The sequence below is a fragment of the Streptococcus mutans genome (genome assembly GCF_006739205.1).
GTDB classification, from domain to species: Bacteria; Bacillota; Bacilli; order Lactobacillales; family Streptococcaceae; genus Streptococcus; species Streptococcus mutans.
In genome coordinates this window covers 519044-576714 of sequence record NZ_AP019720.1, presented here as the reverse complement: position 1 = coordinate 576714, position 57671 = coordinate 519044, and the positions used below count along the sequence as shown (strand labels likewise).

General features: G+C 37.7%; 63 protein-coding genes and 2 pseudogenes (2 of these 65 running past the window's edge). 10 read left to right on the top strand and 55 right to left on the bottom strand.

What is annotated here, in order from left to right:
• The 3 genes from FNL60_RS03175 to FNL60_RS03165 all read right to left on the bottom strand — a co-directional run.
• A protein-coding gene (locus FNL60_RS03175) for a glycogen/starch/alpha-glucan phosphorylase (protein ID WP_002273865.1) crosses the window boundary here: on the bottom strand, positions 1-1227 show its 5' portion. Its footprint begins 1050 nt before the window's first position; 1227 of the gene's 2277 nt are visible here — the first part of the coding sequence; it begins with the start codon at positions 1225-1227; its stop codon lies beyond the left edge, outside the window.
• Positions 1199-2728, bottom strand: a complete 1530-nt coding sequence (gene malQ / locus FNL60_RS03170) for a 4-alpha-glucanotransferase (protein ID WP_002264847.1) — start codon at positions 2726-2728, stop codon at positions 1199-1201. The genes FNL60_RS03175 and malQ overlap by 29 nt, the downstream gene beginning before the upstream one ends.
• A gap of 114 nt (positions 2729-2842) precedes the next feature.
• Complete coding sequence (locus tag FNL60_RS03165) at positions 2843-3862, bottom strand: LacI family DNA-binding transcriptional regulator (protein ID WP_002266161.1); 1020 nt, start codon at positions 3860-3862, stop codon at positions 2843-2845.
• Between the two features lie 247 nt (positions 3863-4109).
• On the opposite strand from FNL60_RS03165, the gene FNL60_RS03160 reads away from it, so the two are divergent.
• From FNL60_RS03160 to FNL60_RS03145, 4 genes are all read left to right on the top strand, one after another.
• A complete protein-coding gene (locus FNL60_RS03160; RefSeq protein WP_002279962.1) occupies positions 4110-5357 on the top strand; it encodes an extracellular solute-binding protein in 1248 nt (415 codons plus the stop codon).
• Positions 5358-5433: 76 nt separating this feature from the next.
• Complete coding sequence (locus tag FNL60_RS03155; RefSeq protein ID WP_002262977.1) at positions 5434-6795, top strand: carbohydrate ABC transporter permease; 1362 nt, start codon at positions 5434-5436, stop codon at positions 6793-6795.
• Positions 6795-7631 (top strand): sugar ABC transporter permease, encoded by an 837-nt coding sequence (locus FNL60_RS03150; protein ID WP_002279961.1) that lies wholly within the window; start codon positions 6795-6797, stop codon positions 7629-7631. The genes FNL60_RS03155 and FNL60_RS03150 overlap by 1 nt, the downstream gene beginning before the upstream one ends.
• A gap of 24 nt (positions 7632-7655) precedes the next feature.
• Positions 7656-8789, top strand: a complete 1134-nt coding sequence (locus tag FNL60_RS03145; protein WP_002262979.1) for an ABC transporter ATP-binding protein — start codon at positions 7656-7658, stop codon at positions 8787-8789.
• Between the two features lie 130 nt (positions 8790-8919).
• Here FNL60_RS03145 and FNL60_RS03140 read toward each other — a convergent pair whose 3' ends face one another.
• The 4 genes from FNL60_RS03140 to FNL60_RS03120 all read right to left on the bottom strand — a co-directional run bounded on the left by FNL60_RS03140 (position 8920) and on the right by FNL60_RS03120 (position 12741).
• A complete protein-coding gene (locus tag FNL60_RS03140) occupies positions 8920-10179 on the bottom strand; it encodes a UDP-N-acetylglucosamine 1-carboxyvinyltransferase (protein ID WP_002279960.1) in 1260 nt (419 codons plus the stop codon).
• A 143-nt stretch (positions 10180-10322) separates the two neighbouring features.
• A complete protein-coding gene (gene metK / locus FNL60_RS03135) occupies positions 10323-11516 on the bottom strand; it encodes a methionine adenosyltransferase (protein WP_002279959.1) in 1194 nt (397 codons plus the stop codon).
• The gene (locus FNL60_RS03130; protein WP_080007664.1) at positions 11503-11688 is read right to left on the bottom strand and encodes a uracil permease; all 186 of its coding nucleotides are present in this window, start codon (positions 11686-11688) and stop codon (positions 11503-11505) included. The genes metK and FNL60_RS03130 overlap by 14 nt, the downstream gene beginning before the upstream one ends.
• A 531-nt stretch (positions 11689-12219) precedes the next feature.
• On the bottom strand, positions 12220-12741 hold the full coding sequence (locus tag FNL60_RS03120; protein WP_002280300.1) for a hypothetical protein: 522 nt from the start codon (positions 12739-12741) through the stop codon (positions 12220-12222).
• Positions 12742-12957: 216 nt separating this feature from the next.
• Here FNL60_RS03120 and FNL60_RS10540 point away from each other — a divergent pair, with 216 nt between their 5' ends.
• Entirely contained in the window at positions 12958-13080 is a 123-nt protein-coding gene (locus FNL60_RS10540) for a hypothetical protein (protein ID WP_002280301.1), read from the top strand.
• 3 nt (positions 13081-13083) lie between these two features.
• Here FNL60_RS10540 and FNL60_RS03115 read toward each other — a convergent pair whose 3' ends face one another.
• Genes FNL60_RS03115 through FNL60_RS03095 form a run of 5 tightly spaced genes read right to left on the bottom strand, consistent with a single transcriptional unit; the run spans position 13084 to position 14449 of the window.
• Positions 13084-13317 (bottom strand): hypothetical protein, encoded by a 234-nt coding sequence (locus tag FNL60_RS03115; RefSeq protein WP_002280302.1) that lies wholly within the window; start codon positions 13315-13317, stop codon positions 13084-13086.
• A gap of 34 nt (positions 13318-13351) precedes the next feature.
• The gene (locus FNL60_RS03110; RefSeq protein ID WP_002280303.1) at positions 13352-13645 is read right to left on the bottom strand and encodes a hypothetical protein; all 294 of its coding nucleotides are present in this window, start codon (positions 13643-13645) and stop codon (positions 13352-13354) included.
• A 2-nt stretch (positions 13646-13647) separates the two neighbouring features.
• Positions 13648-13923 (bottom strand): hypothetical protein, encoded by a 276-nt coding sequence (locus FNL60_RS03105; RefSeq protein WP_002280304.1) that lies wholly within the window; start codon positions 13921-13923, stop codon positions 13648-13650.
• A complete protein-coding gene (locus tag FNL60_RS03100; protein ID WP_231872043.1) occupies positions 13924-14160 on the bottom strand; it encodes a hypothetical protein in 237 nt (78 codons plus the stop codon).
• A gap of 1 nt (position 14161) precedes the next feature.
• A complete protein-coding gene (locus FNL60_RS03095) occupies positions 14162-14449 on the bottom strand; it encodes a hypothetical protein (protein ID WP_002280306.1) in 288 nt (95 codons plus the stop codon).
• 280 nt (positions 14450-14729) lie between these two features.
• Here FNL60_RS03095 and birA point away from each other — a divergent pair, with 280 nt between their 5' ends.
• Complete coding sequence (gene birA, locus FNL60_RS03090; protein ID WP_002264979.1) at positions 14730-15665, top strand: bifunctional biotin--[acetyl-CoA-carboxylase] ligase/biotin operon repressor BirA; 936 nt, start codon at positions 14730-14732, stop codon at positions 15663-15665.
• Here birA and FNL60_RS03085 read toward each other — a convergent pair.
• The 12 genes from FNL60_RS03085 to ccpA all read right to left on the bottom strand — a co-directional run bounded on the left by FNL60_RS03085 (position 15646) and on the right by ccpA (position 29050).
• Entirely contained in the window at positions 15646-15840 is a 195-nt protein-coding gene (locus FNL60_RS03085; protein ID WP_002268266.1) for a DUF3272 family protein, read from the bottom strand. The genes birA and FNL60_RS03085 overlap by 20 nt on opposite strands.
• 99 nt (positions 15841-15939) lie before the next feature.
• On the bottom strand, positions 15940-17616 hold the full coding sequence (dnaX, locus tag FNL60_RS03080; RefSeq protein ID WP_002280307.1) for a DNA polymerase III subunit gamma/tau: 1677 nt from the start codon (positions 17614-17616) through the stop codon (positions 15940-15942).
• Positions 17616-18113, bottom strand: a complete 498-nt coding sequence (locus FNL60_RS03075; RefSeq protein WP_002262805.1) for a GAF domain-containing protein — start codon at positions 18111-18113, stop codon at positions 17616-17618. The genes dnaX and FNL60_RS03075 overlap by 1 nt, the downstream gene beginning before the upstream one ends.
• A 316-nt stretch (positions 18114-18429) precedes the next feature.
• Entirely contained in the window at positions 18430-20199 is a 1770-nt protein-coding gene (locus FNL60_RS03070) for an oleate hydratase (RefSeq protein WP_002280308.1), read from the bottom strand.
• A gap of 118 nt (positions 20200-20317) precedes the next feature.
• Positions 20318-20842: a TetR/AcrR family transcriptional regulator gene (locus FNL60_RS03065; RefSeq protein WP_002266169.1), complete on the bottom strand. Its 525-nt coding sequence runs from the start codon at positions 20840-20842 to the stop codon at positions 20318-20320.
• A 303-nt stretch (positions 20843-21145) separates the two neighbouring features.
• Positions 21146-23095, bottom strand: a complete 1950-nt coding sequence (gene thrS / locus FNL60_RS03060; protein ID WP_002280309.1) for a threonine--tRNA ligase — start codon at positions 23093-23095, stop codon at positions 21146-21148.
• Positions 23092-23733: an adenylate kinase family protein gene (locus FNL60_RS03055; RefSeq protein WP_002268572.1), complete on the bottom strand. Its 642-nt coding sequence runs from the start codon at positions 23731-23733 to the stop codon at positions 23092-23094. The genes thrS and FNL60_RS03055 overlap by 4 nt, the downstream gene beginning before the upstream one ends.
• The gene (locus tag FNL60_RS03050) at positions 23727-23918 is read right to left on the bottom strand and encodes a hypothetical protein (protein WP_002266172.1); all 192 of its coding nucleotides are present in this window, start codon (positions 23916-23918) and stop codon (positions 23727-23729) included. Before FNL60_RS03050 ends, FNL60_RS03055 begins: the two co-directional genes overlap by 7 nt.
• 78 nt (positions 23919-23996) lie before the next feature.
• Entirely contained in the window at positions 23997-25331 is a 1335-nt protein-coding gene (locus tag FNL60_RS03045) for a glycosyltransferase family 4 protein (protein WP_002269198.1), read from the bottom strand.
• Between the two features lies 1 nt (position 25332).
• Complete coding sequence (locus FNL60_RS03040) at positions 25333-26331, bottom strand: LTA glycolipid anchor biosynthesis glycosyltransferase, IagA/BgsA family (RefSeq protein ID WP_002278505.1); 999 nt, start codon at positions 26329-26331, stop codon at positions 25333-25335.
• A gap of 109 nt (positions 26332-26440) precedes the next feature.
• Positions 26441-27901, bottom strand: coding sequence for an alpha-amylase (locus FNL60_RS03035; RefSeq protein WP_002278506.1), 1461 nt, complete (start codon positions 27899-27901; stop codon positions 26441-26443).
• 147 nt (positions 27902-28048) lie between these two features.
• Complete coding sequence (gene ccpA, locus FNL60_RS03030; RefSeq protein ID WP_002266631.1) at positions 28049-29050, bottom strand: catabolite control protein A; 1002 nt, start codon at positions 29048-29050, stop codon at positions 28049-28051.
• Positions 29051-29212: 162 nt separating this feature from the next.
• Here ccpA and FNL60_RS03025 point away from each other — a divergent pair, with 162 nt between their 5' ends.
• Entirely contained in the window at positions 29213-30292 is a 1080-nt protein-coding gene (locus FNL60_RS03025; RefSeq protein ID WP_002280310.1) for a M24 family metallopeptidase, read from the top strand.
• 115 nt (positions 30293-30407) lie between these two features.
• Here FNL60_RS03025 and FNL60_RS03020 read toward each other — a convergent pair whose 3' ends face one another.
• From FNL60_RS03020 to FNL60_RS02980, 9 genes and pseudogenes are all read right to left on the bottom strand, one after another.
• Positions 30408-30989 (bottom strand): CDP-archaeol synthase, encoded by a 582-nt coding sequence (locus FNL60_RS03020; protein ID WP_002262795.1) that lies wholly within the window; start codon positions 30987-30989, stop codon positions 30408-30410.
• Positions 30990-31115: 126 nt separating this feature from the next.
• Positions 31116-31886: a carbonic anhydrase gene (locus FNL60_RS03015; RefSeq protein ID WP_002268260.1), complete on the bottom strand. Its 771-nt coding sequence runs from the start codon at positions 31884-31886 to the stop codon at positions 31116-31118.
• 265 nt (positions 31887-32151) lie between these two features.
• Positions 32152-33510 carry a PTS cellobiose transporter subunit IIC gene (celB, locus tag FNL60_RS03010; RefSeq protein ID WP_002262793.1) on the bottom strand — a complete coding sequence of 453 codons (1359 nt, stop codon included), beginning with the start codon at positions 33508-33510 and terminating at the stop codon, positions 32152-32154.
• A 15-nt stretch (positions 33511-33525) separates the two neighbouring features.
• Positions 33526-34043: pseudogene (locus FNL60_RS03005) on the bottom strand (hypothetical protein).
• A gap of 19 nt (positions 34044-34062) precedes the next feature.
• Entirely contained in the window at positions 34063-34374 is a 312-nt protein-coding gene (locus FNL60_RS03000) for a PTS cellobiose transporter subunit IIA (protein ID WP_002262791.1), read from the bottom strand.
• Entirely contained in the window at positions 34374-36365 is a 1992-nt protein-coding gene (locus tag FNL60_RS02995) for a BglG family transcription antiterminator (protein ID WP_002262790.1), read from the bottom strand. The genes FNL60_RS03000 and FNL60_RS02995 overlap by 1 nt, the downstream gene beginning before the upstream one ends.
• Positions 36366-36409: 44 nt before the next feature.
• Entirely contained in the window at positions 36410-36727 is a 318-nt protein-coding gene (locus FNL60_RS02990) for a PTS cellobiose transporter subunit IIB (RefSeq protein ID WP_002262789.1), read from the bottom strand.
• A gap of 231 nt (positions 36728-36958) precedes the next feature.
• Positions 36959-38392, bottom strand: coding sequence for a 6-phospho-beta-glucosidase (locus FNL60_RS02985; RefSeq protein ID WP_002280312.1), 1434 nt, complete (start codon positions 38390-38392; stop codon positions 36959-36961).
• Between the two features lie 4 nt (positions 38393-38396).
• A pseudogene (locus FNL60_RS02980) lies at positions 38397-38630 on the bottom strand (carbonic anhydrase precursor).
• 94 nt (positions 38631-38724) lie between these two features.
• On the opposite strand from FNL60_RS02980, the gene FNL60_RS02975 reads away from it, so the two are divergent.
• Together FNL60_RS02975 and gloA are read left to right on the top strand one after the other, a co-directional pair.
• Positions 38725-39390, top strand: a complete 666-nt coding sequence (locus FNL60_RS02975) for an NAD(P)H-dependent oxidoreductase (RefSeq protein WP_002280313.1) — start codon at positions 38725-38727, stop codon at positions 39388-39390.
• A 35-nt stretch (positions 39391-39425) separates the two neighbouring features.
• Positions 39426-39818: a lactoylglutathione lyase gene (gene gloA / locus FNL60_RS02970; protein ID WP_002280314.1), complete on the top strand. Its 393-nt coding sequence runs from the start codon at positions 39426-39428 to the stop codon at positions 39816-39818.
• A gap of 53 nt (positions 39819-39871) precedes the next feature.
• Here the strand turns inward: gloA and smpB are convergent, their stop codons facing one another.
• From smpB to rplK, 21 genes are all read right to left on the bottom strand, one after another.
• Positions 39872-40339: an SsrA-binding protein SmpB gene (gene smpB, locus FNL60_RS02965; protein WP_002273676.1), complete on the bottom strand. Its 468-nt coding sequence runs from the start codon at positions 40337-40339 to the stop codon at positions 39872-39874.
• Positions 40302-42638, bottom strand: coding sequence for a ribonuclease R (gene rnr / locus FNL60_RS02960; protein ID WP_002280315.1), 2337 nt, complete (start codon positions 42636-42638; stop codon positions 40302-40304). Before rnr ends, smpB begins: the two co-directional genes overlap by 38 nt.
• A 346-nt stretch (positions 42639-42984) precedes the next feature.
• Positions 42985-43221 carry a preprotein translocase subunit SecG gene (secG, locus tag FNL60_RS02955; RefSeq protein WP_002264960.1) on the bottom strand — a complete coding sequence of 79 codons (237 nt, stop codon included), beginning with the start codon at positions 43219-43221 and terminating at the stop codon, positions 42985-42987.
• Between the two features lie 48 nt (positions 43222-43269).
• Complete coding sequence (gene rpmG, locus FNL60_RS02950) at positions 43270-43416, bottom strand: 50S ribosomal protein L33 (protein WP_002262780.1); 147 nt, start codon at positions 43414-43416, stop codon at positions 43270-43272.
• Positions 43416-44585, bottom strand: a complete 1170-nt coding sequence (locus FNL60_RS02945) for a multidrug efflux MFS transporter (RefSeq protein WP_002262779.1) — start codon at positions 44583-44585, stop codon at positions 43416-43418. Before FNL60_RS02945 ends, rpmG begins: the two co-directional genes overlap by 1 nt.
• Before the next feature lie 78 nt (positions 44586-44663).
• Positions 44664-44822, bottom strand: coding sequence for a hypothetical protein (locus FNL60_RS10355; protein ID WP_002273678.1), 159 nt, complete (start codon positions 44820-44822; stop codon positions 44664-44666).
• Positions 44815-45411 (bottom strand): dephospho-CoA kinase, encoded by a 597-nt coding sequence (gene coaE / locus FNL60_RS02940; protein ID WP_002312006.1) that lies wholly within the window; start codon positions 45409-45411, stop codon positions 44815-44817. Before coaE ends, FNL60_RS10355 begins: the two co-directional genes overlap by 8 nt.
• A complete protein-coding gene (mutM, locus tag FNL60_RS02935) occupies positions 45408-46229 on the bottom strand; it encodes a DNA-formamidopyrimidine glycosylase (protein WP_002275513.1) in 822 nt (273 codons plus the stop codon). Before mutM ends, coaE begins: the two co-directional genes overlap by 4 nt.
• Positions 46230-46279: 50 nt before the next feature.
• Positions 46280-46804: a DinB family protein gene (locus FNL60_RS02930; RefSeq protein ID WP_002262775.1), complete on the bottom strand. Its 525-nt coding sequence runs from the start codon at positions 46802-46804 to the stop codon at positions 46280-46282.
• A gap of 99 nt (positions 46805-46903) precedes the next feature.
• Positions 46904-47374, bottom strand: a complete 471-nt coding sequence (locus FNL60_RS02925) for an NUDIX hydrolase (protein ID WP_002266615.1) — start codon at positions 47372-47374, stop codon at positions 46904-46906.
• Between the two features lie 44 nt (positions 47375-47418).
• The gene (gene era / locus FNL60_RS02920; protein WP_002280317.1) at positions 47419-48318 is read right to left on the bottom strand and encodes a GTPase Era; all 900 of its coding nucleotides are present in this window, start codon (positions 48316-48318) and stop codon (positions 47419-47421) included.
• A 20-nt stretch (positions 48319-48338) separates the two neighbouring features.
• On the bottom strand, positions 48339-48746 hold the full coding sequence (dagK, locus tag FNL60_RS02915) for a diacylglycerol kinase (protein ID WP_002280318.1): 408 nt from the start codon (positions 48744-48746) through the stop codon (positions 48339-48341).
• Complete coding sequence (ybeY, locus tag FNL60_RS02910) at positions 48730-49224, bottom strand: rRNA maturation RNase YbeY (protein ID WP_002280319.1); 495 nt, start codon at positions 49222-49224, stop codon at positions 48730-48732. The genes dagK and ybeY overlap by 17 nt, the downstream gene beginning before the upstream one ends.
• A gap of 403 nt (positions 49225-49627) precedes the next feature.
• Complete coding sequence (locus FNL60_RS02905) at positions 49628-50593, bottom strand: PhoH family protein (protein WP_002262770.1); 966 nt, start codon at positions 50591-50593, stop codon at positions 49628-49630.
• A 66-nt stretch (positions 50594-50659) separates the two neighbouring features.
• Positions 50660-50875, bottom strand: coding sequence for a YozE family protein (locus tag FNL60_RS02900; RefSeq protein WP_002262769.1), 216 nt, complete (start codon positions 50873-50875; stop codon positions 50660-50662).
• Positions 50872-51381 (bottom strand): peptide-methionine (S)-S-oxide reductase MsrA, encoded by a 510-nt coding sequence (msrA, locus tag FNL60_RS02895; protein WP_002264952.1) that lies wholly within the window; start codon positions 51379-51381, stop codon positions 50872-50874. The genes FNL60_RS02900 and msrA overlap by 4 nt, the downstream gene beginning before the upstream one ends.
• A gap of 68 nt (positions 51382-51449) precedes the next feature.
• Positions 51450-52310, bottom strand: a complete 861-nt coding sequence (locus FNL60_RS02890; protein WP_002266610.1) for a CvfB family protein — start codon at positions 52308-52310, stop codon at positions 51450-51452.
• A 245-nt stretch (positions 52311-52555) separates the two neighbouring features.
• A complete protein-coding gene (gene frr / locus FNL60_RS02885) occupies positions 52556-53113 on the bottom strand; it encodes a ribosome recycling factor (protein ID WP_002262766.1) in 558 nt (185 codons plus the stop codon).
• Between the two features lie 349 nt (positions 53114-53462).
• Positions 53463-54200 carry a UMP kinase gene (gene pyrH / locus FNL60_RS02880; protein WP_002265266.1) on the bottom strand — a complete coding sequence of 246 codons (738 nt, stop codon included), beginning with the start codon at positions 54198-54200 and terminating at the stop codon, positions 53463-53465.
• 173 nt (positions 54201-54373) lie between these two features.
• Entirely contained in the window at positions 54374-55063 is a 690-nt protein-coding gene (gene rplA, locus FNL60_RS02875; protein WP_002263606.1) for a 50S ribosomal protein L1, read from the bottom strand.
• Between the two features lie 97 nt (positions 55064-55160).
• Entirely contained in the window at positions 55161-55586 is a 426-nt protein-coding gene (gene rplK, locus FNL60_RS02870) for a 50S ribosomal protein L11 (RefSeq protein ID WP_002263607.1), read from the bottom strand.
• Positions 55587-55773: 187 nt separating this feature from the next.
• Between rplK and FNL60_RS02865 the strand changes: the two genes are divergently transcribed.
• A complete protein-coding gene (locus tag FNL60_RS02865) occupies positions 55774-56127 on the top strand; it encodes a DUF3397 domain-containing protein (RefSeq protein WP_002294053.1) in 354 nt (117 codons plus the stop codon).
• Positions 56128-56248: 121 nt separating this feature from the next.
• Here FNL60_RS02865 and FNL60_RS02860 read toward each other — a convergent pair whose 3' ends face one another.
• Positions 56249-57671, bottom strand: partial view of a DNA translocase FtsK gene (locus tag FNL60_RS02860; RefSeq protein ID WP_002280353.1) — the 3' portion only. It continues 941 nt past the right edge of the window; 1423 of the gene's 2364 nt are visible here — the last part of the coding sequence; its start codon lies beyond the right edge, outside the window — the gene reads right to left on this strand; the stop codon is at positions 56249-56251.

Here is a 57671-nt window from a genome sequence, read left to right as displayed (position 1 = left end):
ATTGAATTTTTCAGGATAAATATCATAGAAGGGTTTCAATTCACTGTTTTTCAAAATATCAGTATGGAGAGCAGCAACTCCGTTAACACTGGTTGAAAAATGAATATCCATGTGAGCCATGTGAACCCGATCATCTCTATCGATAATTTGAACAGCATCATCCTTATACTGACTGCGAACGATACGGTCTAGATGTTCAATAATGGTTACCAAATGTGGGACAACTTCATTTAAATATTCCAAAGGCCATTTTTCAAGAGCTTCTGCTAAAATCGTATGGTTGGTATAACCAATCATATTTTTCACAATATCTACAGCTTCATAGAAATCTAAACCATGTTTTTCATTCAAGAGACGGATAAGCTCTGGAATAACCATTGATGGATGGGTATCGTTGATTTGCACATAGGCATAATCAGCCAAGTCATGCAGATTTGAACCGCGCTCAAGCGCTTCGTCAATCAAGAGCTGAGCTGCATTTGAAACCATGAAATATTGTTGATAAATACGCAGCAATTCCCCATTTTTATCAGAATCATCAGGATAAAGGAAAAGAGTCAGGTTTTTCTTAATTTCAGTCTTATCAAAAGTAATACCATCCTTAATCAAGCCATAATCAAGACCATCAATATCAAAGAGATTTAAGTAATTCTTACTATCCTTGTGATAGCCCAAAATATCAATACGATCTAATTTTGACTTAAGCGTAAAATCACGGAAAGGCACATCATATGAAATAGCCGTTGGCACTAGCCAAGAATCATCTTCAATCCAGTAATTGGGTTCAGCTTCCTGCTGATTATCACGAAAAACTTGCTTAAAAAGTCCGCAGTGGTAATTAAGTCCAACACCTTCACCATTAATACCCAGCGTTGCCATCGAATCAATAAAACAAGAAGCTAAGCGTCCCAAACCACCGTTACCAAGTGATGGTTCTAATTCCACATCTTCTACTTGGCTGATGGACTTACCAGCAGCAGCTAATTCATCCTTAACGGTCTTATAAAGACCTAAATTTATCAGATTATTTGACAGTAATTTCCCAATCAGGAACTCAGCAGAGATATAATATACTTTACGTTTAGACGTATTTTTAGGCATGTCTTTGGCAGCCTCTTTGACAAAGTGCAAAAGCTGAACATAAATAGCTTCATTGCTTAATTGTTCCAAATTTTGACCGGTTTTTTCTTGGACATACTTACTGAATTGTTTTGTTTTTTGTGTCATTTTCTTCATTTCCTCTTTGATAAAGTTTCGTTAATTTACTTAAAAAGTTTATTTTATCTTGTGTTAAATCTTTTGCTCTCATCCGCCATTGCCAGTTACCGCCGATTGTTGATGGGGTATTCATTCTAGAGCTGGCTGGCTTATTGAGCAAATCCTGCATGGTTAAAATAGCTGTATTGCTGACAGTTGAAAAGAGCAGTCTAAGCATAGCCTGATTAACCGGCTCAATTGGCTTACGATTAGTATAAGCATCCACAAATTCTTCTTGCTCAACAGTAAGACGATCATACCAACCATTGACAACATCATTATCATGCGTCCCAATATAAGCAACACTATTTTGAACATAATGGTGGGGAATATCAACACTGCGGCCGCTTAAATCATAGAAACCAAATTCTAAAATTTTCATGCCTGGAAAACCTGTTTCTTTTAGAAGCTGTCTGGCTCTATCATCTACGTAACCCAAATCCTCTGCAATAATTGGCATATCGCCCAAAACATTTTGAACAGCCCTAAAGAGAGCAATACCAGGTCCTGGATGCCAGCTGCCATTTTTTGCAGTTTTGGAATTACCTTTAATTTCCCAATAATCTGAGAAACCTTTAAAGTGATCTATCCGTAAGATATCATAGATCTTAAAACTTTCTTGAATACGATAAATCCACCAAGCAAAACCTGTTTCTCGATGCTTTTTCCAATCATAAATAGGATTTCCCCACAACTGACCCTCATCACTAAATTCATCGGGCGGACAGCCAGCAACCGACAAAGGCTGCAAGTCATCATCCATCTTAAAGAGTTCAGGCATAGTCCAGACTTCAACACTGTCTTTAGCTACATAGATAGGCATATCGCCAATAATTTTGATATTATTTTTATTAGCATAAGCTTTCAGCGCCAGCCATTGTTCGAAGAAGAAGTACTGTGTAACCTTATGGTAGCTAATTTCATCGGCCAACAAATGACGATAACGTACCAAACGCTCCTCATCACGGCGAATAGCCTTTTTATCGCCCCACTCTTGCAAAGACTTATTGCCAAAATGCTCCTTGATGGCCATAAATTCAGCATAGTCATCAAGCCAAGTTTCATTTTTTTCTTCAAACAAAGCTAATTTTTTCAGATTAGTCTTGTCTGCCAGAAAATTGATAACAGCCTTTTCCAAAATTGGCCGACGTACTTTAAATAATAGAGCATAATCAACAATTTCTTCGTCTTCTCCAAAAGAAACAGAATTATAGTCATCCTCGTCCAATAAGCCAGCTTCTTGTAATTTCTTAAAATCAATAAAATTCACATTACCAGCAACGGCAGAAAAAGATTGGTAAGGAGAATCACCATAACTCGTTGTCGTTAAGGGTAAGAGCTGCCAATATGTTTGACCTGTTTTTTTTAGGAAATCAACAAAATCATAAGCTTCCTGCCCAAAAGTACCAATTCCAAATTTTCCCGGTAGAGAACTGATATGCATCAGGATACCACTTGCGCGTTTTTCCATATAGTCTCCTCGCTTTTTTATTATCATTCATAGAAAAAGTATAACGCAATCGTTTGCATAAGTCAAGAATTTTTTCAAAAAATAAAAAAAGCTTAGAAATTAAGCTTCTAATCTCTAACTTTTTTTAAGATTACGGACACTCTCACGTTTTTTCAAAGTAAAAGGAACGATTACTTTCTGATCTTTTGATTGACGCTTTTGCACTTTTTCCAACAAACAATTCAGACTCGCTCTTCCTAAACGATTAACATTAATATCAAATGTTGTTAAATAAGGATGCAAAATAGTGGCATAACTGGAATTATTAAAAGACACAATAGACATATCTTCTGGTACAGCTATACCATAATAAGATAAAAATTGAATAATCCGAAGAGAAACGACATCCCCAATAATAAGGAGAGCCGTTATTTTTTTTTTCTGAACAGTTTTAACAAAGGCTTCTAGCGTGCTAGCTTGTTTAGAATCAAAAAGAGCACTGTCATATGACTGTAAACCTAATACTTGCATTCCCTTTTGATAGCCGATAAAACGCTCAATATAAACATCACTTTCTTGATCATTTGTGACAAATAAAATCTGCTTATGCCCTTTTTGATTGAGGTAAGTCACAGCAGTCTCAGCCATTAATTGGTTATCATTATCAACATAGGTCGTTTCATCTTTATAATCAACTGGAGCACCGACAATGACAAAAGGAATTTTATTTTTGATCAGATATTGACGTACAGGATCCCTTCTTTCTGAGTAAAGCACGATAAAACCATCCACTCGCCCTTGCCGATACATGAGCTGTACCTGATCTTTTAGATCCGTCAAAGTATTACTGGTCGCAATCGAAACTGTGAATTTATTACGGCTTGCTTCATTATTAATAGCTGCCAATATTTCCATGAAAAAGGGTTCGCTTAAACGATCTGGACTTGTTAAAGGCGGGAAAACAACACCGACACAGTGAGTCAAGCCACTAGCCAGCATTTGAGCAGCTAAATTAGGCACATAACCTAAATCTGTCATAGCCTGTTGAACCCTATCTTTCGTTTTTTGCGAAATGGAGGAACTGTTTTTTAAAACCCGACTGACAGTAGAAGGATTCACACCTGCCTCTTTTGCAACATCCTTAATAGTAACCATATACTTTTCCTTTATTTTAATGAATCTATTTTACAACAGTTCTGCTCTGCTTGCAAGATTGTTAACCTTTTATATTTTCTAAGAATCAGATATTAACCAGATTGAAGAAAAAGTCTTTCTTTGAGACTTTCCTTATAAAGTAATTTAATATCTTGATGAAATTTTAAAAAAACTTGACAATTTTCGCAAACGATTGCATAATATTATTGTAACAAAAATTACAAAGAAATTTCAGGAGGAAATCGCTATGAAAACATGGCAAAAAATTGTCGTTGGCGGTGCAGGCCTTATGCTTGCAAGCAGTATTCTTGTTGCCTGTGGATCAAAGGATTCAAAATCAAGTGCATCCGATCCCAAAACCATTAAACTTTGGGTTCCAACAGGAGCCAAGAAATCTTATCAAAGTATTGTTCACAAATTTGAAAAGGATTCTAACTATAAAGTAAAGATTATTGAATCTGAAGACCCAAAAGCTCAGGAAAAGATCAAAAAAGATCCTAGTACTGCTGCAGATGTTTTCTCGCTGCCGCATGATCAGCTGGGCCAGTTAGTTGACTCTGGTGTTATCCAAGAGATTCCTCAAAAATATTCAAAAGAAATAAATAAAAATGAAACACAGCAGGCTGCAACAGGAGCTATGTACAAAGGTAAGATTTATGCTTTTCCTTTTGGAATCGAGTCTCAAGTACTTTACTATAATAAATCAAAACTCTCAGCTGATGATGTCACATCATATGAGACTATTACCAGCAAGGCAACTTTCGGAGCAAAATTCAAACAAGTTAATGCCTATGCGACTGCACCACTTTTCTATTCAGTAGGTGATACACTCTTTGGTAAAAATGGCGAAGATGCCAAAGGAACTAACTGGGGAAATGATGCTGGTGTATCTGTTTTGAAATGGATTGCCAGTCAAAAAGGTAACGCTGGCTTTGTCAATCTTGACGATAACAATGTCATGTCTAAATTTGGTGATGGTTCTGTAGCTTCTTTTGAATCAGGTCCTTGGGATTATGAAGCCGCACAAAAGGCAGTTGGCAAAAACAACCTCGGTGTTGCGGTTTATCCAACAATAAATATTAATGGTCAAGAAGTTCAACAGAAAGCTTTCTTAGGTGTTAAACTCTACGCTGTTAATCAAGCTCCTTCTAAAGGAAATACCAAACGTATTGCTGCTAGTTATAAATTAGCTTCTTACTTAACAAGTGCTGAAAGCCAAGAAAATCAATTTAAGACAAAAGGACGCAACATCATCCCATCTAATAAGACCGTTCAAAACTCTGATACAGTCAAAAATCATGAACTCGCACAGGCTGTTATCCAAATGGGATCTTCTTCAGATTATACTGTTGTTATGCCTAAACTCAACCAAATGTCAACATTCTGGACGGAAAGCGCAGCTATTCTTAGTGATACTTACAATGGTAAAATTAAAGAAAGTGATTACCTTGCTAAATTAAAACAATTTGATAAAGATTTAGCAGCTGCTAAATAAAACATCATAAGTGAGGGGATTAAATCTTCTCACTTATTCTTTTAACTGAATTAATAATAAAGTAAAGGAGATAAATATGATTCAGTCATCTTCTCATGATCAGTTATCTGTACTTGAAACTTTTAAAAAGGGCGGGATAGATATCAAATTATCGTTTGTCATCATGGGATTTGCCAATTTGATGAATAAGCAATTCATAAAAGGCCTCCTCTTTCTATTAAGTGAGATAGCTTTTCTAATTGCTTTTGTCACACAGGTTATTCCAGCTTTTTCAGGCTTACTCACTCTCGGTACTAAAACACAAGGGATGCAAGAAAAAATTGTGGATGGCGTTAAATTACAGGTGGCAGTTGAAGGCGATAATTCGATGCTGATGCTCATTTTTGGATTAGCCTCACTAATCTTTTGTTTGGTTTTTGCCTACATTTATTGGTGTAATCTTAAAAGTGCCAGAAATCTCTATATGTTAAAAAAAGAAGGACGTCACATTCCATCTTTCAAAGAAGATTTTATGACTTTGGCAAACGGCCGATTCCATATGACTTTGATGTTTATTCCTTTGATTGGTGTTCTTCTTTTTACCATTTTGCCACTCGTTTATATGATTTGCCTGGCCTTTACCAATTATGATCACAATCATCTTCCGCCTAAATCCCTTTTTGATTGGGTAGGGTTGGCTAATTTTGGTAATGTTTTGAATGGCCGCATGGCTGGAACCTTCTTCCCTGTCCTTTCTTGGACACTTATCTGGGCTGTTTTCGCAACTGTGACAAACTTTCTTTTTGGAGTCATCTTGGCACTTATCATCAATGCCAAGGGATTAAAATTGAAAAAAATGTGGCGGACTATCTTTGTTATTACCATTGCTGTGCCGCAGTTCATTTCACTTTTGCTGATGAGAAATTTTCTTAATGATCAAGGTCCGCTCAATGCTTTCCTAGAAAAAATTGGCCTGATTTCTCATTCTCTGCCATTTCTATCAGATCCTACTTGGGCAAAATTTTCAATTATCTTCGTTAATATGTGGGTTGGTATACCTTTTACCATGTTAGTCGCAACAGGAATTATCATGAATCTTCCGAGTGAGCAAATTGAGGCTGCAGAAATTGACGGCGCTAGTAAGTTCCAAATTTTTAAATCCATCACTTTCCCGCAGATTCTTTTAATTATGATGCCATCTTTAATCCAGCAATTTATTGGAAATATCAATAATTTCAATGTCATCTACCTTTTAACCGGTGGCGGACCAACTAATTCACAATTCTATCAAGCAGGCAGCACAGACTTATTGGTCACTTGGCTTTATAAACTAACAATGAATGCTGCAGACTATAATTTAGCTTCCGTTATTGGTATCTTTATCTTTGCCATTTCAGCTATCTTCAGTCTTTTAGCTTATACGCATACAGCATCATACAAGGAAGGAGCTGTTAAATAATGAAAAGAAAAAAACAACTTCAGATCGGCTCTACCTATGCTTTACTGATTCTCTTATCCTTCATTTGGCTATTTCCGATCGTTTGGGTTATACTGACGAGTTTTCGCGGTGAAGGCACAGCTTATGTTCCTTATATTATTCCAAAAACGTGGACTTTAGATAATTATATTAAATTATTTACCAATTCTTCTTTCCCATTTGGTCGCTGGTTTTTAAATACCTTAATCGTTTCAACAGCCACTTGTGTTCTGTCAACTTCTATCACAGTGGCAATGGCTTATTCGCTTAGCCGTATTAAATTTAAACACCGTAACGGCTTTTTAAAATTAGCTCTTGTTCTGAATATGTTTCCGGGATTTATGAGTATGATTGCAGTTTACTACATTCTAAAAGCACTCAATCTCACCCAAACATTAACATCTCTTGTTTTGGTCTATTCTTCAGGAGCTGCCTTAACTTTCTATATCGCTAAAGGCTTTTTTGATACGATTCCTTATTCATTGGATGAATCAGCTATGATTGATGGGGCCACGCGTAAAGATATTTTCTTAAAAATCACTCTGCCGCTATCTAAGCCCATCATCGTTTATACGGCCCTGTTGGCATTTATTGCCCCTTGGATTGACTTTATTTTTGCTCAGGTTATTCTTGGAGATGCCACCAGCAAATATACCGTAGCGATTGGACTCTTCTCTATGCTTCAAGCTGATACCATTAATAATTGGTTCATGGCCTTTGCAGCAGGTTCTGTACTGATCGCCATTCCAATCACGATACTTTTTATCTTCATGCAAAAGTATTACGTTGAAGGCATTACTGGCGGATCTGTTAAATAAAAAAGAAAGTAAGGAAACGATATTATGACAACTTTAAAACTTGATAACATCTACAAAAGATATCCCAATGCAAAGCATTATTCCGTTGAAAATTTTAATCTTGACATTCATGATAAAGAATTTATTGTCTTTGTCGGTCCTTCAGGATGCGGAAAGTCAACCACTCTTCGCATGATTGCTGGGCTGGAAGATATTACAGAAGGCAACCTTTATATTGATGATAAACTCATGAATGATGCCTCTCCTAAAGATCGCGATATTGCTATGGTTTTTCAAAATTATGCTCTTTATCCTCATATGAGCGTTTATGAAAATATGGCTTTTGGCCTAAAACTTCGTAAATACAAAAAAGATGATATTAATAAACGTGTACACGAAGCTGCTGAAATTCTTGGACTGACAGAATTTCTTGAAAGAAAGCCTGCGGACCTCTCTGGCGGACAGCGGCAGCGGGTTGCTATGGGACGTGCTATTGTCCGAGATGCTAAGGTCTTCTTAATGGACGAACCTTTGTCAAATTTAGATGCCAAACTTCGAGTTGCCATGCGAGCCGAAATCGCTAAAATTCACCGCCGCATTGGGGCAACGACTATCTATGTTACCCATGACCAAACAGAAGCCATGACCTTAGCAGATCGTATTGTTATCATGAGCGCTACTCCAAACCCAGATAAAACCGGCTCTATCGGTCGTATTGAGCAGATTGGAACACCACAGGAACTCTACAATGAACCTGCTAATAAATTTGTTGCTGGCTTCATCGGAAGCCCCGCTATGAATTTCTTTGAAGTGACCGTTGAAAAAGAGCGTTTGGTTAACCAAGATGGTCTAAGCCTTGCGCTTCCTCAGGGACAGGAAAAAATTCTCGAGGAGAAAGGTTATCTTGGTAAAAAAGTTACTTTAGGTATTCGACCAGAAGACATCTCAAGTGATCAAATTGTCCACGAGACTTTCCCAAATGCCAGTGTTACAGCTGACATACTAGTATCAGAACTTTTAGGCAGCGAAAGCATGTTATATGTCAAATTTGGCAGTACTGAATTTACAGCTCGCGTCAATGCTCGTGACTCTCACAGTCCCGGAGAAAAAGTACAATTAACCTTTAATATTGCTAAGGGACACTTCTTTGATTTAGAGACTGAAAAACGAATCAATTAATAAAACAATCCTATGTGTCTGTTACAAATGCTGTCTCGTTTTGAGATGGACTAAAAAAACAGCCTATCAAGCTGAATGTTTTTAATCAGCTTGATAGGCTGTTTTATAGTTGTAATCGACTCCGTTGATCTTATTCTTCAACAATTTCGATATCCGCACCTAGACGATTCAATTTTTGAATAATGTCAGAATAACCGCGCAAGATAAATTCAATATTCGTAATAACCGTTTGACCTTTTGCCATTAATCCTGCCGTAACAAGTGCTGCTCCCGCACGTAAATCGGTTGCTTTAACAGGAGCTCCACTTAATTTATTGGGCCCTTCATAGATAATTTGACCGCCTAAGACAGAAATCTTAGCTCCCATACGTGCCAATTCAGCCACATGATTAACCCGTTTTTCATAGATAGTATCACGAATCTTTCCGCGGCCTACAGCTGTTAATAATAGCGGTGTTATGGGCTGCTGCAGATCAGTCGCAAAACCGGGATAAGGCGAAGTCTTAATGGAAACTGCCTTTAATTTGTCCTGCTTTTCAACAAAAACACTGTCTTCTTCAATAGTCATACGCACGCCCATTTCTTCCAGCTTTGAAATGAAACTCTCCAAATGTTCATAAAGCACATTGGTAACCTTGATTCCTTCACCAACAGCAGCTGCCAAAGCAATGTAAGAACCAGCTTCAATGCGGTCAGGAATGACTTGATGACGCGTTCCATGAAGTTTTTCAACACCTTCTATGATAATCATATCCGTTCCTGCCCCGCGGATATGGGCTCCCATATTATTTAAAAGCGTTGCAATATCAATAATTTCTGGCTCACGCGCAGCATTCTCAATAACGGTACGTCCTTGTGCCTTACTAGCAGCTATCATCGTATTAATCGTTGCTCCAACACTGACAGTATCCATATAAATATGAGCCCCCTTAAGCGGCTTGCCTTCGGTTGAAAGGCGCATAGCCTCTCCTTCATAGGAAACCGTTGCTCCCATTGCTTTAAAGGCCTTGAGATGCAAATCAATCGGACGAGGTCCCAAATCGCAGCCACCGGGCAAACCAACGACCGCCTGACCAAAACGTCCCAGCAAACTACTGTAAAAATAATATGAAGCTCTTAAACTATTAATCTTGCCATAAGGCATGGGAATATCCTTTACACCGCGTGGATCAATTTTAAGACTGTCACCATCACACTCAACACTTGCTCCCATTAAAGTCATAATGTCAATTAAACTATCAACATCACTGATAGCTGGCACACCATCAAGTGTGACAATATCATCTGCTAAAATAATAGCTGGAATCAGAGCGACAACACTGTTTTTAGCTCCTGAGACCGCAACCTCCCCCTTTAAGGGCTTACCACCATTAATGACAATTTTTCTCATGCAAACAAAACTTTCTTAACTTTTCTTAAACGATAGAATCTTAACCAAGTTATTTTATCATATATTACACAACATTTCAAACTAACTGAATCATTATAAAATAATGAAATTTATAAACACAAAAAAAGCGGAAAATCCGCCTTTTATGCTTGGACAGCCTTTTTCAGCTCCTCAACTTTATCTAATTTTTCCCAAGGTAAGTCGATATCCGTACGCCCAACATGACCGTAAGCTGCTGTTTGACGATAGATAGGACGTTTCAGATCAAGCATCTTAATAATACCTGCTGGACGCAAATCAAAAACCTGACGCACTGCTTGTTCCAGTTTACTTTCTGCAACAAGCGCTGTTCCAAAGGTATCCACACGAACAGAAACAGGCTGAGCAACCCCAATAGCATAAGCTAATTGCACTTCTGCTTTCTTAGCCAAACCTGCAGCTACAATATTTTTAGCAATATAACGCGCCGCATAAGAAGCTGAACGGTCAACCTTAGTTGCATCCTTACCAGAAAAAGCACCGCCGCCATGGCGGGCATAACCACCATAAGTATCGACAATAATCTTACGGCCTGTTAAGCCAGAATCTCCCTGAGGACCGCCGATAACAAAACGGCCTGTCGGATTGATGAGATACTTGGTCTTAGCATCAAGATACTCAGCTGGAATAACAGCTTTAATGACTTTTTCAATCACATCCCGATGAATTTGCTCATTCGTTGCTTCGGGATCATGCTGTGTTGAAATAACAACCGTATCCACACGAACGGGCTTATCATTTTCATCATACTCAACTGTTACCTGACTCTTAGCATCAGGACGAAGATAGGCAATTTCTCCAGACTTTCTCAGCTCTGCCAATTTTCTAACCAAACGATGGGCTAAAGAAATCGGCAAAGGCATCAGTTCAGGCGTCTCATCAACGGCAAAGCCAAACATGAGACCTTGATCTCCTGCACCGATCAAATCCAAATCATCTTGCTCATGATGGCCACGAACCTCAAGAGCTTCATTAACACCTTGAGCAATATCAGGCGATTGCTCCACCAATGACGGATGCACTCCAACTGTTTCTGCCGAAAAGCCATAAGCAGTATCCGTATAGCCGATCTCAGCAATGGTATCACGCACCACACGATTAATATCCACATAGGCTATCGTAGAGATTTCTCCAAAAACATGAACTGAACCTGTATAAACAGCTGTCTCAGCAGCTACATGGGCGTCTGGATCCTGTACCAAAACAGCATCTAAAATAGCATCTGAAATCTGATCGGCAATCTTATCAGGATGTCCTTCTGATACCGATTCAGATGTAAAAAGTTTACGTTCTGACATAAAATGTCCCCCCTTTAAAAATAGATGTTTCTCTAAAAAAGAGAAATTTGCGACCTACTAACCTGCTAAACACAAGAAATCTTTCCCTTTCAAGTGTTAAACTAGTAAGGCGCTGAGGCAGACCGCCAATAGCGGCTACCGTCAAATGACTAGCAACTTTAGATGCAGTCATTTGAAGCGAGTTACAAAGAACCGACTGAAAGTTGAAAACTTTCCGAGCAATCCGCATTTAAGAAGATGCCCCTTGTGTTGATCAAATATTTTTAGTCTAGCAGCCATGTTACAGTTAGCATTTAAGGTTACCACAACAAGCCAAGAAAGAATAAAAGTATTTTAAACACAAAAGCCGCCTTTTCGGGACTCATTAACTCTACCATTGTACCACGTTTTTATTAAATAGAGTCATTAAATTTATTTTTTTAAGTGGCTCAACTCAATTTTCTAGAGCTAATACTGCTAGTATCCTGCTATTTTATAGCTTAATTACCATCAATCATAAATCACTATATTTTTTCCAACCAGCTAGTTATAACTATTTTTAATAGAAGTTTTAGCAGCGAGTCTACCCGCAAAAAAATCCCAGTCCAAATGGACTGAGATTCTTAGGAGATTTATGAAAAAGAAAAGTTTTAGGATTCCTATTGCTAGGATGACTATAGTATAGAATAAGTTTCTTAAAAGAAACTTAAGAGGGGAAAATTTTTTAGAGTGGTGGTCTGTAACCTAAATTTTTAACCAGCTTATCGTATTCTTGGGAATTTAACTGAGTTAATTTCCCCATTTGATTACGATACCAATGTCTCGTGTTACTATCAGTAAATAATATTGATACCGCAGGGTATTCACCAAAACCACTCCCATAAGTATTTATTGAATCTATTTTTTCCCCTGGTACTAAAAATGAATAATAATTGATAAGATTATAATCCCAGTATTCAATGTCCTGAAAGTGAAGATATTTCTTATTACTTAACGCTAAGACTAAAACATTATATATAGGTAAATTAGAATTGTTATTAATAATTAAATTGTATCTAATAAAATAATTCTCAGATTGATAATCTGAATTTGATATATCTGTTAACCAAGCTGCAATTTGAGAAGCTTGATCAGCTTCTTTTTCTTTTTCTCTTGACTTCAATTGAAGTCTTACAACCCAAATAGAAAATAAACCACCAATAAATGCTCCTATGATTGTTGTCATTAAATCTGAAAAATTAATCACCTGCTAAAACTCCTTTACAAACTTTTAGTACTCATCAATAGTTATCACATTTAATTATATTGGTTTTATGAAAACCAATATAATTAAATGTACAAATATAACATCTTGACTCTATGTTACAATAAACTTATAATTAAATTATCAAAAATAATGTACAAGCCATAAATAAAATACTCAAAGAATTGATTACCCTACTTATTTAGAATGAGGTTAAAAATGAAGAAATTAAACAATTGGAAAACTAAAGATATTGCTGATGTAAAAAATAGTCAAACAAGTAAGCTTAAATCTGTTCCAGATAAGGTAAAATATCCTAAAACTACTGATGAAAAAAAATAATTTTTATTTTTTTTCAAAGTTCAAATAAATCTTAGTCTGAATTTTTTTATCATTTAAATATTCAAATAGTTCAGCCTCAGTTTTTATTGTGCTTTCGTCATTATCTTTTATAAAAGGAAAAATTATATAAGAAAATTCTTCATTTTCACCACTCATTCCCCCAAAAACTCCTTTAGAAATAAGATGACCTTCAAAATTAAAAATAAAGCAATTGGTATTATCCTCATTAAAAACCATATCACTGATTTTTTCATTACTAAGTTTTGGTAAATTATTTTTTTTTTCGCATAAAATTTACAAATAAATAATAGACTTTAAAAATTAAAGGTAGAATTAACGTTACAACTAAAGATATTAATATAGTAACCATTATTGATAAAACAGTACTACTACAAAAACTATTGATTATTAAATATATAAAATAATTAATTGATGACATAAACGCAATGAAATAGTGTTTATCTGCACTACTTCCACTATCAAAATCTGTAATTGAAAATAAAACTTTATAATTAAAAAATCCAAATCCACCCAACGTAACTAATGATTTTAAGATATCTTCCATTTTTATCTCCTCTTATTTTTCACTTCATTAACTGATAAAGAAAAAGCTTCAAAATTTTTATTTTCACCTACTTTTTTTATTCGTCTATTAAGCATAAGTATAGACAATAGGGTAACTCTAAAAGCTAGTCGTAAATTAGCACCTGACAAATAATCTCTACCATGAATACATTCATTTCGTATATTTAAAGAATTGCTATTGTACATGAAATGATAGATAAAAAGCATATCTGGTATATTTTCAAAACTTCCAGTTTCCTCATAAACATCTTTAATCATTTATCTTAATATGAAACTCGGATCTTTATAAGACATAAAATCAGAAACATTTAATTTAAAGACTAAATACCAATGATATTGTGCCAATTCTCTAATTTTCATTTCTAAAAAATGATATAAATCAAAGTTAATTTTATTATCCGTACCATTGTCAGCATTTTCTAGTTTTGTTGTAAAAACAACAACCGTTAGAATTTTACCAAAATTTGTAATCATTGAATTAGAACATGCTTCCAAGTCAATTTCCCAATAAAGAACTGTGCAATTTTAATAAATCCGTTAGCAAATCTGTCTTCGCAGAAATTAAGTTTGGCTTTAAATTAAATATCTTAATAAAAATTGAGTAAACATCCCTAAGCTTCAAAAATTTAGCATTAAACTCCAACCAAGAACTAACATCATCTAAATTAAAATTGTTTTCTACATAATCAACAAACCATTGATATTCTTGATTGTGTTCTAAAATACAATCCATTAATTGAATCTTTACTTCATGTTCAATATAATCATTTTTTTCAACTATCATTTATATCTTCCAATTATCTATTAGTTTTTAGCTTGGTATAATCTACACCTATTATTATACCACTATTTCAAAAGTTACAAAAATATTACAATCTAGCTATTTTTACATATTCGCTCAAGGCGTTCTTCTTTTAATTTTTACCTCTACTTCTTCCATCGTCCTTGATACTTTCTCCACTAAAACTTCTCATTTGTCTTATTGCGTTTCTCTTTCCATTTTTTTCTTGCTTTTTTATGCTACAATAACAATAAGAAATTCATTTGTGGTTGAGGTTGGGATTATGAAAACATATGAGAAAATTTATCAGGTACTTTCGCAGGCGGATGATTTTGTGACAGGTGAGGTTCTGGGTAAGGATTTGGGCATTTCTCGGACAGCTGTTTGGAAGGCGATTCAGACTTTAGAAAGTAAGGGGCTTGTCATTGAATCGGTTAAGAATCGTGGATATCGCTTGCTTTCGGGCGATCTTTTTTTACCGGATGAGATTGAGCAAATGACTGGGATCAAGGTCTTTTTCAATGAGAAGAGTTCTTCGACACAGCTGGATGCTAAGGCAGGTATTGAAAAAGGGGATCCCGCTCCTGCTCTTTATCTTGCGCCTAGTCAGACAGCTGCTAAGGGGCGTTTTAGTCGGCAGTTTTTTACTCCTGAAACTGGAGGCATTTATATGTCTATACATCTTCACCCTGAATTGCCTTTTAAGCAGTTACCTTCTTATACTTTGATGGCTGCTACCAGTGTGGTTAAGGCCATCTCTCGCTTGACTGGGATTGAAACAGACATCAAGTGGGTCAATGATATTTATTTGCATGGTAAAAAGGTGGCTGGTATTTTGACCGAGGCTGTTTCTTCTATCGAGACAGGCTTGATTACCGATGTTATCATTGGTATGGGCATTAATTTTCATGTTACTGATTTTCCTGAGGAATTGCAGAGCAAGGCAAGCAGCATTTTTTCTGAAAAGCCTACTATCACGCGGAATCAGCTCATCTCTGAAATTTGGAATATTTTCTTTAATATTCCTAAGTCCGAACTGATAAAAGTCTACAAAGAAAAATCACTCGTCCTAGATAGACAAGTGACCTTTGTGGAAAATGATGTGACTTATAAGGGGATTGCGACAGATATTACAGATACGGGACAGCTCATCGTGCAATTAGAAAATGGGCAGGAAAAAATTCTTAACAGTGGCGAAATTAGTCTTTCTTCTTGGTAGCCGACAAGATGGCTTTGGTAAACTTGCTGATAACATAAGTCTTACGCAGACTGCGAAAGAGCAAAATCCCCCAAAAACCAGCCCAAAAGAATTGACCTTCAAAAATCGCATTATTAAAAAAAATGGTTTCAGTCACAGTCGTTATCAGCATGATAATGAAGTCTTGTTTTAACATATTATTATTGTACCAAAAAAAGAAAATTCATGTTAAAATTTTCTTTTAAAAAGTCACATAATCTAAAAGAAAATCCCTATCGGAATTTTCTTTTTTTGATTATGACTCTTCTTCAAGGACAATTTTATCCGCTAAGAAGTCAAAGCCTTCGGGGATAAACTCTTTTGTTGCTTCTGTTGTTTCTTCTTGAGAATCATCTTTGTCTGCCTTTAGGCTATGAGCAAATTCGCTACGGATGGCATCAAACTCAGCTCTTGGCACAGCCATAATTTTTGGGGAAAAGCCAGAAGCCTGACTCATGATATTGCCAAACATAGCATTGAGATCTGAGCGTTTCATAGCTTGTTCGGCATTAAAGGCAGCATCAAAGGCCAAGATAGCATTTTCGCTGTTAGCAAGAACAGGCTCAGACCCCATTAAAAGGGCTCGGTCTTGAGGTGAAATGCTGTCTAAAATTTCATTCCAAGAACCTTTGAGGGCTTCTAAATACTCACGCGATTTTTGACTATCTGCCACGGTTTCTCGCATAATGGTCATGACCTTGTCCTTATCCACTTTATAGCGGAAGGAAGTCTTTTGAACCTTGGTCACTTTGAAAGGCTTGCCTTTTTCCAGAGATTGCAAGCTTTTTTTGAGTTCTTTAATCTCCGATTTGAGCGCTTCAATTTCTTGAGCAACATTATCCGGTAAATCTTGAACTGAATGAACTTTCTGGTTATTTTCAGATAGGCGAATGGTCATCATTTCCGCATAAATCTTGGGATGTGTTCCGTTTTTGATTTCCGGTAGACTTTTGGTCACAACGTCAATCATTTGAAAAATAGTCTCTTGTGATAAGGTAAGATTTTTGTCAAATGCTTCTCCATGATGCGTGTTTTCTCCGCCCGCTTGGACAACCAGAAGGTCACGCAGATAATTTAAAAGATCTGTCGCAAAACGGCTCATACTCTTGCCATTGTTAAAAATAGTATCTAAATCACTAAGTGCCTGCTGAGTTTCATGTGCCAAAAGGTCAGCCACATACTGATCTAGTGCTCTTAAGCTGATACTACCAGTGATTTCTTCAGCTATTTCTAGCGAAACATCATTATCATTCGTTAAGCTAAGAGCCTGATCCAAAATGGACAGGGCATCACGCATCCCCCCTTCAGCACGTCTGGCAATCAAACTTAAAGCTTCTTCATCAAAGCTGAGGCCTTCTTTTTTGAGAATGTCTGCCAAATGCTCTTTTATGGCCTTGGTTTTGATAGCTTTGAACTCAAAACGTTGAACACGTGAAAGGATAGTAGCTGGAATTTTATGTAATTCAGTTGTTGCCAAAATAAAGACAACATTTTCTGTTGGTTCTTCCAAAGTTTTCAAAAGGGCATTGAAAGCCCCTGTTGAGAGCATGTGTACTTCGTCAATGATATAGACCTTGTAAGTGGCACGGCTAGGAGCATAGGTTGACTTATCACGAATTTCACGGATCTCATCAACACCATTGTTAGAAGCAGCATCAATTTCTATCACATCTTCCAGACTTCCGTTGGTAATATCATGGCAAATATCACAGTTATTGCAAGGTTCCCCGTCTGCCTGATGAGGACAGTTCATGGCTTTGGCGAAAATCTTAGCAGCACTGGTTTTTCCTGTTCCCCTTGGTCCAGAAAAAAGATAGGCATGACTAATCTTCTTTGAAGCGACAGCCTGTTTTAAGGTCTTTGCCACAACTTCCTGCCCTACCATTTCATCAAAAATCTGACTTCGATATTTTCGATAAAGCGCTTGGTACATCAGTCTTTCACTCCAAACATGTCAAAATGCCAATTTGTTTTTTCCAGAAGAATTGTCACAAATTGTTCTAAATAGCCTTGATCGATAACATCATAATCACCGACTAAGTGTGAATCTAAATCCAGCACACCAATAAGCTGACCGTCTTTTACCATAGGAATAACAATTTCACTCATAGCGGCTGAATCGCAGGAAATATAATTATCATGCTTGGTGACATCTCCTACGATAAGTGTTTGTTTTTTGGCAGCAGCCTGACCACAGACACCCTTTCCAAGAGCAATACGTACACAAGAGACACCACCTTGGAAAGGACCTAAGACAAGTTCTTCACCGTCAAAAAGATAAAATCCTGTAAAGATGGCATTAGGAAGAGTCTTATTCAGCATGGCTGTAGCATTGGCTAAATTGGCCAAAGCATTTGTTTCATTGGCAAACATCGATTGTGCCTGAGCCAGTAAAATTTGATAAGCCGAAATTTTTTCTTGATTTTTCATAAGACTATTATAACAAAAAACAGCTTTAGGAGCGACTATTAAAAAGTCTTTAATGACTTCATTATGTTTTTAACAGCATTACTTGATAATTTTGATAAAAGATTGAACGTTGATAATATGACTACTTGTTCATTAATAGATACAATCTCAGTCAAAAAAACATCATCTTGCAAACAAATTCATTTTTAAAAAGCTGTAGCTAGAAAGTCTTCATTGAACTTATCTTCTAATGAGAACTGCTGCTTTTTTAACCCTTATGAGCGATTGCGCAGTAATCATAGATGTCTGCCTTTAGAATCTTCAGATAGAAAATTTTCTAAATCAGATGATAATCTTTCAATAATTCTTCTATGTATGTTCCTTTAACCTTTTTGAGAGCTTCTTTAAGGGCTGCTTTTTCCACCCAAGGAAAATCAATTTCTATTAAAGATTTTTGACCATTGAGATAGTAAAGCGCATTAAGTAGCATGCGAATATCAAAAGTTGAAGCAAACACTTCAGGGACACCACGATCAACTTCAAGTAAAGTGTAAACAGCTTCCATAGCAGTTCTGACAGAATATTCTGTTGTAAAAACCGTATCTCGCGGTGTTTCAGCATAGTTTCCTATAAAAGCTAAATTCTTACTATTTTTTGGCACAACAAGTGGGCGATCGTTAGTTGTTCGCGGCATGAAATACGTTGTTATATAAGGCATATGGCAAGGGATCGTCGAGGCCGAACAGGCTAGTTCATGAATAGTATTTTCAGGAACTCCTATATGATAAAGCCATTCTTCACACATTTCAATCCCTGTACATTCATCAGGCCGTTTAGCGACATAATCTCCTTTGCGATCAGTATAGAGAGCATAGAGCCAGATAACAAGCTCATTTTTCTTTTGTTCTTTAAAATGTGGTTGTCGACTGATAGAATAGCCAAGCAACCAACTAGAATCTTTAATGCTGGTAGGTCCGCTGGTTACAATAGAGCCACTATAAGGATCCTTTTGGTTAATCTGTTCAATGTATTTAGCAATGCGTTGATCTGTAAAAGTTATTGTAGCAGACATGGTCCAATTAGCATCAGGGATATTTTCACAGAATTTTTCGGGACATCCAAAATCACTATCTTGTGCAGCTAAATTCTTCCACAGCTGCCAACTGGCACCAAGATCGTGCGTTAATGGAGCTGGATGATTATTGTTACCGTAAGTACTACTTTCTGTAATGGAGCCATTGGTGACAAAAACAAGATCATCTCTACTTAAAGCAATACTTTTTTCTTGACCATTAACAGTCATTTCAATTTTAGTAGCAAGCTTATCACTGCCAGAACGATTGACTAAAATATTAGTGACAACAGTCTGATAGCTAAAATTGACATTATGGTCTTTGAGAAAAGCTACTAGTGGTAAGATCAATGATTCATATTGATTGTATTGTGTGAATTTTAAGGATGAGAGATTTTTCAAAGTCCCAACATGCTGAATGAATCGCATGAGGTAACGGCGCATTTCCATAGCACTGGCCCATGGTTCAAAAGCAAACATGGTACTCCAATAAAGCCAGAAGTTAGAGTTGAAGAAATCTTCACTAAAGACTTGATCAATCTGAACATCTTGCAGATGACTTTCCGGTGTTAGAACAAGATCAAAAATTTCCTTAACTGCTTTTTGAGATAAGGTCAACTGACCGTCATCTGGTATTGCCTTTCCACGCTCATAGATGGCACGTGTTTTAGCAAAACTTGGATCCTTTTTATTAAGCCAGTAGAATTCATCTAAAATAGAGTGTTTGGGATTTTCCAGAGAAGGGATAGAGCGAAATAAATCCCATAAGACTTCAAAGTGAGGCTCCATTTCCCGACCACCGCGAATGATGTAACCTAAACGTTCATTACGAATACCATCCATACTGCCACCAGGAAGAGATAATTCTTCAAGAATATGAATGCGTTCTCCAGCCATTTGTCCGTCACGAATAAGAAAAACTGCTGTAGAAAGAGCCGCTAAGCCGCTTCCAACAATATAAGCTGATTTCCCATCAACATTTTCAGATTTTTGTGGATGAGCAAAGGCTTCATAGTTACCATTTGAATAATACATACTTGTTAACTCCTCATCTATTATTTTATAATCTTATTTAACACCTTTTGCAGATCCAAAAAAATAGACAATAAAAAAGGGCTGCCTAAAAATCTGACAGAACTTTTTAATTGTCTAACTATAAACTTTCCAGTAAATGATAAATACGCTGTGTTAAATCTTCTGGATTTTCACGCAGTCCTGAATCGATCCAATCTAAGATAAAACCAACCAGACCGTATTTATAAAAATGTGCGCGCAAATCAATATCGGCTTCACTAAGCTGCGTTTGAACTTCATTTTCTTCAATAACTGGTCTAATAAGGCTGTAGGCTCTATCATATAAAAAATGTTCCAAATAATTGCGATTAATGGAATGATAAGTGTTACGGACAAAGGCTTCGTTATCTTGAATATACTGAAATATTGCTAATAGACCCTCCTGCCAAGAAACAGTCGTTCGTTTATCACCAATCATTTTTTCGCCATCTGTGATATAGATCCATTCTAATAAATCATATAAATCTTTAAAGTGATAATAGAAAGTTTGTCGGTTAACATTTAAAAATCGAACGAGCTCGGTTACGGTCACCTTATCAAAAGATTTTTTTGCCATGATTTCTTTCAAAGCTCTAGCAAAAGCTTGTTCTGTTAAATTGTTCATAAGACCTCCAGTTCTTCATTTATTGTATCATAATCACTTGAAACCTGACTGTTATTTTATTGTAGACAAGCGGATTGTTCTGATTTCACCAAAAAACATCAATATATCAAATTACTAGACAAAAAAGACTGAAAGCCCAATGGAACTTCAGTCTCTCTTATTTAGCATCAGCCGATTTCAACTTCCTGACTTCTTTGCAACTCCCTAATCCATATGCGCAGCACACCAAGTTCCTCCCTCCTATGGAACTTAGCTAAAGAACTTATTCGAAATTCAGAAAATTCCGTCACAACTTAGACCATCTTATTTAGCGTTGTCTGGGCGTGATTTACGCTTGATATCAGCTAAAATGTTCTCTCTAAACTCTGCGATACTTTCCGTATGCGTTTGCTTGCTGCCATAACGTCGGACATTAACGGTACCGCTTTCCACTTCTTTATCACCAACAATGAGTTGGTAAGGTACTTTCTTAGTCTGACTTTGACGAATCTTATACTGCATTTTTTCATTACGGTCATCTACGTCAGCGCGAATACCATGGTCACGCAGTTCTTTAGCAACTTCCCAAGCATAGTCAATGTGAGCTTCGTTTGAGATTGGAATGACAGTTACTTGATGCGGAGCTAACCAAGTTGGAAAAGCTCCTTTATAGGTTTCAATAAGGTAAGCTGTGAAGCGTTCCATGGTTGAAACGATACCGCGGTGAATCATGACTGGTCGATGTTCTTCGCCATCAGCACCAATATAGGTTAATTCAAAGCGCTCTGGCAGCAAGAAGTCCAATTGAATCGTTGACAAAGTTTCATCATTGCCAAGAGCAGTCTTGACTTGGATATCCAATTTTGGTCCGTAAAAAGCTGCTTCGCCTTCTGCTTCGTAATAATCTAAGCCCATATCATCCATAGCAGCTTTCAGCATGGTCTGCGATTTTTCCCACATTTCATCGTCATCGAAATATTTATGGGTATCATTAGGGTCACGATAAGATAAACGGAAACTATAATCTGTTAAATTGAAGTCTTCATAGACATCAATAATTAATTGGAGGGTACGCTTAAACTCATCTTCCACTTGATCAAGAGCAACAAAAGTGTGACCATCATTTAGTGTCATTTCACGCACACGCTGAAGTCCCGATAAAGCACCTGATTTTTCATAACGGTGCATCATCCCAAGTTCCGCAATACGAATTGGCAATTCACGATAAGAATGCACATGATTCTTATAAACTTCAATGTGATGAGGACAGTTCATCGGACGCAAAACAAAGGATTCACCATCTCCCATGTCCATAGTTGGAAACATATCTTCACGGTAATGATCCCAGTGACCTGAGGTCTTGTAAAGGTCAACAGAGGCAATTGGTGGTGTGTAGACATGTTGATAGCCCGAAGCGACTTCCTTATCAGTGATGTAACGCTCAATGATGCGACGGATTGTTGCACCATCTGGTAGCCAGAACGGCAAACCTTGACCAACTTCTTGAGAAATCATGAAAAGATCTAATTCTTTACCTAATTTACGATGATCGCGTTCTTTAGCTTCTTCAAGGCGTTTGAGGTAAGTTTTGAGATCTTTCTTATCAAACCAAGCGGTACCATAAATACGCTGCATCATAGCATTGTTACTGTCACCGCGCCAGTAAGCACCAGCCACGTTAAGTAGATGAAAGACTTGGATACGGCCGGTTGACGGCACGTGCGGTCCGCGGCAGAGATCCACATATTCGCCCTGACGGTAGATGGTCAAACCGCCCTCATCTTCTGAGTGTTCTTCGATCAATTCGAGTTTGTAAGGGTCATTTTTGAAAATTTCGCGTGCCTCATCCTTAGTGACTTCTTCACGGACTGATGGGAAGTTTTCTTTGACGATTTTCTTCATTTCCTCTTCAATACGAGGAAGATCTTCGTTGGAAATTTGCCCTGCTTCATTGTCCGTATCGTAGTAGAAACCATCTTGAATAGCTGGACCGACACCCAAGTGAATATCTGGGAAAAGACGGCAAGCTGCTTGCGCAAACAAGTGAGCTGCCGAGTGGCGCAAGATGTCTAAAGCATCTTCGTGGTCAGGTGTCACAATTTCAATGCTGCCATCTTGCGTGATAGCGCGTGTTGTATCAATAAGCTGACCGTTAAATTTACCAGCCAAAGCTTTCTTTGCAAGAGACTTGCTGATAGACTCAGCAATTTCAAACGTTGTTGCACCAGCTTCAAATTCGCGCACAGCGCCATCTGGGAAAGTAATCTTAATCATGTGTTTTCTCCTTTAATATCTATTTCATTTATATTGGATAATTTTAAGAGCCGAGCAATCTCTTCCGCAGTCTGCGTTTCTGATTGACTACCATCTGTCATGAGGCTAGAATAGCCTAATCTCATCGCTTCCTTACGAACCATTTGGGCAAAAAGAATGTCTCGCTGCATCCAGTTTTCAAAAGCTTGCTCAGGATTGGTTGTTCCCTCTAAGACATAAGAAACCCATTCTCTCTGCCTATAATGCTTTTTCTGAAAATCAGCTGTCGGAGTCAAGCATAGATAGGAAGACGCTGGCCATTCAAGCTCCTTTACCAAGTGAGGCAAAAGTCCTGCCCCCTCAACCAAGAGTGGTCTATCTTGATTTTTTATCAAGTAAGATTTTATATAAGGAAAAATCTCTTCATAAAAGCGCCATTCTTCATCTGCCATCTCTTCTGGATTTCTCATCCAGATTTGTTCCGGATTTCTGTCCTGTCTAAGAAGGCAAATCGGCTGTGAGTCTGCACTTGCTTGACTCATCATCTCGTCTACCAAATCATCCAGCTTGATATGAAGCAGCTGATACTGTCTAGCAAGAAGTGAAGCAATTGTTGACTTCCCACTACAAGGCGATCCGCCAATCATATAAATCACCATTCTCCCTCTTTCTGACAAAAGAAAAACGACATCCAAAAAGGACGTCGCAACGTGGTTCCACCTTCATTTATGCAAGTCAAAAGACTTACACCTCGAATCGGCTCTAACGTAGCCACCGTTTTATGTTTACATAAAAAATTAGGGAGTAGTATTAAATGATAGGCCTGCACTTTCTCAGCTGCCAAGTGCTCTCTTTAAGACCGAACACACCTAACTTGTCTCCAAAAATTATTATAGCAGGATTTGGGAATTTTTCAAGTCTGTTAATCAAGGAAATCTCTAATAGCATTAACCATACGCACAGGCGCTTTAATCACTTTAACGGAAGTTTTAGCGGTCTTTTTAAGAGCTGTTGCAGGCAGTTTAATGGTTGACTTGACAATTCTAATTGAAGTATCTGTTCGGTTTCCTTCGACTGCCAAGGACCATTTTTCCTTTTTCTTAGCCTTTTTGGAAATAATCATATCCAGATAAAATGCAAAAACTGATTTGCCAAAGGCTTCTGCTGAAATTTCATATAGTTTTTTCTGCCAGACCTTTTCCTGCTTAGCTGGAGTTGAAACGATAGCATTTAAAACAGCATCGGCTAAATCTGACTCTGTTTGATAAAGCGTTCCAAACATCTTATCTGTGATAAGATCATCTAAATAAGGATTGGACTGAGCGATAATCGGCTTACCACTAGCTAAGCTTTCTGCATAGGTCAGCCCTTGCGTCTCACTAGTTGACGCACTAATAAAGAAGTCAGCTGCCTTGTAATAAAGAGCTGTTTCATTATGACTCACCATTCCTGTAAAAATAACATTGTCCATGACGGCTAAATCTTGAGCCTGTTCTTTCAACTCTTCAAGATAGGGGCCATCTCCGACAATAAGCAACTTCACTTTAGGATTGTTAGATAAGATTTTTGGCATATTAGCAAGCAGAGCTTGAATATTTTTTTCATATGAAACCCTTGACAGACTCAATAAGACAGTTTCATCACTAGCAATAGCCCATTTTTCTCTAAGTTTGGCAATATCTTCTTGACTAATGTCTGGTCGCTCGTATTCTCTCAAGTCAATGCCTGTTGGAATAATTCGCTTGGGAATCTTGACAGAATAACCATCTAATAAATTTAAGGCAATACGGCTGGGACAAATAACCCCATCTAAATCATTGAGAAAACCACGAACAATATATTTTACCATACTTGGACGGATAAGCTTGCCATTAGCAATATAGCGAACATAATCTTCATACTGGGTATGGTAAGTATGAATAACAGGGATCCGTAAGGCCTTGCCAACCATTTTGCCCAATAGTCCCAGACTAAATTCTGTCTGCGTATGAATGATATCTAATTTATAAGTTTTAGCAATTTTATAAGATTCAAAGAGTCCCCGATAAACAATTCGACGATCGGTAAAAGAAATAAAAGGAACACTGGGTAAGCGAATAATGGTTGGATCTTCATAACGTTTAACATGTTTATCAGTCGTTGTAAAGATATAAACCTCGTGTCCTTGTTTTTCTAATTCTTCCTTTAGGGTTTTGATACTCGTTGCAACACCTGAAATCTGTGGTAAATAGGTGTCTGTAAAAAGACCTACACGCATCCTACCCCTCCATAACTTTTTGGTAGACTTGAGCCAAGTCATGAGCCACCTTATCAATATTACGACTTTGGGCGACTAAATAACCTGTCTCTGTCTTTTGACTGTGACCATCAAGAACCTTTTGAATAGCTTCTTCAAATCCTTCAACCGTTGTTGCAAACTCAACTGCTTCATCAGTTATCCAGCCTTTATAAACAGGAATGTCTCTTAAAATAACATGCTGATGACTAGCTAAGGCTTCTAAAACAACAATGCCTTCAGTTTCTTCAAGACTTGGAAAGAAGAAAGCATCAGCACCGCTCATTGCTCCTTCGAAAACATCGCCTTTTATATAACCTGCAAAAGTAACATTATCAGGATGCTTCTTAGCAACAATAGCTCTGACGTCATGGGGAATAACCCATTTATTCGTTTCGCCAAACCAAATAAAACGCACATGAGGCATTCTTTGGGCTACTTTAATAAAATCTTCAATTCCCTTGCGTTTAAAGTAAAGACCCGCACATACAACAACCTGCTCGTCACCAGTTAACTGAAAATGCTGACGAAAAGCGGCTTCCTTAGCCTGATCAGGAACATAGCGCGCTAAATCAATACCATTTGAGACAACATAGATAGGGTTGGTAATCCCATATCCTGCAATGAGCCGTTTTGAATAAGGTGTTGGTGTGATAATAGCATCAGCTTCTTTATAAAAGCGGCAAAGGTATTTTTTAAAAAATGGAGCAATCCAATTAGAACCAACAAAAGAATTCCTAAAATCTTCTTCGGTTGAATGACCGTGCATAATAACTTTTTTCCCAGCCTTCTTAGCACGTTTCATTAAGCGCCAGCTTTTCAGACCATAAGTATTAATATGAACCAAATCGTAATCATCTTCAGGATTGGTTGTGTAATCAATTCCTGCCAAAGTCAAGGCGCGTTCTTGATGTTTGATGGCACGACCAATACCTGATTTTCTCAAGTAATGCTCCGCCTCCAAATACAATAAAACTTTCATGCTTTTAATTATATCACTAAATCATTTGAGATGCCACCTAGTACTGTCAAGAGCAGAATAGACTCAAACATGCCATAAGTCATCCTAAATCTCCTGAGCAAGTTTCCTATCAATGAGCATCTTTATTAACCCAAGCTGACAAGGAAGCTTCTTGAACTGGAAAATCACCCCAGCCTTGATCATCTAAAATCACTTCTTCTGTACAATTATTAAGATAATCAACAAAAACCTTATTCCGATTAAATTCTCCCATATTCATACGTTTGCAATTGGCTTCCCCATTAGACATGATAACAGCTACACCATCAGGGTGCTCTTCATCTCCCAGACAAGTCCAGCCAATACAATTGGCATAGTCAAAATAATCTTCTTGCGGTCCATAAACATGGTATTGCCTGATATAAAGCAGTTTATCTAAAACAGTCTGGAAAGATTCCTGAGCAAATTCACCCGAAATACCATAGTAATCACCGTAAAAGACACAAGGAATCCCCTCTTGACGCAACAAAATCAAACCATAAGCTAAAGGTTTAAACCACTCTGCAACCGTTGACTCTAAAGCCTGCCCTCTTTGGGAATCATGATTATCAACAAAAGTAACAGCAAAATCAGGATGGCTTTTCATCAGACTATCGTCTAAAATCGTTGACAAATCAAAATCAGAACCTTTTTGACCAGCCTCAAAGAGACTCATGTGCAGCATAACATCAATCAGGTCAAATTGCAAGTCAACACTATGAAGATAATCGGTAATATCGAAATGACTGTCTTTCCAGTACTCACCAAAAACATAAAGGTCTGCTTTAAGATGCTCACGAATATAACGAATAAATTGTGCCATAAAAGTCTTATCAATATGTTTAATAGCATCTAAACGAAAACCACCGACACCACTTGTTTCCAAAAACCAAGCAACCCAATCTCGCAAGTGCTCCTGTACTTCAGGATGTTTAAAATCAATATCATCATACATCAGGTAATCATAATTACCATTTTCCTGATCAATATTTTCCTGACTGGCCCAACCCTTGTTATCACCTAGGATCATGTAGATACCATTTTCATTATGAAGAGCGTCATAATCAACGCCAGTGAAATGGTACCAATGCCATTTGAAATCGCTGTAGTTATCCTGTCGGCCCGGAAAGTTAAACTGGGTCCAACCTTCAATCTCATAAGGTTCAGAAATCTTTTCTTGACGGTTGCTGGGATTGACTTTAACCACTTGAAATCTTTCTTTGGCATCACCATTGGCCTTGTGATTAAGGACAATATCGGAAATAGGCATGATTTCCTGCTCCTTCAGAGCATTCACAGCATTGAGATAATCTTCCCTGCTGCCATACTTGGTCCTGACAGTTCCATTTTGATTAAATTCACCCAGATCATAAAGATCATAAACGCCATAGCCAACATCATTGGAACCCGTTCCTTTAAAAGCCGGTGGCATCCAAACTTTGCTAATCCCAATATTCTTAAGATGACTGGCATCTTCAGCTAAATGCTGCCAATGCTTACCATCGTTTGGCAAATACCATTCAAAATACTGCATCATTGTTTCATTTGTCATGATTGCTCCCTTTTATGAAAAGAGTCCAGAATATAAACTTCTAGACTCCTTGACTGTGCTGTAAAACAGACTATATCTGATAATTTATAACATAACCATCTCACTGGATTAGCTCATCAGTAAAATGGTTTTAAAGAAACTTCTGTCCTATTTAGTTGTTCCTCTTTCTCTGATACCATGATTAAGAACAATTTCTTTTTCTTCCAATTCTTCCTTGTTCATAATCTTTGTTAACATGCGCATAGCAACTGCTCCTAAATCATAAATCGGCTGACTGATAGATGTCATATTAGGACGAGTATAAAGCGCAATAGTAGAATCATTACTCGTGATAATTTCAAAGTCTTCTGGGACTTTCTTACCAGCAGCAAACAAACCATTTAACAGCCCAGCAGCCAACTCATCCTCAGTAACATAAGCAGCTGTTGCGCCTGAATTAATGACACGCTGCGCTAACTGATATCCTTCTTGATACTTATATTGAGCTTCAAAAACAAGTCCTTCTTTGAAAGGCAATCCTTTCTTTTTCAGGCCTTCTTTATAACCAGCCAGACGTACCTTGCCATTGATATCATCAATAAGGGGACCCGATACAAAAGCAATCTTATCATGATGTTTGGCCAATAAAGCTACGGCATCTTGTGCTGCCTTACTATGATCAATATTAACACTGGGGAGTTGATGCTCCAGATCTACAGTACCTGATAAAACAACCGGTGTCCGTGCTCGTGAAAATTCAGCGCGAATTTTTTCAGTTAAATGATGTCCCATAAAAATAATACCATCAACCTGTTTAGCAAATAAAGTATTGATAACATTGACTTCCTTATCGTCATCTTCATCACTTGAAGCCAGTACAATATTATATTTATACATGGTTGCAATGTCATCAATTCCCTTAGCTAAAATAGAAAAATAAGCATTAGCAATGTTAGGGATAACCACACCTACCGTAGTCGTTTTCTTACTTGCCAAACCACGCGCCACAGCATTTGGCCGATAATCAAGACGGTCAATGACTTCTAGGACTTTTTTGCGGGTATTCTCTTTAACATTTTTATTTCCATTCACAACACGGCTGACAGTTGCCATGGACACTCCCGCTTCACGGGCAACATCATAAATAGTGATTGTGTCATCTGTGTTCATCTTGTATCATCCTTTCTGTTTTGAAAATTACGCTTCCATTGGTATTCTAACACTATTTGAAAACACTTTCAAGTAAAAGAGTGCAAGTTTTATGAAAAACTTAGAATTAGCTTGATTTTTTTGATCTTTTTTGGAAAAATAGAAAGGAAAGAAGGTTTTAATATGTCAAAATTAGCACAGATTGTTCAAAAACTCAAAAAGCAAGGTATCGAAGTTGCTGTCCTTTCAGATCCTGTCTCCATTAATTATTTAACAGGTTTTTATAGTGATCCGCATGAACGCCTTATGTTCCTCTTCCTCTTTGCAGATCAAGAACCTCTGCTTTTTTTACCTGAACTTGATGCTTTAAGAGCAAAAAGTATATTAGATATTTCGGTGACTGGCTATCTTGATTTTGAAAATCCTTGGGAAAAAATTAAGACCTTATTGCCTAAAACGAATTATTCTAAAATTGCCTTGGAATTTGACAACTTAAATGTAACGAAATTTAAGGGACTTGAAACAATTTTTTCAGGTCAATTCACCAACTTAACTCCTTTAATCAATCGTATGCGCCTGATTAAATCAGCTGACGAAATTCAAAAATTATTAATCGCTGGAGAGCTTGCAGACAAGGCTGTTCAAATTGGTTTTGATAGTATTTCCCTTAATGCCACAGAAACAGATATTATCGCTCAGATTGAATTTGAAATGAAAAAACTAGGCGTTGATAAAATGAGTTTTGAAACGATGGTATTAACAGGCAGTAACGCTGCCAATCCTCACGGCCTTCCAGCAAGTCACAAAATCGAAAACAATCATTTGCTGCTCTTTGATTTAGGTGTTGAAAGTACAGGCTATGTCAGTGATATGACACGAACTGTTGCTGTTGGCCAACCTGACCAGTTTAAAAAGGATATTTATAATATTTGCTTAGAAGCCCAATTAACAGCACTTGACTTCATCAAACCGGGAGTGAGTGCTGCTCAAGTGGATGCCGCAGCTCGTTCTGTTATCGAAAAGGCTGGCTATGGTGACTATTTCAACCATCGTCTCGGGCACGGCATCGGTATGGGACTGCATGAATTCCCATCTATTATGGCGGGAAATGATATGCTCCTAGAAGAAGGCATGTGTTTCTCTGTTGAGCCCGGCATTTACATTCCTGAAAAAGTTGGTGTTCGTATTGAAGATTGCGGTCATGTCACCAAAAATGGTTTTGAAGTCTTTACCCAAACGCCAAAAGAACTACTTTATTTCTAAGTTATGCTCAAAAGAAAAAGAAAATGATAAAAAAAGCCTATCCTCTTAGTGCTTTATTTAGCACCGAGAGGATAGGCTTTTTTTAAATAATTAAATTAAATGGAAATGAGTGCCATTATTTTCTTTTCATTTCAACAAATAGAATCAGACTGTTAATCGCAAAAAGAGTTATAGCAGCTAAAAGAACATAACCAACATAATAAGAAAACGTCATGGGACTAAAGATTGCGACAACAGCAATACTTCCTAAGAAAGGGACAATCTGATCTGCAAACAAAAAGACCCACCTAGCATTTCCACTCGCTAATTGTCCTGGCGAAACGTTAAAGCGTCGTTTAATGAAACTATTGGGTAATTCACATAAAACATAAGCACTTCCCATTAGAAATCCTATAAACAGATTGAAAAAAATATCATTGTGATAACTTTTCACTAATGAAAAAGTGAGCAAATGCGGAATGATTCCTAAGATGAATCCCCAAATAACCTGACAAAAAGTCGTCAAGGTAATCATGCCCCAAAAACCCTTCCAAGTTTTATTGGCTCCCAAAATACGCTTCCCATCAGACATTGTAAAACCACCATCAATAGGCTGATAAGTCCAAGCTAAAATATCAGATTTGCAGAAAAAACGATTGGCAACCCCAGCCAAAAAAACAGGCATGACAGTCACATACATCATCACAATAGTCTTCAAAGGGCTTCTCCTCTTTTAATATAAGCTTATTATAGCACATTCTTTTAGAAGTAGTACAAGATGAGATACTGACAAAACAAAGAAATTAGACAAAGACTTCCTCATTGTCCCCAATGGTTGAAAAGACTATTCTTTAATCTCACGCCCATTTAATTTTTGAATAGGTCGATTGTTGTTGAATCCAAGCGTTTTCGAGAATTTTTTCACTTGAGCCTTGCTGATATTTTCTTGCTTTTTAAAGACAATCCAATTAACCCCTTCTGTACAAGGCGGTGTCGTCAAAGAACCCTCAAAATTATAGTAATCCAAATCTTTAGGGAATAATTGACTGATAGCAACAGGTTGAGATAGGTTCTTTTTTGTCTCTGCCTTTTGAGGCATTTTCTTCCAAACTTGCTTTAAGGTTTTATTTTCTTTTCCATACTGATAGAGAATAGATATGACAGTGATTTTCTTATCTTTTGTTGTGTAAACAAAATGACCTTCCAAAGGGTAGGTTTTCCCATCAATTTGATTTTCACTTGGCGCATGAAAATGGAATTGTTCAAGTGTATAAGTTTTCCCATTAAATTTCAGCGTATTTTTCTTATTTTTTAACTTAACTTCGATGGTATGACCATTATTTTCTACTTCAGCCTTGGAATTTTTACTGTTTAATTGTAGGGAAGGTAGGTCAACATCTTTGGCACCAGTGATATTGATTGGTGACTGTTCCTTACCATCTTTAGCAGCCTTATAATCATCTGATAAATCTCCCCAATGTTCAGGTGATGTGCTGCCTGAATAACTCCAATGTGCTTCGCGATCCTGCGAATCTCCTTTTAATGTCAAGAATGTGCTTATGCAAAATACCGCTACAACCACAAGGACAGTAAGATAAATAAATTTCTTTTTCATTTTTTCCCCTTTTCTATTTTCCAATGACTGACCTTCTTATCCTAAGAGAAAGTCAGCTAGCTTTTAGGTTGACTTAATGCCAACTTGCCGTATTTTACTCCTATTTCAATACAATGTCAAGAATATTCAGAATTTTTTTGTCTTGAATTAGCTTGATTAACTTATCTTCTCTTATTTTAAAGCAAAAAAAGCACCTCAAGATGGGATTTTACCATCCAACGAGATGCCTTTGAAAGTTTCTTATGATTAAATAAGATAGCAATCTTTAAGCAATTGCTGAAGCTTCCCGTTCTTCTTTGACTAGTTTTCTATCATAATTTCTAATGAATGGATAATAGACAAGAAAAGCAGCTACAGCACAAATTAGAGCTAAAATGACAGATTTCCAATCTCCTGTACCAATAAAAGCACCAATACCAACCGGTGTTGGCCATGGAACATTGGCAAAAACTGCCTTAATCAAATCTAGTTTCATTGCTAAATAATAAAGGGTTGCAGAAGTCATTGGTGCTAAAATAAATGGAATAGCAAGTGCTGGGTTATAGATAATTGGAATACCAAAAATTAAAGGTTCATTAATATTGAAAATAGCTGGTACAACAGATGCCTTACCAATAGCATTCAATTGTTCAGACTTAGAACGAGTTGCTAACCAAATACAAAGTCCAAGAGTTGCACCAGATCCACCAGCGATAACAAACATATTGGACCATTCACCTGCAACAATATAATGAGCTCCCTTAGCATTTTCTGCCATATTAGCAAGAGCAATTGGATTAACAAAAGCAAAGATAATATTAGCGCCATGAATCCCAACAATCCAAAGTGCTTGGGTTAGAAGATAAATAATCATAATACCAATCCATGTTCCAGTTAAGTTTCTAACAAAACTAAATGGAATAGAGATGGCTTCAAAAATATCAGTTCCTAGAAAAATAAAGATACCATCAATAAATATAACAACAAATGCAATGACAAAACCAGGGATTAAAGCTGAAAAACCTCGAGAGACCCCTTCTGGTACCGCTTCTGGCATTTTTATTACCCAATTGCGTTTTATACATAGACGATAAAGAAGAACTGTTAATATTCCCATGATAATAGCAGTAAAAATCCCTGTTGTGCCAAATCGAGTAACACCATTACTCATTGCCCAGCCATCTACAGTAACTGCTCCTTTTTTAAGAGTTGTCACAGATGACATGGAACCATTATTAAAAACAATTTGTGGAACAGTCATGATAAAAGCGAATAATGACAGCAGAGCTCCGTTTAGAGGATTCATATTTAGTTCCTCTTCTTCTGCATAAATTTTGGTTAACTCATAACCCATAGTTAGAACAAAGTAAAGCGACAAGGAACCCATAGTTGCATAATTAATAATCATATATAAGGCAGTAAACTTATCAAAGGAAGCTGCAAAAATATCTTTGACAATAGGCAAGAAAGAAAACGATATCGGTAAAACACTAAAAACCAAAACCATTGAACCAACAATGGTAAAAGGAACAACAGCCATACCCGCTGCTGTAATAGCGCGTACAACTTTATATTGAGCAATAATGCTCATCGGTCCCATCAAATATTTATCTAGGAAACCAAATAATCCTTTTTGTTCATCCATTAAATTTGTCCTCCATTAAATATACTTTTCAATATGGTTGTAAAAACGATTATAAAATTTGTCTTCATTATTCTTGATTTGTTTGATACGTTTAAGATTATACCAGCAAATAAACAAACCCAAAAATTGAAATACAGCAAGAAATACATGTGCTGCCATATTATTTGAAAAGAAAGGAATAGCCACTGATAATTGTTGAGGAAAAATGTTGATGATTAATAATAAAATTTGAACAACTATTTGAGTCTTGAAAACCCGTTCAGTATTTCTCAAATAAACTTCTTGAAGGCTATATAGTTTAAATTGTTCAGCACAAGCTAAAACAATTAGTATTAACAAACTCACTGGCAAAATAACATAGACACTTGGCTTATAAATGAGAGGAAATGTCCAATAAAGATTGACAAAGAAAAATAGAGCCAAACTATATCTAAAAAGCAGATAACGAGAAAATAAATTATTTTTTAAGGTCGTCTTTCGTTTCAATTCTTGATCAAGAGCTTTTTTGTTTTTTTACTTAATTGATGACACATTTACCAAATTCCTTTCTAATCAACTTTTTTTATACAATTCCAACATTTCAATAGCTACTTCGCGAAGTGTCATGGTTGTCATTAAATGATCTTGCGCATGAACCATGATGATTTCAATTTTAATTTCCGTTCCGCTAGCGTACTCTTGCAGTAGATCAGTCTGTGCTTGATGAGCTTTGAGCAGTTCATCATTCGCTTCCTGAAGCTTCTGTTCAGCTAGAATGTAATTTTTTTCACGCATTGCATCAAATGCTTCATGGACAATTGAGCGCGCATTGCCAGAATTTAAAATAATTTCAAATGCGGCAACTTGTAATTCTTCTGTATTCATCAACCTTTTTCCTTTTCTTCTAGTTTTAAAAATAACTTTTTAAATTGTTCAAATGATTGACAAGTCAGCATCTTTTGCTGAATATCTGGTCGATCAACCAAAGTTGCAATGCAAGAAGCTAATTCGGGTAAACCATCATTGTCATAAATAGACATTGATGTTAAAAAGACCAGTTTCATTTTGGGATAATCCTGATTCCAAAACAGACCATCTTTTATCATGGCTACTGCTATGTGATGTCTGTTGCCTACTGCTTTTATCGGATGCGGTACAGCAATAGTATCGCTGAAAACCACCGAGCTCATTGCCTCACGCTGATAAATTAATTCTTCCATCTTGTCAGCAAAATGACTCTTTTCCCCTTTTGAAATACTAAGAATCATCTTTTTTAGCACTTCTTCTTTACTAACATCTGACAGTTGCAAAAAAGCATCTTTTGAAAAATAATGATCAAAATCAGATGATAAATCAGCAGGAGAAACTCCAACAGGCGCTAACTCCGTTGGGGAAGCTTCTATATGGGCAATACCATGTCTAATTCGACTTAATTCCTCTTCTGTCAAGAAAACCGAAACTGTGAAAACAGGAATATTAAATATCAGATTAGAGAGGTCAATAGAAGAAATAATGAAATCAATATCTTTCAGCTTATCATCATTGATATCATAGTAACCAATAACATCCGTGATATGAACCAGATTTCCCAGTTCATTTTCAATTCGGTTTTTCAGCATTTGAGCACTACCATAGCCAGTAGCACAAATGACCAAAATATTATGCTTATTCTTTTCTTTGAGCCTTTCTGTAGCTGCCATAAAATGCAGAGCAATATAGGCAATTTCATCTGCAGAGAAAGAAAAAGGACTGAAAATCGGCATGCTGTGCATTAACTTTTGGGCTAATTGATATTTCACCTGATAATTCTTTTGAATTTCTGCTGTTAAAGGATTTTCTAAATTAATCTGACCTTCCAAACGAATAAGCATGGTTGAAAGATGTGCCAGCAGGCCTTCAATAAATTGAAAATCATTTTTCAAACAGGGCTCAAGCTGCTCAATAGCCATGACGAGCTCTTTACGGATCTGCTCAAAATTGTCATTTGAAATGTAATGAGCATTATTATAGCTTTTTGAAATGAGATGCAGGGTGATATAATCAACCTCTTCTATTGGAAATTCAATCTGCGTTGCCAGCGTCACCCGTTTAAGAATTTTTCTGGCCACTTCTCTTTCGGGCATATTGCTCAACTCCGTTTTATCTGAAATTTTGGCAATATGAAAGCCTTCCGTTATCCTTCTAATCGCTAAAGCAATGTGAATAACCAAATTTTGAATCACAAAATCTGAAAGCTTTAGATGACCTTCACGGCACTCATCAAGAACAATAATGGTTAATTCTTCAAAAGAAATTTTCTGATTTAGCAGCTCATTGTCAATATAAGTCTGCATCGTATTAATAAAACCAGAATGAATGAAATAGTCCATGATAAAGCGTCTTTTGTCACGTTCAGTTCCTGTCACAAAAACACCTTTATTGGCCTTGCTTTCAATCTTTAAATGATAAGGAACAAAGCGTTTCCTTATTTTTTTAAAATCATTTGATAAAGTAGAACGGCTGACAAAGAGTTCATCCGCCAAGTCATCAAAATAGATTTCATTTTGCTCAAATAGCAGCTTATTTAGCAAATAATTGTAACGGTCATTAATATCAATGACCTTCTTATAGGTTAATAAGTGATCATTGATATGATTGTCTTCAAGAAAATGAAGATACTTTTCTCTGTCCTTAATATTGAACTGATAGCCTTGACCTTGTTTAGAAATGATATCAACACCAGAATAGTCCTTTAATTTCTCAGACAACAATTTGCAGTAAGTCCTAATCGTCCTGTCTGAACAATTTAACTGTTCTGCTAATGCCTTACTGGTGATAAATTGTCCCTCATCCTTAATCAAAAGTTGGATAATTTGCGTCTCTTTTTTATGTAACACCCCATAACCTCCATTTTGACATCTAGGACACCGTGACCTTATCTCTAGATATTTTCTTTAACCAACTTAGCCATTTTTTCAATACCCATTGGGATTGGAACGTAGGCTTGTGGTGGAATTTGAACAATAGGTTTATCTTTCTTAGCAGCTGCATCAGCCAACTGTTTAAAATTCATTTTTGTTTGAGGGCTAACAAGGTAGAGGTCATAGTTGTCTGCTTCAATGCGTTTTTGCCCTTCTGGAACACCCACTGCATCCATTTCAATGTCTTCACCTTGTTCTTGAAGAAGGGCCATCGTCTTTTTAGCAATCATTGATGATGACATGCCGCCTGCGCAAATAATTAAAGCTTGTTTTGCCATAATATTCTAATCTCCTTTATTTTCTTATATACCCATTATAAAAAAGCGCTTACAAAATGTAAACGCACAGTTTTTCCGTATTGAAAACGGAAAGTCCTTACACAGCCTCTTTATTTTCCGCTGTAACAATAAAAGAGAAGCTGGAAAACATGTCAACTTCTCTTTAGTTATGCTATTTTTGACTTATCATTTGCTGATAAACTTTTTTAGTTTCAGTTGCTTTTATTAATCTTAAATGTCATCTCCATTTGAAGCAATGACTTCTTTATACCAATTGAATGATAATTTTGGTGAACGTTTGAGGGTTCCCTTGCCTTCATCGTCCTTATCAACATAAATAAAACCGTAGCGCTTGCGCATTTCACCTGTTCCTGCTGAAACCAGATCAATACATCCCCAAGGTGTATAGCCCATGAGCTCAACGCCATCTTCATCAACAGCCTTAATCATCTCCTTGATATGAGCACCCAGATAATCAATCCGATAATCGTCGTGAACCATGCCATCAGCTTCAACTTGATCAATGGCTCCAAAGCCATTCTCAACAATGAAAAGCGGTAAATGATACATGTCAGTAAACCAATTGAGAGCATAACGCAAACCTTGAGGATCTATTTGCCAATCCCAGTCAGAAGCCTTTACATAAGGATTTTTAACTAAATCTTCTGTTTCTAGATAATCATAGTAAGGATTATTTTCACGGTGAGCATCAATGACAAAGGACATGTAATATGAAAAGCCGATGTAATCTACCGTTCCTTCAAGCAAATCCTTCTTATCTTGCTCAGTAAAATCAACCTTAATAGCCTTGCGTTCCCAATACTTGAAAATATGTTCTGGATAAAAACCATGGACATGAACATCCGCAAAGTAATAACGCTTTTGCATAGCTTTTTGAGCCATGAGGATATCTTTAGGGTTACAGGTTGCTGGATAAATTGGACACATGGCAACCATGCACCCAATATTGAGATTGGGATTAATCGCATGACCAATTTTAACGGCACGCGCAGAAGCCACCAGTTCATAATGAGCAGCTTGGTACATAATCGCTTCGCGGTCATCTCCCTCTTTGTAAACAATCCCCGAATTAGTAAAAGGTGCAAAATCTTCTTGGTAATTGGCTTGGTTATTGATTTCGTTGAAAGTCATCCAATACTTAACCTTATCCTTATAACGACGAAAGCAAACTTCAGCAAAACGAACAAAGAAATCAATTACTTTTCGGTTAGTAAAGCCACCGTATTCGGTAACAAGGTGATAAGGCAATTCAAAATGCGATAGGGTCACAACGGGTTCAATACCATATTTCAGACATTCATCAAAAAGGTCATCATAAAATTGCAGACCTGCTTCATTAGGCTCTGCTTCATCTCCCTTAGGAAAAATCCGTGTCCAAGCGATGGAAGTCCGAAAACATTTGAAGCCCATTTCGGCAAACAATTTGACATCTTCTTTATAGTGATGATAAAAGTCAATGGCTTCATGGTTAGGATAATACTTACCTTCTAGAACACCGGCTGTGATTTCACGCGCAACACCGTGCCGACCAGCAGTCATGACATCAGCAACAGAAATTCCCTTGCCTCCTTCTTGCCAACCGCCTTCTAGCTGATGGGCAGCAACCGCACCGCCCCAGAGAAAATTTTCAGGTAATTTAGACATACTTCTACCTCCTTTTTCCTATTTTCATTTTAGCAAACAATTTCAAAATTAAAATAGAAAAAATTTCCTTAAAGACTAAGGAAATTCTCATCTTAGGGCAGCCTGAGCATCTTACCAATTGAAATCCAGCCGTAAATAATTTAATCTCAGCTGCGAGCTACGGTACTGGCAGGCCCTTTAAAAGACTTGGTTCTTTCCATTCCCTGCCAAGCTTCTGCAGCTCTTTAAGGACAATCAAAATCAACCTCTATAAAAGCTAGAATTGGCATCTTATTCCTCTTTTTTGAAAAATTATGGTATGATAAATTTATCAAAATAAGGAGTGATTGACTATGACTAAAGAAGATATTAAAAAACAAGTCCGTCAGGCTTTTGATCATCGTGTGGCCGTACGTGTTTATAATGATCAAAAAATTCCCAAAGAAGACATGGACTTCATTCTTGACTGTGCTTGGCTCAGTCCTTCTTCTGTCGGACTTGAACCTTGGCGTTTTATCGTTTTGGAAAATGAAGCGGTCAAAAAGCAGCTCAAAGAAATTGCCTGGGGAGCTCAATATCAGCTAGAAACTGCTAGCCATTTTGTGCTCGCCATTGCTAGAAAGGATGTTCGCTACGATTCTGAAAATATTCGTCAGAGTTTAATCCGTCGCGGTTTAAAGGACAAAGAAACCTTGGAAGCCCGCCTCAAACTCTATCAAACTTTCCAAGAAAACGATTTGGCGCTAACCAATGAACGTTCCCTTTTTGATTGGGCAGCCAAGCAAACTTACATTGCCATGGGCAATATGATGACTGCTGCCAGCATGATTGACATTGATTCTTGCCCAATTGAAGGCTTTCATTATGCTAAAGCCAATCTTATCTTAGCTCAGGCAGGGCTCATTGATCCTGAAAAAGAAGGAATCGCTAATATGATTTCTTTTGGTTATCGCTTGCGTGATCCCAAACATCCTCGCAGCCGCAAACCGCGCCAAGAAGTTATCTCCTGGTCAGATTAAAGCTCTGCTATTAACAAAAAAGAAAGGAAATTCCAATGAAATTTTTACATACCTGTATCCGTGTTAAGGACTTAGACGCTTCGCTTAAATTTTATCAAGAGGCACTAGGCTTCAAAGAAGTTCGCCGCAATGATTTTCCTGAATACAAATTTACTCTGCTTTATCTGCAACTAGAAGACGACCCCGACTATGAGTTAGAATTAACTTACAATTACGATCACGAAGCTTATGACCTTGGCAATGGCTATGGTCATATCGCTGTCGGTGTTGATGACCTTGAAGCGACTCATCAAGCGCATCAAAAAGCCGGCTACACTGTGACAGACCTTTCAGGTCTGCCCGGCAAGCCAAAGATGTACTACTTCATCACAGACCCCGATGGCTATAAGATCGAAGTTATCCGTCTCAAACAATTTCAGGAAAAATAAAGCCATTTAACTATAGAAAGAGCCAGACAAAAATGTTTGGCTCTTTTTTATATTTATCTCCCATTAAACTGCTTCATTTGCCGTTTAATGTCGCGATCTTGTTCGCGGCGCTTTATGGTTTCACGTTTGTCGTAATCATGTTTTCCTTTGGCAAGCCCGATGAGAACCTTAGCAAAGCCGTTTTTGAGATAAACCTTAAGAGGAACTAAGGTCATCCCTGTCCCTTTGAGTTCATTGTCCAATTTTGCAATTTCTCTCTTTTTAAGGAGGAGCTTACGGGTACGATCAGGATCCTGATTCCAGATATTACCCTGTTCATAAGGTGTAATATGGACATTATTTAGCCAAACCTCACCATTTTTAACCTGAGCGAAACCATCTTTGAGAGTAATTCTTGCCGCACGAACACTCTTAATCTCAGTTCCTGTCAGCACGATGCCTGCTTCATAAGTTTCTAGAATCTCATAGTCATGTCTGGCTTTTTTATTTTGAGCGACGACGTTTCCTTGGGCCTTTACCATGCTTGCCTCCCTTCTTTACTGCCTCCTTATAAAAAGGCTTCTTTTTCTTCTTTTGTGAAAGAGCTGATTGTTTGCTACGCTTATTAGCCTTCGTTTTGCTGTCGCCACTGCGACGTGAACGGCGCGACTTCTCTTTTTTCGATCGAGAGAGCTTTTCAATGACATCAAAATCACTTGAAAGATAGGCAAAATCAATATCCCCTGTTTCCTTATCTGCCTTAAGCACTTTTACTTTGATGGATTGACCAACTCGGAAAACCTTACCAGATTTCTCACCGTGCAAACTTAAAGTGCGTTCATTAAACTGATAAAATTCTGGTAGGGTCGTCATATGAATGAGACCTTCAATGGTATTAGGCATCTCTACAAAAAGACCAAATTTGACAACACTGGAGACAACACCAGTGAATTCTTGCCCCACATATTCTTCCATATATTCTGCTTTTTTCATGGCCTCAACAACACGCTCAGCATCAATGGCACGACGTTCCAAACTGCTGGTTTGACTCGCAATTTCAGGAATAATTTGTGCAAAATGCTCCACTTTTTCAGAATTCGCTTTATCGTATTCACGCACCAAGCGATGCACCAAAAGGTCTGGGTAACGGCGGATTGGACTGGTAAAATGCGTATAGTATTGCGCTGCCAAACCATAATGACCATGATTATACTCAGAATAACGCGCCTGCTGCATGGAGCGCAGTAACATCATGGAAAGAACTTCACTGCCCGGCTGCCCTTCAATTTTTTTCATAAAATCTTGCAGAGCTGTCTGACTGATTTTGCTGGCTGTTCCCTGAATACTGACACCAAAAATGCTCGCATAGTCCATAAATTTCTGTAACTTTTCAGCCTTAGGTTCTTCATGGATTCGGTAGATAAAAGGAAGATTTTTCTTAGCAAAATGCTCAGCCACGCATTCATTGGCTGCCAGCATGAAAGACTCAATCATTCGCTCAGCTAAACCACGCTGGCGTAGCACGATGTCCATAGGAAAGCCTTTATCATTAACCAAAATTTTAGCTTCTGAGGTATCAAAATTAAGGGCTCCACGTCTCTCACGCATTTTTTCTAAAATCTTGTGCAAGGTCACCATATAGTGAATAGACGGTACAATCTTATCGTATTGCTCTGTCAATTCTTTGTCCCCTGCAATAATAGCATTGACATCACTGTAAGTCATACGAAAACTAGTATTGATAACAGTTTGAGTAATCTGATAATGGAGCACACGACCGTGTTTATCAATTTCCATAATAGCAGACTGCGTCAGACGGTCAAGATTAGGATTGAGGGAACAAATACCATTAGACAAACGTTCAGGTAGCATAGGAACCACACGGTCAGTCACATACACACTGGTTCCTCTAGCTAGGGCTTCACCATCCAAAGCTGAGCCTTCCTTAACATAATAAGAAACATCGGCAATATGAACACCGAGTTCAAAATTGCCATTATCTAATAATTTGATATGAACCGCATCATCCAAATCTTTAGCATCCGCCCCATCAATGGTAAAAGTAATCTCTTTGCGTAAATCTACTCGACCGATCAGATCTTTCTCACTGGGAGCATCCGGAACGGACTGGGCTTCTTTTAAAACAGCGTCAGGAAATTCAGACACGATATCCATGGATTCCAAAACTTCCAAGACATCTATTCCGACATCGTCCTGATGACCAATCACATCCTCAACGCTGGCCACAAAATAATCATAACGCCGTGTTGGATACTTTTCAATTGCTACCTTAATAATCTCAGTCCCATCTAAAACAATGGGTTCTTTTTTAATATAAATCTTTTGTGTAATTTTTTGATTTTTACTCTTAATATAGCCAATATAAGGGGGCTTTTCATCATCCAAAACAAAACGGCCGACAACTGTTTTTAAACTGTGTTCAACAATCTTAACAACACGCGCCTCTGCTGCCGTTCCTTTAAGGCGATTAGCAACTTTTTTAATCGCTACCTCTACCGTATCACCATCAACTGCATGACCAACATCATTACGGCCGATAAAAAGATCTTCTTCTGCTTCGTCGATACTGACAAAGCCAAAACCGGCCTTATTAGCACGAAAAATACCTGTAACAGTAACTTGGTCTTTCTTTTCTTTCTTCTTTCTAAGTGAGATTGTGCCATCTTGCTCAAAGCGCAATTTACCCTTACTTTCGAGCTTGGAAATCTCCTTGATAAGAGAAGGAAATTTTTGAGCACCAGCCATATCTAAACTGCTGGCTAAATCATCAACACTTGATTTTCCCTTCTCTTCTAAATAAGTAATAATTTTTTCTTTCATTTCAATTCTTTCTTTAATATTTTAAAAAAAGAGAGGAAGAAAACCTAAAAATATTATTAAGGTTCCCATCACTCTCTTATTTTAGGTGGTAACCTTGGTATACTCCCACCTTCTGCAAATTTGTTCGCTTTAATGTTCAGTGGACTAAAAAACAAGCATAATCGGAACAGCCTACTTCAAATTACTCAAACATCTGTATCCAGTCTTTTTCCATTATAGTTTTTCAATTGCCTTTAGTACTAGTCAGTATTTAAAATATGGCAAAACGAGCTAACAAGGTCATAAAAGATAAACTAAATAACTCTAACAAAAACTTAGGAGTTGAGACTACTTTCCCAACCCCTTTTTATTTACTTGATAAAACAACAATTGCTAAGGCAATCGCAAGCCAAAAGAAGACTAAAATGGCTGTAAAACGCTGCATAAAAGCTTCAAAACCTCGAGCCTTTGTACGCTCAAATAAAGCTTCTGATCCACTATTATCAAAAACATTGCTGCTAGGATTCTTTTGAGGCTGCATAAAAATAGCAATTACCAAGATAAAGGATAACACTAGCAATGCTGTTACTAAAAAGTTGTACATGTCCTTACTTCCTCCACTATAATCTTAGTCATTTTAACATATTTCAGCTTAGGATTCAATATGCAAGGTCACCTTTCTTTCCTTAGGACAATATTTAGGAACCTGAATTTTTTCTGGATGATTTTTCTTATTTTTACTAGTCAAATAATTTTTACTGCCACAATGTGAACATTGCAGATTAATCTTGATACGCACTAAATTTCCCTAACTTTCAAATATTTTCTAAAATTAACAAGACTCCATATAAAATTGAAAAGAACAATTGCTCCTGTAGCATAAAAGACCCAGCGATAACCCCAGCCTGCTGCTACAGTCGATCCTACAAAAGGACCCAATACCTGACCAAAGTTGGTAAACATCTGATTGTAGCTAAAGATTCTAGAGATACCTTCCTTAGGTGTTAGTTTTGTTAATAGAGCATTAACACTTGGCATGAGGGCTCCAGTACCAAAACCAAAAAGAAAGCGCCAAATTCCTAATTGCAGAGGTGTTTTTGACTGAGCAAGAATCAAATAAATAATACCACAATAAAAAAGACCTGCTAATAACATACGGTGATTGCCAATTTTATCACCTAATTTCCCAAATCTTGAACTGGAAATAATGCTGGAAAAGCCCATAGCAGACACAATTAAGCCCGCAATTAACATCAGATTGTCCCTTTGCCCTAGATATCTAATATAAAGTGCCAGAATAGGGGCAACAGACTGAGCTGAAATTTGAATAATCATACTGGTAACAAAAAGCCCCAATAGTATTTGCCGATCTTTAATTTGAGCAAAGAGTTCTTTAGTAGATAAGATATCTTTCTTAGATACAGGTCGGAAATCTTCCTGAATAAAAAAAGTTGTCAGCAGCATTACCAATAAAAGCAAAGTGCCAACCAAGAGAAAGACATTGCGAATACCTAAAAATTCAGCAAGCATACCGCCCATAAGAGGACCAATTAGACTGCCAGCAATAACACCAGTAGCCAAAGTTCCAAGAGCAGAACCTGATTCATTTTTAGGAGCCTGAGAAGCAATAAGTGCATTGGCATTTGGCACATAACCCGCAAACATCCCATTAAGCAAACGTAAAAAAAGCAGCCCATAGACATCCGTCACAAAAGCTAGACCGCCCATGGTAAAAGTCATGACAAGACTAGCTCGAATCATCATGGGCTTGCGTCCATAACGGTCTGCCAAACGTCCCCAAACAGGTGCAAAAAGAGCAGAAGCTAAGGCTGAAATTGACACTGCAAGGCCTGCATAAAGCTTGACCAAGTCACCTTTTACGCCTAATTCCTCAACAAATAAAGCCATAAAAGGCATGACAAGTGAAAAGCTTGCTCCAGTAAAAAAGCTACCGAACCAAGCTATCAAAAGGTTTTTCTTCCAATTAACTGTTGTTATAATACGATCATCTTCCTTCTAAAATACCACATGTCATTATAACATAATTTAAGAAACCTGATGTTTTAATCTTCTGTTTAACGAGACAAAATAAAAAATGGCATAAGTAACTTTTAAAATGTCTTCAATACCATAACCTGCTTCCTCATGCAGACGAGCGCGGTCATTCCAGTTATGACGGTTGTCATCAAAGTAAATGTCATTCATTTTGCAACCTCCTCAGTTGACTGTCCACTTGCATTTTAGTATTTTCAACTGTTTTATTATTATCAATTATTTGATCGGCATAAACTTTTTTGGACTGCAAGGGCATTTGGCTGGCAAGGCGCTGCTGCGCTTCTTCTTGCGAATAACCATTTCGCTGCTTCAACCGCTTAATTTGTGTCTCTGGGCTTACCGCTATTAACCAGATCTCATCAAACCAGTCCCTATAGTTCTGCTCAATCAAAAGCGGAATATCCATAAAGAAAATTGCCTCTGTTTTAGCTAGCTGGTCTCGTCTAGTCTCCAACTCCTGTCTGATAATAGCATTTTGTAGCTGAGAAGATTTGGCTAAATTGTCTGGACTGGAAAAAATGAATTGGGACAATTTCGGACGATTGAGTTCGCCTGCTTCATTGAGAATAGCTGTGCCCAGCCAGTTGACCAAGGCCTGATAAAGCCTACCACCATTAGCCTGTAAATCATGCACGACTTGGTCAGCATCAATAACTTGATAACCCTTTTGCCTGAGATAATTTGTAATCGTTGACTTACCAGAAGCGATACCGCCTGTAATCCCAATAATTTTTGTCATTGTTTTTGGCAGGACGGGCAAAAATGCGTCCCTCTCCCTCCTACTTTAATTTTCTCAATAGGCGTGGCACAGCGAGCACAAGGCTGATCTGTCTTTCCATAAACTTGTAAGCAATCCTGCATACTGCCATCTTCACCCAAGCTATTCTTATAGCTACGAATAGTCGAGCCTCCCTTTTCAATAGCCAGTTGCAGAATACGGATGGTTTCATCATGAATCCGTTTGATTTCTGATGTTTTCAGTTGACTGGCTAGCCGTTCTGGATCGACTTTTGCTGCCCAGAGCACTTCGTCCACATAAATATTGCCAAGTCCAGCCACTAAATGCTGATCCAAAAGTAGTGTTTTGATGACCTTGTGTGATTTGGCCAGTCCTTCTTCAAAAGGCTTGAGTTTAAAATCTTTGGCATTTGGCTCAGGACCAATTTTTTTCTGAACAAAATAAGCTTCAACCTGACTTTTAGGCAATAATTCAAAAGTACCAAATTTGCGGACATCCTGATAGACCAAGGTTGACCCACCATCCAGACCAAAGAAAAGATGAAAATGCTTATTGTCCGGTACCTCATCTTCAAAAAGCAAATACTTTCCTTCCATGCGCAGATGAGAAATAATGGTCTGCCTGTTGAGATTTAAAAGAAGATATTTGCCACGACGGCCAATACTTTCAAAGGTTTGTCCTAAAATGTCCAGCTGAAAATCTTCTACACCCGTTTTGACCATTTTGGGCACACGAACCTCTACCGATACAATTTTTTTGCCAACAATCAAATGCTCTAAGCCACGCCTGACTGTTTCAACCTCTGGTAATTCTGGCATGATTGCTCCCTTTTCTAAACGTCCTTACCGCTCTGCTATTTTTCAAAAAACTAATCCTTTAAACCAAGCAAACGACGAGCATAAATAGCTTGTCCTGAGTGCATAGCAGCATCATCAATGATGGAAACCAAGCGTACACCACGCGTCACAGCTGGTGTCCAAGAATCATCTACAATATCATCTAGACATTCTGGATTAAGTGATTTCAGGTAAAGAATGGCAAAATCTGTAGCATCATTGAGATAATCTAAAACATCATCTAAGTGATCGACCTTAATTTTTTGAGCTTGCTCTAAGCTGTGATCCCAACCGTCTTCTGTTTCTGCCACTTCAAAAGGAAAATACTCTTTAAAACCTTGACTGTCCCAGATGGACTCCTGCCCTGCCAAAGCTGAAATCTGCAAATCCAATTCACGCGCTGTATGCCATGCTAGCCAAGTCAGTGATTTTATCTGCGGTGCAGTATCAGCAACTGGGAAACAATTAGCTTGCTCTACTGTCACTCCTTTAAACATACGCCAAAAACGTTCTCTAACCCGATTGAGACTATCAATTAACATATCTAAATAGTCCATTTTAAGACCTCCTTATAGCATTTCGTTATTCATTTATATTGGTACCAGCACACTCAAAATAAGATTCGAAATGGCGTGACCTCGTTTTTCACTCTTGCTTTAATGTCCCAATGCAAAGCTGTCATCAAAATACTCAGCCAACATCAGGCGATGCTTGTCACTAACCGATTCCAGCTCCGCTATTTCTTCCTCAGAAAAGAAACGCAGGCGCAAGGTTTCTTCATTGTGAAAATCAGAAATATCAAAGTCATTTAGCGCCTTAAACTCATAAATCATGACAATAGTCTGCACCTCATCACCATTAGGATAGACTTCCTCAAAATGGCTATAAACATTAAGAAAGCGCACAGCCTCCACCTTGATACCTGTTTCTTCAAAAAATTCCCGTTTAGCTGTGTCAAGCGTAGATTCGCCCAGCTCCATTGCACCGCCCGGAATAGCCCAAGTCTTCTTATCTCCGCGCAGTTGCAAAAGCACACGCCCGTCTTTGTCTGCTAAAATCCCGCCAGCAAAAGTCAAGATAACCTTGTCATGACCGACTTTTGAGCGGATGTAGGAAATATAGTCCATAATTAAAATTCCTTCAATTTATCTGGAAAGACATTAGCTTGATCTCAATACTCCTTCTTATTATACCCAAAATCGGCTAAGTCTAGTTTCTTATCGCGCCAGTTTTTCTTGACCTTGACCCATGTTTCGAGGTAGACTTTGTCACCTAGCATGAGTTCGATGTCACGACGAGCCATTTGGCCTATCTTTTTAAGCATAGCACCCCTTTTACCGATGATAATGCCCTTTTGACTGTCACGCTCCACCATAATGGTCGCACGAATATGTATCTTATGCGTTTCCTCATCACGCGCCATTGAGTCAATAACCACAGCTACCGAATGAGGAATTTCTTCACGCGTCAGCAACAAAACTTTTTCCCGAATCATTTCAGATACCAAAAAGCGCTCTGGATGATCCGTGATTTGATCAGCTGGAAAATATTGAAAACCTTCTTCTAGATGATCTACCAAAAGATCTACCAGATGACTGACATTATTGCCTTGCAAGGCAGAAATGGGGATAATTTCTTGAAAATCCATTTGATTTCTAAAATCATCAATCTGTTCGAGTAATTGATCCGGATGAACCTTATCAATCTTATTGATAACCAAAATAACAGGTACCTTGGCCGCTTTAAGACGCTCTATAATCATATTGTCGCCTTTACCCCGCTTTTCATCAGCAGGTACCATAAAAAGAACTGTGTCCACTTCACGCAGGGTTGAATAGGCAGACTCAACCATAAAATCACCTAAGGCAGTTTTCGGTTTATGAATACCAGGCGTATCAATAAAAACAATTTGCTCTTTATCTGTGGTATAAATTCCCATAATTTTATTACGGGTTGTTTGTGCCTTATCAGACATGATAGCAATTTTTTGCCCCATGACATGATTTAAAAAGGTCGATTTCCCAACATTGGGACGACCTAAAATAGCTACAAATCCTGATTTAAATGACATGATGTCTCCTCTATCTATTTTTAATGAAAAAGCAGAAACCAAATTTTTGGTACAAAAATAATCAACCCCGTCAAAGCAGCAAAACCTGAAATGACAAGAACAGCTCCTGCAGCCATATCCTTAGCATTTTTAGCCAACATGGAAAAATGATAGTCACTGGCCAAATCAACCACATTTTCAATAGCCGAATTGACAATTTCAAAGGTAATAACCAAAAAAATACTTAATAAAAGAAAAAGCCACTCAATGACTGATACTTTAAAAACCAAACCAGCAATAATAGCTAAAAGAGCTGACACTGCATGTTTTTTCATATTACGCTCTTCTTTAAAAGCCGTAAAAATCCCCGTTAAAGCGAATTCAAGGCTGGAAGTTAAAGTTCTATTTTTCCATTTCTTTTGGCTTTGCTTATTATCTCTTAAGTCCATAGGCATCTAATATCTCTTCCTGTAAGCTAAACATCTCTTTTTCTTCTTGGGGAGTGTAGTGGTCATAACCATTGATATGTAAAAAGCCATGTACTGCCAAAAAACCCATCTCACGCTCAAATGAGTGACCATATTCTTGCGCCTGCTCGCGAGCTTTATCGACAGAAATAAATAATTCACCAATATAAGCATCAAATTCAGTTAATACCTCGGCTAAATCTGGATCGTCGGCCAACTCTTCCTCATCAAAAGAAAGGGAGCTTTCTGGTTTGTATTCTAGACTGATAACATCAGTAGGACGATTAGTATCACGATACTTGAGATTCAGTTCATGGCTGCGCTCATTGGTCACAAAAGTAACCGCCATTTCTTTGTCTTCTTTCCCTGTTTTTTGTGCTGCGAATTCCAAAATATCCAAAGTTTGGTTTTTTATTTCCTCAGAAACCTGATTCGTCTCATCAATCATTTCAATATACATGGTCATCTTCTTTCGACTATTAATAACTTAATTATACCATAAAAGCAGTTGCTTTCTAAAGAAAAGAGAAGTTACAACCAACACTTCTCATATCAGCGATATTATAAAAAGACAAGGAAACGTTCCCTGTCTTTAACATCATTCGAAGTCACTTTATTTTTCTTTCTCAATTCTAGCGTTGATAGTTAGTCGTACATAGCGATTACTGGATCTGTCAGTAAATCTTTATTCTCCCAGCTCCTCCACTAAAATCATCTCTTTAGCTCTTTCATAGGGAAATAACAAGGCTGCTTATTTCATCCACTACTTCTGATACAGAGTTGATAAGAAAACGACTATCATAGATACCACTGACAATTTTGCCCCGATAGCAAAGAATATATTCGATGTATCCGTTTGATTTCTAACGGACATCAGTTGACTCCTCATAAGCATTGATGATTTCAGCAACCACTGGATGTCGGACAACGTCTTTAGCAGAAAGATAGACGAAATCGATCTGTTTAATATCCTTTAGTTTTTCTGAAGCATCAACCAAGCCTGATTTGACATTTTTAGGCAAATCAATCTGACTAATATCACCATTGACAATCATCTTGGAATTAAAGCCAAGACGAGTCAAAAACATCTTCATCTGCATGATGGTAGTATTCTGCGCTTCATCCAGAATGACAAAAGCATCGTCCAAAGTTCGACCGCGCATATAAGCCAAAGGTGCAATTTCAATAATCTCACGCTCCATGAGACGACTGGTTTGCTCTTTCCCCAGAATCTGATAGAGAGCATCATAAACAGGACGCAGATAGGGATCAACTTTTTCCTTAAGATCTCCTGGTAAGAAACCAAGACTTTCACCCGCCTCCACTGCAGGACGTGTTAGAATAATGCGTTTGACTTGTCCACGTTTAAGGGCAGTGATAGCTAGGGTAACTGCTAAAAATGTTTTCCCCGTTCCTGCAGGACCAATACCAAAAACGATATCATGGCTTTTGACGCTATCAACATAGACCTTTTGACCTAGCGTTTTAACGCGAATGGGTTTACCATAAGAATCCTTGATAATTTCTTCTTCGTAAAGTGCCACAAATTTATCAATATTGCCATTTTGCGCCATCGAAAGTGCTGTCACAACATCAGAAGTATTGACAATCATTCCCCGTCCGACCAGAACTAACAACGCTTTGATGGTCAGGCGAGCTAATTCAATGGCTTCCTCAGTCTCACCTAAAATCTGGACGCGCTCTGTCCTGGCATGAATGACAACACCAAGATTCTCCTCAATTAATTTTAAATGCCGCTCATTAGAACCAAATAAATTGACCATATCATCTGGATGAACCAAGGCCACTTCAACAGAATACTCTTGCAAATTTTACTCCTTTTTCACCTTTGTATGCTTTTCATTATACCAAAAAATCACGCTAAACGCGTGACTTTAATGTGCCAAATAATCTTCCCAAATCCTGTCAAATTCGCTAAGATTAAAAGAAAAACTAGCTTCATCTTCTAAATAGCGACTGACCCTTTCAAAACTATCCGTGTGTTTCGGAAAAGTCGTATCTTCAAAGACCAAATCCGCCAAAATAGCTACAGGATCGTGACTCTTAGGGTGCCTTTGTGTCATTAGCCAAGTATAAAATGATTTTCTCATGACCAGTTCTCCTTTAAAAAGTGATGGCGAATAGCAGAGCTTCTCGCATAGCGTTCAGGATTTTTCCGATAGAAAGCCTGATGGTCATTTTCTGCTTCGTAAAATGGCTGCGCTGCTTCAATCGTAGTCACGATCGGTCTGTTAAAATGACCTGAAGCCTGCAAATTAGCCTTGGACTGCTCCGCTATTTTCCGCTGTTGCTCATCAAAATAAAAGATAACAGGACGATAGTTATCCCCACGATCTTCAAATTGTCCAAAAGCATCGGTTGGATCGGTCTGCCGCCAATAGATTTCAACAAGGTCTGCATAAGAAATTTTGCTTTCATCAAAGATAATTTCGACAGCTTCCGTATGTCCAGTCATTTTTGAGCAAACTTGTTCATAAGTCGGATTAACCACATGTCCTCCTGTATAGCCTGATCGGACAGACAAAATACCATCTTGTTCTTCAAAAGGCTGTACCATACACCAAAAACAGCCCCCTGCAAAAATCGCACGTTCCATAAGATACCTCACATCAGAAATAATAGTTTTATTGTACCAAAAAATCCCAGAAAATCTGAGATTTTTTCTTAGTTGTCAATCAATTCTGTTCCGTTAATATCTTGTTTCACTTTCCTAGCTTTCATTAAGCCTCCCAAGGCTTTTTTAAATTGACCTTTAGAAATCCCAAAAGTTGCTTTGATATCAGCAGGGGTTGACTTATCATTGAGTGTCATAAACCCACCATTGTTTTCTAAATAGGTCAAAATCATCTGTGCATCATTTTCCAGCATTTCAAAGGAACGCGGTTTTAAGGATAAATTGAGTGTCCGATCTACTTTACGAAAACCAATAACACGCGCATCAACAACTTGTCCCAAACGTGGTTCGGCATAGCGTTCACTTGGATGAATGAAGCCCAGCATATTATTTTCTGGTAGATAAACAAAAGTTCCTGTCAACTTAAGACGGTAAACAATAGCAGGCCAAGTCTGATTTTGCATATTATCATAGGCTGGTCCAGCTAATTTTTGAAAAACGTCTGGTTCAGCTGGAATAGCCCAAATACGATCTTTCTTATCAATTTCTAGATGAACATAAAGTTTATCCCCTTTTTTAGGCCACAATTCTTTTAATTCTGGCAAAACATCCAAAGAAACAACAAACTGCTTATCTGGCAAGCCAACATCAAGAAAAACACCCAGATCCCGTCGCACCCCAGCTACTGTACCCCAACCATATGTGGTACGTGTTGTTTCTATATTAGCAGTTGTCAAGCGTGCTTTTTGATGCATGTCTGTATAGACAAAGCCCTTGATCATATCACCAATCTTGTGCTGACCTTCTTTTTTATCCAAAGCAAAGGTTAGACCATCCTTCTGGATAAAATAGGAATTAGCATTTTCATCTGTCACCATCCCAGTGATGACTGTTGCAAGCAATGAATTCATAATAAGATTCAAGTTTTAAAAATGAAAAAGAGATGATTTGCATGTCTGCAAAACGAGATATGACTTTCTTGTTTCAAATCATTTTTCAATTTTTAACCCCTGTTTAATTCCTTTCCTTTACATTTACAAAAAGGGAGTGGATCTGCCACACCCTTCTCTTCTGCCCTTTATTTTAATGAGACGACAAGATCTATCTATAAATATCTTATCCTAATGCGACTGGCAAAAACTTCTAAGCTTAAATCTTAAACTTCAAGAAGTTCCTTTTCTTTATTTGCCGTCATGCTATCAATATGCTTAACAGCTTCATCTGTAACTTTTTGAATATCTTTCTCAAGAGATTTCAATTCATCTTCTGTGATTTCTTTAATCTTTTCCTGCTTTTTAGCTTCATCCATGGCATCACGACGAATATTACGGATAGCAACCTTCGCATTTTCACCAACTTTTTTTACTTCCTTAGCCAGCTCTTTGCGTGTTTCTTCAGTCAAGGCTGGAATAACCAAACGAATAACAGAACCGTCATTAGCCGGATTAATCCCAATATCAGAAGCATTGATAGCATGTTCAATATCTTTTAATGATGATTTATCAAATGGTGAAACCAAAAGAACGCGTGCTTCTGGAACAGTGATTGAAGCTAGTTGATTGAGAGGAGTTGGTACGCCATAATATTCTACTTCAATCCGGTCTAAAAGACTTGCATTGGCACGGCCAGCACGAATACTGCCGAATTCACGCGCGAGGGACTGGTGTGATTGTTCAAATCTTTCTTTTGCTTTTTCTACAATAGCATTTGCCATTTTTAATATTCTCCTTATATTAAGATACTAAGGCGTAAGCGACACAAAGCAAAATAGGATGTTCAACGAAGAGTCTCAGAACTCTAGGAGAAGCTATCTTTTTGCACAGTGTCGTAGCCGTGTTCAATTATTAAGATACTAAGGTGTAAGCGACACAAAGCAAAATAGAGGTTCAATGAAGAGTCTCAGGACTCTAGCAGAAGCTATCTTTTTGCACAATGTCGTAGCCGTGTTCAATTATTAAGATACTAAGAGCTTTAAGAAAGCGAGAAGAAAATAGGAGACTAACGCTGTGCGCTGGCGCACAAGGCAGTCTATCTTTTTCTCGACGCTTTTAGCCTGTGTTCAATTATTCTGAATCAGAAATTCTGCTGGTTACAGTTGTCCCAATTTGTTCGCCTAAAATAACACGTCTAATGTTTCCTGATTCATTCAGATTGAAAACAACTAAGTCAATGTCATTGTCCATTGACAGTGAGCTGGCCGTTGAATCCATAATCTTCAGTCCGCGTTTGAGAACTTCCATATGGGTCAACTCATTAAATTTGATAGCATCGGCATTTTTACGAGGATCATCGTTATAAACGCCGTCAACGCCATTTTTGGCCATCAAAATAGCATCTGCTTCAATTTCCGCTGCGCGAAGAGCAGATGTTGTATCGGTTGAGAAGTAAGGGGAACCAACACCTGCAGCAAAGATAACAATACGACCCTTTTGAAGGTGACGCAGTGCCCGTCCGCGAATATATGGCTCTGCAACTTGCTGCATAGCAATTGCTGTCTGAACACGCGTGTCTACTCCTGCATGCTGGAGAGCGTCTGCCATAACAAGAGCATTCATAACTGTTCCCAGCATCCCAGTATAATCAGCCTGAACACGATCCATACCTGCCTTAGAAGCAGGCTCGCCTCTCCAAAGATTGCCGCCACCGATAACAAGAGCAATTTCAATGCCTGAGTCATGAACTTCCTTGATCTCCTGAGCAATAGTTTGAACAGTTGGAATGTCAATACCAACTCCTTTTTCGCCAGCTAAAGCCTCACCAGAGAGCTTAATCAATACACGACTATATTTAGGTTTTACCATTATCTATACTCCTTACTTTATCCCTAATATTTTATCATACTTCCATTAAAATTTATAGTCTCTTTTTCTTTTTAAAAAAATGTATTAGTTCATAACGACTCAAGTTAAAAATAATTTTTTTATACCTAAAATAAAAGAACAGCTAAATGCCGTTCTTTTTCACTACTATTTATTTAAAATGAATTTGCATCAACCTTGATACCAGGACCTTGAGTAGTTGTCAGTACAAGGTTTGTTATGTAAGTACCTTTTGCAGTAGCAGGTTTTGCTTTAGCAATAACGTCATTGAAAGCTTTGAAGTTTTCAACTAGTTTATCTGCATCAAATGATACTTTACCGATGATAGCCTGTACATTACCAGCTTTGTCGGCACGGTAAGTGATTTTACCGCCTTTAGATTCTTCGACTGCCTTGGCAACATCCATAGTTACTGTTCCCGTTTTAGGATTTGGCATGAGGTTACGCGGACCAAGAACACGTCCAAGGCGACCAACGATTGCCATCATATCAGGTGTTGCAATAACAACATCAAAATCTAGCCAACCGCCGTTAATTTTTTGAACAAGATCATCTTCACCAACGAAGTCTGCGCCAGCTTCTTTAGCTTCTTCAGCTTTAGCGCCGCGGGCAAAAACAAGAACACGTTGCGTTTTACCAGTACCATTTGGCAATACCATGGCACCACGGATTTGTTGGTCAGCTTTTTTAACATCAATGTTAAGGTTGTAAGCAACTTCTACAGTTGCATCAAATTTTGCGAAATTAGTTTCTTTTGCAAGTGCTACAGCTTCTTCTACACTGTACGCTTTTGTACTGTCGATTTTTTCAAGAGCAGCACGTAATTGTTTGCTTTTTTTAGCCATTTTATCTTCTCCTTGTAATGTGGTCATATCGATTTTCATCTCCCACGTCACTCGTCACATATGATCAAGTATTGCGGGTAAATAGGACAGGTTACTCTTAGTCAGTAACAGTGAATCCCATAGAACGAGCAGTACCTTCGATCATACGCATTGCAGACTCAAGGTTTGCAGCGTTCAAATCTGGCATTTTTGTTTCAGCGATTTCTTGTACTTGTGCACGCGTTACTGAAGCAACTTTAGTTTTGTTTGGTTCACCAGAACCCTTGTCAACACCTGCAGCTTTTTTCAAAAGAACAGCAGCTGGCGGTGTTTTTGTGACGAAATCAAATGATTTATCTTCATAAACTGAGATAACAACTGGGATAATCATACCAGCTTGATCAGCTGTACGAGCATTGAATTCTTTTGTGAATCCCATGATGTTAATTCCTGCTTGACCAAGTGCTGGTCCAACTGGTGGCGCTGGTGTTGCTTTACCAGCAGGAATTTGAAGTTTTACGATATTTTCGACTTTTTTAGCCATTATAAAATCCTCCTATTGTGGTTCTTTCGGTAATTAACAGATTTTTACCTCCCACAAATATACCATTGCAGCATACTTATTTATTATACATTATTCTTTATAAAAAACAAGGATTTTCCTTGATTTATTCTATTTTTATTTTTGTTTAGGCGTTTACATTCTTATAAAATCGTTATAAAATAAGATTATGACTATGTATAAATTAATGGCAATAGCCTTCATTTTTTTAACGTTAATCTTTTCTTATATTATCGTTTCAACTTTTCATTTGAGACGCTTTGGTATTAATCTAGCAGACATTGCTTTGCCGCTTTTTGCAGTAGAAATTGTCTTAGTATCAGCAAAGTTTTATACTCACAGCTTTCTGCCGCATTATTTGCTGGCCATGTCCATTCTTTCTCTAATCTTGGCTATCCGTCAGATCAGAAAAAGAAAGACCTTTTCTTTCAGACGGTTCTTTAAATTCTTTTGGAGGTCAGGCTTCATTTTGACTTTCTTCTTTTATTTGGCGACTGTCATTGCTGCCTTTCTTGCCAGCTGATTATCACTTCATATTAAAAAGCAGATAAGTACTAAAATGCTTATCTGTTTTTCTTTTATTCTAAAAGTTGATAAGTTGATCGTTCAACAATTTTTGCTACAATTAAAACCATTTGTTTTGCTTAATTGCTTTGCAAAACTTTTCGAGGCTTTGTTCCCTCAGCAGGTCCAATAACACCTGCTTCTTCTAATTCTTCCATTAAACGCGTTGCACGGTTAAAACCAACTGAAAGTCGACGTTGCAACATAGAAGCACTAGCTTTTTGTGTTTCCAGAACCAAAGCTTTGGCATCTTCAAAGAGAGGATCTCCTTTAGAATTTCCACCATTACCATTAGAATTATCATCTTCAGAAACTTCACCAGGATCAAAACTTTCATCATAATCAGCTTCTGCTTGTTCCTTGATAAAGGACACAATACGTTCAACGTCATCATCTGAAATAAAGGAACCTTGCAAACGAACAGGATGGTTTTCATCAATTGGTTTAAAGAGCATATCTCCTCGCCCTAGAAGCTTTTCAGCTCCATTTTCATCAAGGATGGTTCGACTATCTGTTCCAGAAGAAACCGCAAAGGCGATTCGGCTTGGTACATTGGCTTTGATCAAACCAGAGATAACATCAACAGATGGTCTCTGTGTTGCGAGAATCATGTGGATTCCTGCCGCACGAGCCTTTTGTCCTAAACGGATAATGGCATCTTCAACTTCTTTGCTAGCTACCATCATCAAATCAGCCAATTCATCAACAATAACAACCAAAAGCGGCAAAGGTATATGCTTGGTTTCTGAATGACGATTGAATTCTTCTACCTTAGCATTGTAACCGACAATGTTTCTAACGCCAAAATGGCTAAAGAGTTCATAGCGATTTTCCATCTCGTCAACAACTTTTTGCAAGGCTTTGCTAGCCTTGCGTGGATTAGTCACAACAGGAATTAGCAGGTGGGGAATATCATTATAAACAGACAGTTCAACCATCTTGGGATCAATCATCATGAATTTGACCTGATCTGGTCGTGCCTTCATCAAAATACTGGCAATAATACCATTAACCGCCACAGACTTTCCTGAACCCGTCGAACCCGCCACCAAAATATGAGGCATCTTAGCTAGGTCAAAAGAACGAACCGAGCCATTAACAGCTTTACCTAAAGGAACTTCAAGCAATTTATCAGGCGACGTTTTAGCCTGTTCCCAAAGTTCACGGAAAGTCACCGTAGCTACTTCAGAATTTGGAACTTCAATTCCCACAAGAGATTTCCCAGGAATAGGTGCTTCAATACGAACATCTTGAGCAGCCAAAGCTAACGCTAAATCATCTGCTAGATTAGAAATACGATTGACCCGCACACCAACTGCCGGTTTAACCTCATATTTGGTAACAGATGGACCGATTTCAGCTCGTTCAACATTGGCCTTAATTCCAAAACTAGTAAAAGTTTCTTCTAAAATCTTGATATTATCACGAACCAATCTCTTCTCTTTACTTTGATTTTTGGGTTTGTCCTTAGCAAACAGATCGATACCCGGCAATTTATAATGA

Coding starts and splice junctions, on each gene's coding strand:
- malQ (WP_002264847.1), bottom strand. CDS start 2,728: ATGGAAAAACGCGCAAGTGGTATCCTGATGCATATCAGTTCTCTACCG.
- FNL60_RS03165 (WP_002266161.1), bottom strand. CDS start 3,862: ATGGTTACTATTAAGGATGTTGCAAAAGAGGCAGGTGTGAATCCTTCT.
- FNL60_RS03160 (WP_002279962.1), top strand. CDS start 4,110: ATGAAAACATGGCAAAAAATTGTCGTTGGCGGTGCAGGCCTTATGCTT.
- FNL60_RS03155 (WP_002262977.1), top strand. CDS start 5,434: ATGATTCAGTCATCTTCTCATGATCAGTTATCTGTACTTGAAACTTTT.
- FNL60_RS03150 (WP_002279961.1), top strand. CDS start 6,795: ATGAAAAGAAAAAAACAACTTCAGATCGGCTCTACCTATGCTTTACTG.
- FNL60_RS03145 (WP_002262979.1), top strand. CDS start 7,656: ATGACAACTTTAAAACTTGATAACATCTACAAAAGATATCCCAATGCA.
- FNL60_RS03140 (WP_002279960.1), bottom strand. CDS start 10,179: ATGAGAAAAATTGTCATTAATGGTGGTAAGCCCTTAAAGGGGGAGGTT.
- metK (WP_002279959.1), bottom strand. CDS start 11,516: ATGTCAGAACGTAAACTTTTTACATCTGAATCGGTATCAGAAGGACAT.
- FNL60_RS03130 (WP_080007664.1), bottom strand. CDS start 11,688: ATGACTGCATCTAAAGTTGCTAGTCATTTGACGGTAGCCGCTATTGGC.
- FNL60_RS10540 (WP_002280301.1), top strand. CDS start 12,958: ATGAAGAAATTAAACAATTGGAAAACTAAAGATATTGCTGATGTAAAA.
- FNL60_RS03115 (WP_002280302.1), bottom strand. CDS start 13,317: ATGGTTTTTAATGAGGATAATACCAATTGCTTTATTTTTAATTTTGAA.
- FNL60_RS03110 (WP_002280303.1), bottom strand. CDS start 13,645: ATGGAAGATATCTTAAAATCATTAGTTACGTTGGGTGGATTTGGATTT.
- FNL60_RS03105 (WP_002280304.1), bottom strand. CDS start 13,923: ATGATTAAAGATGTTTATGAGGAAACTGGAAGTTTTGAAAATATACCA.
- FNL60_RS03095 (WP_002280306.1), bottom strand. CDS start 14,449: ATGATAGTTGAAAAAAATGATTATATTGAACATGAAGTAAAGATTCAA.
- birA (WP_002264979.1), top strand. CDS start 14,730: ATGAAAACATATGAGAAAATTTATCAGGTACTTTCGCAGGCGGATGAT.
- FNL60_RS03085 (WP_002268266.1), bottom strand. CDS start 15,840: ATGTTAAAACAAGACTTCATTATCATGCTGATAACGACTGTGACTGAA.
- dnaX (WP_002280307.1), bottom strand. CDS start 17,616: ATGTACCAAGCGCTTTATCGAAAATATCGAAGTCAGATTTTTGATGAA.
- FNL60_RS03075 (WP_002262805.1), bottom strand. CDS start 18,113: ATGAAAAATCAAGAAAAAATTTCGGCTTATCAAATTTTACTGGCTCAG.
- FNL60_RS03070 (WP_002280308.1), bottom strand. CDS start 20,199: ATGTATTATTCAAATGGTAACTATGAAGCCTTTGCTCATCCACAAAAA.
- FNL60_RS03065 (WP_002266169.1), bottom strand. CDS start 20,842: ATGAACAATTTAACAGAACAAGCTTTTGCTAGAGCTTTGAAAGAAATC.
- thrS (WP_002280309.1), bottom strand. CDS start 23,095: ATGATTAAGATTACTTTCCCAGATGGCGCTGTGCGCGAATTTGAAGCT.
- FNL60_RS03055 (WP_002268572.1), bottom strand. CDS start 23,733: ATGGTGATTTATATGATTGGCGGATCGCCTTGTAGTGGGAAGTCAACA.
- FNL60_RS03045 (WP_002269198.1), bottom strand. CDS start 25,331: ATGCGTGTAGGTCTTTTTACAGACACCTATTTACCACAGATTTCAGGT.
- FNL60_RS03040 (WP_002278505.1), bottom strand. CDS start 26,331: ATGAAAGTTTTATTGTATTTGGAGGCGGAGCATTACTTGAGAAAATCA.
- FNL60_RS03035 (WP_002278506.1), bottom strand. CDS start 27,901: ATGACAAATGAAACAATGATGCAGTATTTTGAATGGTATTTGCCAAAC.
- ccpA (WP_002266631.1), bottom strand. CDS start 29,050: ATGAACACAGATGACACAATCACTATTTATGATGTTGCCCGTGAAGCG.
- FNL60_RS03025 (WP_002280310.1), top strand. CDS start 29,213: ATGTCAAAATTAGCACAGATTGTTCAAAAACTCAAAAAGCAAGGTATC.
- FNL60_RS03015 (WP_002268260.1), bottom strand. CDS start 31,886: ATGAAAAAGAAATTTATTTATCTTACTGTCCTTGTGGTTGTAGCGGTA.
- celB (WP_002262793.1), bottom strand. CDS start 33,510: ATGGATGAACAAAAAGGATTATTTGGTTTCCTAGATAAATATTTGATG.
- FNL60_RS03000 (WP_002262791.1), bottom strand. CDS start 34,374: ATGAATACAGAAGAATTACAAGTTGCCGCATTTGAAATTATTTTAAAT.
- FNL60_RS02990 (WP_002262789.1), bottom strand. CDS start 36,727: ATGGCAAAACAAGCTTTAATTATTTGCGCAGGCGGCATGTCATCATCA.
- FNL60_RS02985 (WP_002280312.1), bottom strand. CDS start 38,392: ATGTCTAAATTACCTGAAAATTTTCTCTGGGGCGGTGCGGTTGCTGCC.
- FNL60_RS02975 (WP_002280313.1), top strand. CDS start 38,725: ATGACTAAAGAAGATATTAAAAAACAAGTCCGTCAGGCTTTTGATCAT.
- gloA (WP_002280314.1), top strand. CDS start 39,426: ATGAAATTTTTACATACCTGTATCCGTGTTAAGGACTTAGACGCTTCG.
- smpB (WP_002273676.1), bottom strand. CDS start 40,339: ATGGTAAAGGCCCAAGGAAACGTCGTCGCTCAAAATAAAAAAGCCAGA.
- rnr (WP_002280315.1), bottom strand. CDS start 42,638: ATGAAAGAAAAAATTATTACTTATTTAGAAGAGAAGGGAAAATCAAGT.
- secG (WP_002264960.1), bottom strand. CDS start 43,221: ATGTACAACTTTTTAGTAACAGCATTGCTAGTGTTATCCTTTATCTTG.
- FNL60_RS10355 (WP_002273678.1), bottom strand. CDS start 44,822: ATGAATGACATTTACTTTGATGACAACCGTCATAACTGGAATGACCGC.
- coaE (WP_002312006.1), bottom strand. CDS start 45,411: ATGACAAAAATTATTGGGATTACAGGCGGTATCGCTTCTGGTAAGTCA.
- mutM (WP_002275513.1), bottom strand. CDS start 46,229: ATGCCAGAATTACCAGAGGTTGAAACAGTCAGGCGTGGCTTAGAGCAT.
- FNL60_RS02930 (WP_002262775.1), bottom strand. CDS start 46,804: ATGGACTATTTAGATATGTTAATTGATAGTCTCAATCGGGTTAGAGAA.
- FNL60_RS02925 (WP_002266615.1), bottom strand. CDS start 47,374: ATGGACTATATTTCCTACATCCGCTCAAAAGTCGGTCATGACAAGGTT.
- era (WP_002280317.1), bottom strand. CDS start 48,318: ATGTCATTTAAATCAGGATTTGTAGCTATTTTAGGTCGTCCCAATGTT.
- dagK (WP_002280318.1), bottom strand. CDS start 48,746: ATGGACTTAAGAGATAATAAGCAAAGCCAAAAGAAATGGAAAAATAGA.
- ybeY (WP_002280319.1), bottom strand. CDS start 49,224: ATGTATATTGAAATGATTGATGAGACGAATCAGGTTTCTGAGGAAATA.
- FNL60_RS02900 (WP_002262769.1), bottom strand. CDS start 50,875: ATGAGAAAATCATTTTATACTTGGCTAATGACACAAAGGCACCCTAAG.
- msrA (WP_002264952.1), bottom strand. CDS start 51,381: ATGGAACGTGCGATTTTTGCAGGGGGCTGTTTTTGGTGTATGGTACAG.
- FNL60_RS02890 (WP_002266610.1), bottom strand. CDS start 52,310: ATGAATTCATTGCTTGCAACAGTCATCACTGGGATGGTGACAGATGAA.
- frr (WP_002262766.1), bottom strand. CDS start 53,113: ATGGCAAATGCTATTGTAGAAAAAGCAAAAGAAAGATTTGAACAATCA.
- pyrH (WP_002265266.1), bottom strand. CDS start 54,200: ATGGTAAAACCTAAATATAGTCGTGTATTGATTAAGCTCTCTGGTGAG.
- rplA (WP_002263606.1), bottom strand. CDS start 55,063: ATGGCTAAAAAAAGCAAACAATTACGTGCTGCTCTTGAAAAAATCGAC.
- rplK (WP_002263607.1), bottom strand. CDS start 55,586: ATGGCTAAAAAAGTCGAAAATATCGTAAAACTTCAAATTCCTGCTGGT.
- FNL60_RS02865 (WP_002294053.1), top strand. CDS start 55,774: ATGACTATGTATAAATTAATGGCAATAGCCTTCATTTTTTTAACGTTA.